General features: G+C 35.4%; 50 protein-coding genes, 5 tRNA genes and 1 pseudogene. 34 read left to right on the forward strand and 22 right to left on the reverse strand.

Annotation, left to right across the window (positions count from 1 at the left end; all coding sequences use genetic code 11):
- The coding region (locus A9G42_RS08680) for an IS256 family transposase (protein WP_065652685.1) at window positions 1-862 on the reverse strand (862 nt) is incomplete at its 3' end.
- A gap of 501 nt (window positions 863-1,363) precedes the next feature.
- Here A9G42_RS08680 and A9G42_RS08685 point away from each other — a divergent pair.
- Together A9G42_RS08685 and A9G42_RS08690 are read left to right on the forward strand one after the other, a co-directional pair.
- A complete protein-coding gene (locus A9G42_RS08685) occupies window positions 1,364-2,644 on the forward strand; it encodes a serine/threonine transporter (RefSeq protein WP_065653230.1) in 1,281 nt (426 codons plus the stop codon).
- Window positions 2,645-2,924: 280 nt separating this feature from the next.
- A complete protein-coding gene (locus tag A9G42_RS08690) occupies window positions 2,925-4,292 on the forward strand; it encodes an L-serine ammonia-lyase (protein ID WP_065653213.1) in 1,368 nt (455 codons plus the stop codon).
- A 152-nt stretch (window positions 4,293-4,444) separates the two neighbouring features.
- Here the strand turns inward: A9G42_RS08690 and A9G42_RS08695 are convergent, their stop codons facing one another.
- The 5 genes from A9G42_RS08695 to xerD form a co-directional block, all read right to left on the reverse strand.
- Window positions 4,445-4,804: a helix-turn-helix domain-containing protein gene (locus A9G42_RS08695; RefSeq protein ID WP_065642181.1), complete on the reverse strand. Its 360-nt coding sequence runs from the start codon at window positions 4,802-4,804 to the stop codon at window positions 4,445-4,447.
- Window positions 4,805-4,855: 51 nt separating this feature from the next.
- Entirely contained in the window at window positions 4,856-6,250 is a 1,395-nt protein-coding gene (gene mpl / locus A9G42_RS08700; RefSeq protein WP_065653214.1) for a UDP-N-acetylmuramate:L-alanyl-gamma-D-glutamyl-meso-diaminopimelate ligase, read from the reverse strand.
- Window positions 6,251-6,356: 106 nt separating this feature from the next.
- Window positions 6,357-8,093 carry a single-stranded-DNA-specific exonuclease RecJ gene (gene recJ, locus A9G42_RS08705; RefSeq protein WP_065653215.1) on the reverse strand — a complete coding sequence of 579 codons (1,737 nt, stop codon included), beginning with the start codon at window positions 8,091-8,093 and terminating at the stop codon, window positions 6,357-6,359.
- A 70-nt stretch (window positions 8,094-8,163) separates the two neighbouring features.
- Entirely contained in the window at window positions 8,164-8,859 is a 696-nt protein-coding gene (dsbC, locus tag A9G42_RS08710; RefSeq protein ID WP_065566520.1) for a bifunctional protein-disulfide isomerase/oxidoreductase DsbC, read from the reverse strand.
- Between the two features lie 25 nt (window positions 8,860-8,884).
- Entirely contained in the window at window positions 8,885-9,799 is a 915-nt protein-coding gene (gene xerD, locus A9G42_RS08715) for a site-specific tyrosine recombinase XerD (protein ID WP_065653216.1), read from the reverse strand.
- Window positions 9,800-9,969: 170 nt separating this feature from the next.
- On the opposite strand from xerD, the gene A9G42_RS08720 reads away from it, so the two are divergent.
- Entirely contained in the window at window positions 9,970-10,614 is a 645-nt protein-coding gene (locus A9G42_RS08720; protein ID WP_065566518.1) for a Pr6Pr family membrane protein, read from the forward strand.
- Entirely contained in the window at window positions 10,595-11,245 is a 651-nt protein-coding gene (gene grxB / locus A9G42_RS08725) for a glutaredoxin 2 (RefSeq protein WP_065653217.1), read from the forward strand. The genes A9G42_RS08720 and grxB overlap by 20 nt, the downstream gene beginning before the upstream one ends.
- A gap of 200 nt (window positions 11,246-11,445) precedes the next feature.
- Here the strand turns inward: grxB and A9G42_RS08730 are convergent, their stop codons facing one another.
- Entirely contained in the window at window positions 11,446-12,486 is a 1,041-nt protein-coding gene (locus tag A9G42_RS08730; RefSeq protein WP_065653218.1) for a tagatose 1,6-diphosphate aldolase, read from the reverse strand.
- A gap of 412 nt (window positions 12,487-12,898) precedes the next feature.
- Between A9G42_RS08730 and adhP the strand changes: the two genes are divergently transcribed.
- A complete protein-coding gene (gene adhP / locus A9G42_RS08735; RefSeq protein WP_065581714.1) occupies window positions 12,899-13,927 on the forward strand; it encodes an alcohol dehydrogenase AdhP in 1,029 nt (342 codons plus the stop codon).
- Between the two features lie 176 nt (window positions 13,928-14,103).
- Complete coding sequence (locus A9G42_RS08740) at window positions 14,104-15,552, forward strand: APC family permease (protein WP_065566514.1); 1,449 nt, start codon at window positions 14,104-14,106, stop codon at window positions 15,550-15,552.
- A 267-nt stretch (window positions 15,553-15,819) separates the two neighbouring features.
- Here the strand turns inward: A9G42_RS08740 and A9G42_RS08745 are convergent, their stop codons facing one another.
- From A9G42_RS08745 to A9G42_RS08755, 3 genes are read right to left on the reverse strand one after another with little or no spacing between them, the layout of a single operon-like run.
- On the reverse strand, window positions 15,820-17,181 hold the full coding sequence (locus A9G42_RS08745; protein WP_065566513.1) for a PTS ascorbate transporter subunit IIC: 1,362 nt from the start codon (window positions 17,179-17,181) through the stop codon (window positions 15,820-15,822).
- Between the two features lie 19 nt (window positions 17,182-17,200).
- A complete protein-coding gene (locus tag A9G42_RS08750; RefSeq protein ID WP_065566512.1) occupies window positions 17,201-17,473 on the reverse strand; it encodes a PTS sugar transporter subunit IIB in 273 nt (90 codons plus the stop codon).
- 32 nt (window positions 17,474-17,505) lie between these two features.
- Window positions 17,506-17,949, reverse strand: a complete 444-nt coding sequence (locus tag A9G42_RS08755; RefSeq protein ID WP_065566511.1) for a PTS sugar transporter subunit IIA — start codon at window positions 17,947-17,949, stop codon at window positions 17,506-17,508.
- Between the two features lie 316 nt (window positions 17,950-18,265).
- Here A9G42_RS08755 and A9G42_RS08760 point away from each other — a divergent pair, with 316 nt between their 5' ends.
- The gene (locus A9G42_RS08760; RefSeq protein WP_065653219.1) at window positions 18,266-19,297 is read left to right on the forward strand and encodes a LacI family DNA-binding transcriptional regulator; all 1,032 of its coding nucleotides are present in this window, start codon (window positions 18,266-18,268) and stop codon (window positions 19,295-19,297) included.
- A gap of 618 nt (window positions 19,298-19,915) precedes the next feature.
- Here the strand turns inward: A9G42_RS08760 and A9G42_RS08765 are convergent.
- Window positions 19,916-19,992 (reverse strand) — tRNA-Pro (locus A9G42_RS08765).
- Between the two features lie 83 nt (window positions 19,993-20,075).
- Complete coding sequence (gene tgt / locus A9G42_RS08770; RefSeq protein ID WP_065566509.1) at window positions 20,076-21,212, reverse strand: tRNA guanosine(34) transglycosylase Tgt; 1,137 nt, start codon at window positions 21,210-21,212, stop codon at window positions 20,076-20,078.
- A 174-nt stretch (window positions 21,213-21,386) separates the two neighbouring features.
- On the opposite strand from tgt, the gene A9G42_RS08775 reads away from it, so the two are divergent.
- Entirely contained in the window at window positions 21,387-22,028 is a 642-nt protein-coding gene (locus tag A9G42_RS08775; protein WP_065653220.1) for a M48 family metalloprotease, read from the forward strand.
- A 108-nt stretch (window positions 22,029-22,136) separates the two neighbouring features.
- Here the strand turns inward: A9G42_RS08775 and queA are convergent, their stop codons facing one another.
- The gene (gene queA, locus A9G42_RS08780) at window positions 22,137-23,165 is read right to left on the reverse strand and encodes a tRNA preQ1(34) S-adenosylmethionine ribosyltransferase-isomerase QueA (protein WP_065653221.1); all 1,029 of its coding nucleotides are present in this window, start codon (window positions 23,163-23,165) and stop codon (window positions 22,137-22,139) included.
- 154 nt (window positions 23,166-23,319) lie between these two features.
- Here queA and A9G42_RS08785 point away from each other — a divergent pair, with 154 nt between their 5' ends.
- Window positions 23,320-24,078 carry a M48 family metallopeptidase gene (locus A9G42_RS08785; RefSeq protein WP_065587821.1) on the forward strand — a complete coding sequence of 253 codons (759 nt, stop codon included), beginning with the start codon at window positions 23,320-23,322 and terminating at the stop codon, window positions 24,076-24,078.
- Between the two features lie 166 nt (window positions 24,079-24,244).
- Here A9G42_RS08785 and A9G42_RS08790 read toward each other — a convergent pair whose 3' ends face one another.
- Complete coding sequence (locus tag A9G42_RS08790; protein ID WP_065566505.1) at window positions 24,245-25,459, reverse strand: pyridoxal phosphate-dependent aminotransferase; 1,215 nt, start codon at window positions 25,457-25,459, stop codon at window positions 24,245-24,247.
- Between the two features lie 145 nt (window positions 25,460-25,604).
- Here A9G42_RS08790 and A9G42_RS08795 point away from each other — a divergent pair, with 145 nt between their 5' ends.
- The 7 genes from A9G42_RS08795 to A9G42_RS08825 all read left to right on the forward strand — a co-directional run bounded on the left by A9G42_RS08795 (window position 25,605) and on the right by A9G42_RS08825 (window position 32,833).
- Window positions 25,605-25,874, forward strand: coding sequence for an ACT domain-containing protein (locus A9G42_RS08795; RefSeq protein ID WP_065566504.1), 270 nt, complete (start codon window positions 25,605-25,607; stop codon window positions 25,872-25,874).
- Window positions 25,875-25,911: 37 nt separating this feature from the next.
- The gene (locus A9G42_RS08800; RefSeq protein WP_065653222.1) at window positions 25,912-27,267 is read left to right on the forward strand and encodes a PFL family protein; all 1,356 of its coding nucleotides are present in this window, start codon (window positions 25,912-25,914) and stop codon (window positions 27,265-27,267) included.
- Window positions 27,268-27,830: 563 nt separating this feature from the next.
- Entirely contained in the window at window positions 27,831-28,307 is a 477-nt protein-coding gene (locus A9G42_RS08805) for a PTS sugar transporter subunit IIA (RefSeq protein WP_065566502.1), read from the forward strand.
- Between the two features lie 9 nt (window positions 28,308-28,316).
- Window positions 28,317-28,595 carry a PTS sugar transporter subunit IIB gene (locus A9G42_RS08810; RefSeq protein WP_065579786.1) on the forward strand — a complete coding sequence of 93 codons (279 nt, stop codon included), beginning with the start codon at window positions 28,317-28,319 and terminating at the stop codon, window positions 28,593-28,595.
- 10 nt (window positions 28,596-28,605) lie between these two features.
- Window positions 28,606-29,979, forward strand: a complete 1,374-nt coding sequence (locus A9G42_RS08815; RefSeq protein WP_065566500.1) for a PTS galactitol transporter subunit IIC — start codon at window positions 28,606-28,608, stop codon at window positions 29,977-29,979.
- 100 nt (window positions 29,980-30,079) lie between these two features.
- On the forward strand, window positions 30,080-32,143 hold the full coding sequence (locus A9G42_RS08820) for a BglG family transcription antiterminator (protein WP_065653223.1): 2,064 nt from the start codon (window positions 30,080-30,082) through the stop codon (window positions 32,141-32,143).
- 27 nt (window positions 32,144-32,170) lie between these two features.
- A complete protein-coding gene (locus tag A9G42_RS08825; protein ID WP_065653224.1) occupies window positions 32,171-32,833 on the forward strand; it encodes a class II aldolase/adducin family protein in 663 nt (220 codons plus the stop codon).
- Window positions 32,834-33,014: 181 nt separating this feature from the next.
- Here the strand turns inward: A9G42_RS08825 and dhaL are convergent, their stop codons facing one another.
- Window positions 33,015-33,644, reverse strand: a complete 630-nt coding sequence (gene dhaL, locus A9G42_RS08830; protein WP_065653225.1) for a dihydroxyacetone kinase subunit DhaL — start codon at window positions 33,642-33,644, stop codon at window positions 33,015-33,017.
- A gap of 2 nt (window positions 33,645-33,646) precedes the next feature.
- Window positions 33,647-34,651 (reverse strand): dihydroxyacetone kinase subunit DhaK, encoded by a 1,005-nt coding sequence (locus A9G42_RS08835; RefSeq protein ID WP_065653226.1) that lies wholly within the window; start codon window positions 34,649-34,651, stop codon window positions 33,647-33,649.
- A 284-nt stretch (window positions 34,652-34,935) separates the two neighbouring features.
- Here A9G42_RS08835 and tcdA point away from each other — a divergent pair, with 284 nt between their 5' ends.
- The 9 genes from tcdA to nusG all read left to right on the forward strand — a co-directional run bounded on the left by tcdA (window position 34,936) and on the right by nusG (window position 41,739).
- Window positions 34,936-35,730: a tRNA cyclic N6-threonylcarbamoyladenosine(37) synthase TcdA gene (gene tcdA, locus A9G42_RS08840; protein WP_065589022.1), complete on the forward strand. Its 795-nt coding sequence runs from the start codon at window positions 34,936-34,938 to the stop codon at window positions 35,728-35,730.
- Window positions 35,731-36,031: 301 nt separating this feature from the next.
- Complete coding sequence (adhE, locus tag A9G42_RS08845) at window positions 36,032-38,728, forward strand: bifunctional acetaldehyde-CoA/alcohol dehydrogenase (RefSeq protein ID WP_065566493.1); 2,697 nt, start codon at window positions 36,032-36,034, stop codon at window positions 38,726-38,728.
- Between the two features lie 152 nt (window positions 38,729-38,880).
- Window positions 38,881-38,956 (forward strand) — tRNA-Thr (locus A9G42_RS08850).
- A gap of 33 nt (window positions 38,957-38,989) precedes the next feature.
- Window positions 38,990-39,074: transfer RNA gene (locus tag A9G42_RS08855), tRNA-Tyr, on the forward strand.
- Between the two features lie 55 nt (window positions 39,075-39,129).
- Window positions 39,130-39,204: transfer RNA gene (locus A9G42_RS08860), tRNA-Gly, on the forward strand.
- Window positions 39,205-39,207: 3 nt separating this feature from the next.
- A tRNA-Thr gene (locus tag A9G42_RS08865) sits at window positions 39,208-39,283 on the forward strand.
- A 184-nt stretch (window positions 39,284-39,467) separates the two neighbouring features.
- Complete coding sequence (gene tuf / locus A9G42_RS08870) at window positions 39,468-40,652, forward strand: elongation factor Tu (RefSeq protein WP_065582082.1); 1,185 nt, start codon at window positions 39,468-39,470, stop codon at window positions 40,650-40,652.
- Between the two features lie 138 nt (window positions 40,653-40,790).
- The gene (gene secE, locus A9G42_RS08875; RefSeq protein WP_065582368.1) at window positions 40,791-41,192 is read left to right on the forward strand and encodes a preprotein translocase subunit SecE; all 402 of its coding nucleotides are present in this window, start codon (window positions 40,791-40,793) and stop codon (window positions 41,190-41,192) included.
- 1 nt (window position 41,193) lies between these two features.
- The gene (gene nusG, locus A9G42_RS08880; RefSeq protein WP_065582367.1) at window positions 41,194-41,739 is read left to right on the forward strand and encodes a transcription termination/antitermination protein NusG; all 546 of its coding nucleotides are present in this window, start codon (window positions 41,194-41,196) and stop codon (window positions 41,737-41,739) included.
- 126 nt (window positions 41,740-41,865) lie between these two features.
- Here the strand turns inward: nusG and A9G42_RS08885 are convergent, their stop codons facing one another.
- Window positions 41,866-43,788, reverse strand: a complete 1,923-nt coding sequence (locus tag A9G42_RS08885) for an ABC transporter ATP-binding protein (protein WP_065582366.1) — start codon at window positions 43,786-43,788, stop codon at window positions 41,866-41,868.
- Window positions 43,789-43,933: 145 nt separating this feature from the next.
- On the reverse strand, window positions 43,934-45,937 hold the full coding sequence (locus tag A9G42_RS08890) for an OPT family oligopeptide transporter (RefSeq protein ID WP_065653227.1): 2,004 nt from the start codon (window positions 45,935-45,937) through the stop codon (window positions 43,934-43,936).
- Window positions 45,938-46,159: 222 nt separating this feature from the next.
- Between A9G42_RS08890 and mazG the strand changes: the two genes are divergently transcribed.
- Window positions 46,160-46,963 carry a nucleoside triphosphate pyrophosphohydrolase gene (gene mazG, locus A9G42_RS08895; protein ID WP_218057960.1) on the forward strand — a complete coding sequence of 268 codons (804 nt, stop codon included), beginning with the start codon at window positions 46,160-46,162 and terminating at the stop codon, window positions 46,961-46,963.
- The gene (locus A9G42_RS08900; RefSeq protein WP_065582363.1) at window positions 46,956-47,396 is read left to right on the forward strand and encodes a hypothetical protein; all 441 of its coding nucleotides are present in this window, start codon (window positions 46,956-46,958) and stop codon (window positions 47,394-47,396) included. The genes mazG and A9G42_RS08900 overlap by 8 nt, the downstream gene beginning before the upstream one ends.
- A 610-nt stretch (window positions 47,397-48,006) precedes the next feature.
- Here the strand turns inward: A9G42_RS08900 and efp are convergent.
- Window positions 48,007-48,573 (reverse strand): elongation factor P, encoded by a 567-nt coding sequence (gene efp / locus A9G42_RS08905; protein WP_065566367.1) that lies wholly within the window; start codon window positions 48,571-48,573, stop codon window positions 48,007-48,009.
- Window positions 48,574-48,606: 33 nt separating this feature from the next.
- Here efp and epmB point away from each other — a divergent pair, with 33 nt between their 5' ends.
- The 6 genes from epmB to nudC all read left to right on the forward strand — a co-directional run bounded on the left by epmB (window position 48,607) and on the right by nudC (window position 53,148).
- A complete protein-coding gene (epmB, locus tag A9G42_RS08910; RefSeq protein WP_065582362.1) occupies window positions 48,607-49,635 on the forward strand; it encodes an EF-P beta-lysylation protein EpmB in 1,029 nt (342 codons plus the stop codon).
- Window positions 49,636-49,855: 220 nt separating this feature from the next.
- Window positions 49,856-49,996, forward strand: coding sequence for a 50S ribosomal protein L34 (rpmH, locus tag A9G42_RS08915; protein ID WP_025314679.1), 141 nt, complete (start codon window positions 49,856-49,858; stop codon window positions 49,994-49,996).
- 11 nt (window positions 49,997-50,007) lie between these two features.
- Window positions 50,008-50,364: a ribonuclease P protein component gene (gene rnpA, locus A9G42_RS08920; protein WP_081302171.1), complete on the forward strand. Its 357-nt coding sequence runs from the start codon at window positions 50,008-50,010 to the stop codon at window positions 50,362-50,364.
- Window positions 50,365-50,411: 47 nt separating this feature from the next.
- Window positions 50,412-50,654 carry a membrane protein insertion efficiency factor YidD gene (gene yidD, locus A9G42_RS08925; RefSeq protein ID WP_065582360.1) on the forward strand — a complete coding sequence of 81 codons (243 nt, stop codon included), beginning with the start codon at window positions 50,412-50,414 and terminating at the stop codon, window positions 50,652-50,654.
- A complete protein-coding gene (gene yidC / locus A9G42_RS08930; RefSeq protein ID WP_065582359.1) occupies window positions 50,654-52,282 on the forward strand; it encodes a membrane protein insertase YidC in 1,629 nt (542 codons plus the stop codon). The genes yidD and yidC overlap by 1 nt, the downstream gene beginning before the upstream one ends.
- Before the next feature lie 62 nt (window positions 52,283-52,344).
- Window positions 52,345-53,148, forward strand: coding sequence for an NAD(+) diphosphatase (gene nudC / locus A9G42_RS08935; RefSeq protein WP_065582358.1), 804 nt, complete (start codon window positions 52,345-52,347; stop codon window positions 53,146-53,148).
- Here the strand turns inward: nudC and A9G42_RS08940 are convergent, their stop codons facing one another.
- A complete protein-coding gene (locus A9G42_RS08940) occupies window positions 53,149-53,958 on the reverse strand; it encodes a hypothetical protein (protein ID WP_065653228.1) in 810 nt (269 codons plus the stop codon).
- A gap of 69 nt (window positions 53,959-54,027) precedes the next feature.
- Complete coding sequence (locus tag A9G42_RS08945; protein ID WP_065653229.1) at window positions 54,028-54,813, reverse strand: transposase; 786 nt, start codon at window positions 54,811-54,813, stop codon at window positions 54,028-54,030.
- 654 nt (window positions 54,814-55,467) lie between these two features.
- Between A9G42_RS08945 and A9G42_RS08950 the strand changes: the two are divergent.
- A pseudogene (locus A9G42_RS08950) lies at window positions 55,468-56,070 on the forward strand (helix-turn-helix domain-containing protein); the annotation flags it as partial.
- 42 nt (window positions 56,071-56,112) lie between these two features.
- On the opposite strand, the gene A9G42_RS08955 reads toward A9G42_RS08950, so the two are convergent.
- On the reverse strand, window positions 56,113-56,862 hold a 750-nt coding region (locus tag A9G42_RS08955), incomplete at its 5' end, for an IS3 family transposase (protein WP_082212079.1).

The raw sequence follows: 56,862 nt of genomic DNA on the forward strand, positions 1-56,862 counted from the left end.
CATCAATTGCTGCTTCACGAGAGACCGCCTTGTAAACAAGTTTCAAATCGCTCATAAATGCTTTGTGATGTTTAGAGGCAACATACTTAATTGAATGGCGGATTTGATGAATAACACAAAGTTGAACCTCTGTTTGTGGGTAAATAGTATTAATCGCTTCAGGAAAGCCAACTAATCCATCGACACAAGCAATTAAAATGTCATTTAATCCTCGGTTTTGTAAATCGGTCAACACCGATAACCAAAAATGAGCCCCTTCGTTTTCAGATAAATACAAGCCTAATACTTCCTTTTTTCCGGCTAAATTAAGTGCAAGTACAGTATAAACAGCCTTGCTGTGATAAACCCCATCTTCTTTTACTTTATAATGAATTGCATCCATCCAAACAAACGGATAAAGCGATTCTAGCGGTCGTTGTTGCCATAATCTGAGCTCAGGAATGATTTTATCTGTAATGGCGGTTAAAGTTGCAGGAGAAAGACGAAAAGCATAAATCTCTTCAATATGCTGGCTGATATCTTTATAACTCATCCCCAGCGCATACATACTGAGAATTTTTTGTTCAATTTCATCGTTTAATGTTGTCTGATTTTTTTTGATGAGTTGAGGTTCAAATGAACCGTTTCTATCTCTTGGTGCATCAAGTTCGAAACTGCCTGATGAGCTTTTTATTGTCTTTGAACTCTTACCATTACGCCGATTAGGGGTAATGTCGTTGGCTAAATGAGAATCTAATTCCGCCGATAACGCCGCTTCTGTTAGCTGCTTGATTAATGGCGTTAAAATACCATCTTTACCCGTTAGCGGTTGACCATTTTGTAATAATTTTAATGCTTTTTCAAAATCAAATTCTTGGGACATGGGTCATTTCCTTTTTTGTTACATAGTTTACCGAAATGACACAGAATATTGAACAGTCTCTAATTTGATAATTAATACTTTGTAAAAACGCTCAGTCGCTTACATTTCATGATTAAAATAATCGCCTAAAGACACACTTTCAGTAATGACCAACCCCCCCATTTTGATAAGCCGATATTTTCCAACCCACTATTAACTTTAGGTACTAAGCACAGTTAAACGTTTGATCTCAACAGATAACATTTTCCAAAATATTTGATTATCACCCTTAACTTTCCTTTTTAATTTGCTTTCAGCTGTCACTAGTTTCGAACTTTTTGAATCAAAATTGATACTTTATTTATTTTTAATTTTACTAAGCATCAAAATAGATACTTGCATAATATTGATTATATTTAATATTTTTTTATTTATGTGATAACGATCACTTTAGAAAGGTCGTTAAATTGATATCATATGTGCAGAATATTAATTAAGGAGTAGTACCCAATGAGTAAGTTAATGAATAACGAAAATGTTATCAGTTCAAACAATAAATCAACATTACCAAAATGGCGAAAAAGCGACACTTTATGGATGCTTAGTCTTTATGGTACCGCAATTGGTGCTGGAGTGCTTTTTCTACCCATTAATGCAGGTGTTGGTGGATTGATTCCATTATTAGTTATGTTGATTCTTGCCTTTCCAATGACATTTTTTGCCCACCGAGCTTTATGTAGATTTGTTCTATCAGGAAAAAACAGTAATGGCGATATTACTGTTGTTGTAGAAGAGTCTTTTGGGCGCACCGCAGGAATTTGGATAACGGTGCTGTATTTTTTTGCCATTTACCCAATATTATTGGTATATAGTGTTGGTATTACCAATACAGTAGACAGTTTTATGGTTAATCAACTAGGTATGCAGCCAATACCCCGTGCTTTGCTTTCGTTTGTTTTAGTTGCATTCTTAATGTCAATTGTTCATTTTGGTGAAGAGCTGATTGTTAAAGTGATGTCCGTTTTAGTTTTCCCTTTTATTGCGGTTTTAATGATGCTAGCTTTATTTTTAATCCCTGAATGGAATAGCAGTAATTTATCCTTTAGCCTTAATAGTGAAGGTGGACATAGTATATTAATGACACTTTGGCTGGTTATTCCCGTTATGGTCTTTGCGTTTAATCACTCTCCCATTATTTCCTCATTAGCTGTTGCTAAACGTAAAGAATATGGCAATATTTATGCAGAACCGAAATGTACTAAAATTATTGCTGCCAGTAACATAATGATGGTTGTGACTGTTATGTTTTTTGTTTTTAGTTGTGCTCTGTGCTTATCGCCAGCTGAACTTTTAGAAGCAAAAACACAAAATATCTCGACTTTATCTTATTTAGCTAATCGATTTAATTCGCCAGTTATTGAATACATTGGGCCGCCAATTGCTTTTATTGCCATGGCTAAATCGTTTTTAGGTCACTATCTTGGCGGTAAAGAAGGCTTTAACGGCCTTGTGCAAAAAATATTACGTAACCGCAACAAAACGATTTCAGAAAAGAAACTTGATAAACTAGCCATTGCATTTATGTTTGTAACAGCGTGGGGAATTGCAACAATTAATCCAAGCATTTTAGCGCTTATTGAATCACTTGGTGGACCTATTTTAGCTATATTATTGTTCTTAATGCCTATGTATGCAATTCATCAAATCCCAGCATTGGCAAAATATCGTGGAAAATTAAGTAATGTATTTATTGTTGTTATGGGATTAGTTGCAATTTCTGCGGCTATCTATAATTTATTATAAAGATTACCTAATAGGTAATAATCACCTATTTAATTAATGTATGTATGAAATCCATCGACATTCGTCGGTGGACAAAATAGTCTGTAGGTTATCCTACTAGTAAAATAAACAATGGGTACAATAAGCATTAACCACTAATGAGAATTAAAAACTTATTTTCGTAATCCCAAAATTGAGGTTATTTGTTGATACTTTTGTTTAGCATTTTATTAGCAAAGATAAATTTACAAAAATATAACTATGCCTATGATATTTATACTTGGCATTAAAAAGGAAAATTATGAGTTCAGTATTTGAAATATTTAAAATTGGTATTGGGCCTTCAAGTTCACATACAGTAGGACCAATGAGAGCGGGTAAAGCTTTTATAGATCAACTAATTAATAAACAAATGATGTCATCAGTGACAAAAATTGTGGCTGATGTTTATGGATCTTTGTCGCTAACAGGTAAAGGGCATCAAACAGATATTGCTATTGTTATGGGATTAGCGGGTGAAAAGCCTGATACTGTAAATATTGATAATATCCCAAATTTTATCGAAAAACTTAGCCAAACGCACCGTTTACCTATTTATAATCATTCCTACGAAATTGATTTCCCATTAGATAGTTGCATGGTATTTCATTCTAAATTTTTACCATTACATGAAAATGGTATGACTTTAAGTGCCTATAACGGTGATACCTTATTATTTCAAAAAACTTACTATTCTGTAGGTGGCGGTCAAATTGTTGAAGAAGAGCAATTTGGCCAGCAAGAGCAAGATGCGGTAAAACTGCCTTACCCATTTATTTCAGCTCAAGAATTATTAAAACATTGTGAAGATAATGCCTTATCAATTTCTAGCGTTATGATGAAAAATGAGTTGCAATTGCACACTTATGAAGAAATCGAAAATTATTTTTCTCGCGTTGGACAAACTATTTTGGAATGTATTAACCGTGGAATGAATACTGAAGGTTTATTACCTGGACCGCTTAAAGTTCCGCGTCGGGCATTTTCGTTATATCGTCAATTATCCACCACTAAAGACAAAATTATTAGTGACCCTATGGTAATTATTGATTGGGTAAATATGTTCGCACTTGCCGTTAGTGAAGAAAACGCAGCGGGTGGACGGGTGGTCACTGCGCCAACAAATGGTGCATGTGGCATTATACCCGCTGTGCTTGCTTATTATGATAAGTTTATTAATCCAGTTACTCCTGATATTTATATTCGATTTTTCCTAACTTGTGGTGCAATAGGGCAACTTTATCAAATTAATGCATCCATTTCTGGTGCAGAAGTCGGGTGCCAAGGGGAAGTTGGCGTAGCTTGCTCTATGGCTGCTGCTGGACTTACTGAGCTGTTAGGTGGTAATCCTGAGCAAGTTTGCATGGCAGCAGAAATAGCAATGGAACATAATTTAGGATTAACTTGTGATCCAGTTGCAGGTCAAGTGCAAGTACCTTGTATCGAACGTAATGCTATTGCCGCGGTAAAATCGATAAATGCAACAAGAATGGCTCTAAGGCGAACAACTGCGGCAAAAGTATCTTTAGATAAAGTGATTCAAACTATGTATGAAACAGGAAAAGATATGAATGCAAAATACCGAGAAACATCACGCGGGGGGCTTGCCATTACCGTTCATTGTAGTTAAGTTGAAATTATTTGTTGCGTCAAATTCGCCGATTATGCAATCGGCGAAACCTTAAATTATATTTCTTTAAATTATATTTCTTTAAATTATATTACTTTAAATTATATTACTTTAAATTGTATTTTCTTAAATTGAACTTTCTTAAATTGCATTTAATGTTTCCAGCGCATAGTATTGACTTTAGAACGCAAAAAATCATTCTCAACTAGCACATCCACCTTTTCTTGTTTTATTGTACGGTATTTTCTTTTCCGCTTAAGTTGCTCCATTGATGTTTTATGAATCACTTCATTATAGGCAAGCAAATTATTCAGTTGATCCAGTTCATCTAACCCACGAAGAACCGCAATTAATGTTTGTAATGTAATGGATTCGCCTTGTTCAATGCGTTTTATTGTCGCAATACCGATTCGAGATTTGTTAGCCAGTTCTTGCTGAGATAAATTTTTTTCAATTCTTGCTATTTTTATTCTGCGACATAACATAGCAATCATTTCGGCAGTTTCATTCATAAAATATCTTTTAGGTATGATATGCCACAGTATGTGACATATCATCTACTGTTATTGAATTAATTGTTCGTTTTCATGAGCTTTGATTTGTTGCTTTTCTAAGCTTTCTAAGATCTTTTTATGGATGCCATTAAAGCCACCATTACTCATAATTAAAATGGCATCGGTTGGGCGAGCTGTTTTGGTTATCATTTCAACAAGTAAATCAATATCACCCGTCCAGTGAGCAGGTTGGATACAAGCATCAACAACATCAGCAACTAACCAAGGCAATTGTTCTGGTTGAAAGATAAAGATTTCGTCAGCACGACCTAGTGATGGTGCTAGTTCATCTTTAGATACGCCTAGCTTCATGGTATTTGAGCGAGGTTCAAGAACAGCTAAAATGCGACGATTTGCACCAATTTTACTACGTAATGCCTCTAATGTTGCTAAAATTGCAGTTGGATGATGAGCAAAGTCGTCGTAGATTTCGATGTTATTTATTTCACCATAGAGTTCTAGCCGCCTTTTGGCATTGATAAATGAACTTAATGCTAAACAAGCATCGGCTGGATCAATGCCTACATTATGTGCTGCGGCGATTGCCATTAATGCATTATGCATATTATGTTCGCCCACTAAGGAATATTTCACTTCGCCTACTTTTGCATTGTTATAGTAAACTGCAAAACGACTTGCGTCGTTATTTATGCGCTGTGCCAACCAGCCTGTTTCAGACTCAGTAAAGACTTGCTCGCTCCAGCAACCTTTCGCCAATACTTGTTTTAAATTTACATCTTCTTGTGGTGAAATAATTAACCCTTTGCTTGGCACTAAACGAACCAAATGGTGGAATTGTTTTTGAATTGAGCTAAGATCATCAAAAATATCGGCATGATCAAATTCTAAATTGTTCATGATAAGTGTTTTAGGGCAGTAGTGCATGAACTTGGAACGTTTATCGAAGAATGAACAATCGTATTCATCAGCTTCAATCACAAAAAAATTCCCTTCCCCTAATCGGGCTGATACATCAAAATTACCCGGTACACCACCAATAACAAAACCTTGTTTATAATTTAGTTTTTCTAAAATCCAATTGATCATACCTGCGGTTGTGGTTTTGCCATGTGTTCCAGCAACCGCAATAACCCAGCGATCGCGCAAAACATTATCATGTAACCACTGAGGCGCAGAAATGTAAGGGATGTTATTATCTAAGACATATTCAACGCAAGGGTTACCTCTTGATAAGGCATTGCCGATGATGACTAAATCGGGTGTAGAGGCGAGTTGTGATGGATCATATCCTTCAATAATATCAATGTGCTCTTTTTGTAACAGTGTACTCATTGGTGGATAAACATTTTTATCTGAACCTGTTACTTTATGACCTAGCGAGCGAGCTATTAATGCAATCCCAGCCATAAATGTACCACAAATTCCAAGAATATGAATATGCATTTTGAATCCTTAACGTTGCGTAAATTTTATGTTGATGATGTTAGATAACCATCGTAATTAGATGTAAATTAAGCACAATTGTCAAATTATAATCCATTCTAATTGCTTAGGCGATAGGCCATAGATATTTTATCAGTAATTGTGGAGCTTGGTTACCCCGAAATTCATCTACATCCAGATGATAAACTAATTCTACTTTTTTTATCGACTGATCAGGCCATTGTTGTCGATTGACATTAAAACAGACACCTTCAATAAATGGACCACCATTTTGTGGCTCTAATACTAATTTAAGGTGTTTGTCTGCAATTAACCGTTGTTGATGAATAACAAATACGCCATCAAAAATAGGCGTATCAAACCCCTCGCCCCAAGGGCCAGATTTTTTTAACAATTTGGCGGTTGCGTAAGTAAAGTCTTGGCTATCTATTTCACCGTCTGTTTCAATAATATGTTCTAGTAAATCAGGATCGACTTGTGTATTTAAAAGTGCTTGAAAACAACGTGTAAAATACGCTAAATCTTTTTCGTGAATAGTTAAACCAACTGCCATTGAGTGCCCACCAAAGCTAACGATTAAATCAGGGTGTCGCTGATTTAATTCATCAAGTAGATCGCGTAAATGAACGCCTTTAATTGAGCGTCCAGAGCCTTTTAAAAAACCATCTTGGGTTGAAGCAAACGATATAACTGGTCGATGATATTTATCTTTCAAACGAGAAGATAATATACCAATAATACCTTGATGCCACTGTTGATGATAAAACACCAGTGCGTTAGGAATTGATATATTTTTCTCTTCAATTTCTTGAATAAACAATAAAGCTTCTTTATGCATTGTTTGTTCAATCAATTTTCTATCACAATTGAGATTATCAAGATCTACTGCTTTATTAATTGCTAAATCATAATTATCACAAAGTAATAATTCAACGCCTAATGTCATATTATCCATTCTTCCCGCAGCATTTAATCGAGGCGCTATATAATAAGCTAAATCGGTTGATGTAATCGAAGCAGGATCTTTCTTCGCTATATGCAATAAGGCTTTAATACCTTCGCTACAATAACCAGATCGAATTCTGTTTATACCTTGGTGAACCAAAATACGATTATTATGATCAAGTTTAACCACATCAGCAACCGTACCTAAAGCAACTAAATCTAATAAATTCGTTACATTATATTCAGTTAACTTATTGTCCGTGAACCAATTTTCTTGCCGTAATTTGGCTCGTAAAGCAAGCATGAAGTAAAAAGCCACACCCACTCCAGCTAAATGCTTAGAAGGAAACACGCAATTAGGTAAATTAGGATTGATTATAGCATCTGCATCAGGTAATCGTTCTGGACATAAATGGTGATCAGTAATAATCACTGGCAAATTTGACTGCTTGGCAAAATCGACAGCTTCAACAGCAGAAATACCGTTGTCCACAGTAATAATGAGTTGCGCATTTTTTAATAGCGCTTTTTTTACAATTGAAATACTTAGCCCATATCCATCATCAAAACGATCCGGAATGATATAATCAACAAATTGGCACCCCATATTTTTAAGGGCTTTAACGGTTAAAGCAGTACTAGTAGCACCATCAGTGTCAAAATCGCCAACAATCATGATCCGTTGATTATTCTTCATTGCCAAATAAAGAATTTCAACGGCTTTGTTAATGCCATCTAATGTGTCGTAATTGTGCAAATTGCGTGTGGTATAGTCGAGCTCTTGCATACTAGTCACCCCACGTAATGCATAAACTCGCTGTAATAATAATGGAATATCCTCGGAAAATTCTGGAGATCCATCAGGTAATTTGCGATGTCTTAATTTATTTTTTTTCATATTTTGTATGCTAGCGCATTAGCGCTAACATTGAGTTTAATATTATATTTCAACAGCGGTAATTAGTTATTTACTTGTTTTTTTTATCTAAAACTTCAAGTAATTTATCTGCTGGTACATAACCAGAAACAAGCTCGCCATTAGGTAAAATAATTGCTGGTGTACCGCTAATTCCAAGTCGCTTCCCAACATTAAATTGTTGGGTAACGTAAGGAATCATACTACTAGCTGGTGAAATTTTATTGCCTTTATAAGCATTTTCAAACGCGGCTTTACGATCTTTCATGCTCCAAATAGATTGCATATTTTTACCAACATCACTTTTATCTCCTGCTCGAGGAAAGGCAAAATAGTGCACCGAAATACCTGCTTCTAAATATTTATCAATATTTTCGTGCAATAATTTACAGTAATGACAAGTGTAATCAGTAAAAACAGAAATGACATATCGTTCATTAGGCGCTTTGTAAACAATGGCATCTTTTGCAATTGTTTGCATTAGTTTAAGGTTATTACTGTTAGCAATATTTTCAAGATTGTCACCTTGAACATTATAAATAGGACCTTGAGTTAAATATTTGCCATCTTCTGTAACATAAAAAATACCATCAGGCGTAGAAACGCTTTTAAACCCTTGTATTGGGCTATTAGTAATTTTTAACTCTTTATTGTCGTAACCTAACTTATTTAAAGTTTTTGTTATATCAGCATTACTCGCTAATACTGAGGTTGAAATTAAAGCTAAAGCTAAACCTAATTTTTTCATTCAATTACCCTTATTTTTTTGAGTATTACGCTCGAGGATGATGTTTACTATGTAACTGTTTTAATCTTTCAGTTGCCACATGCGTATAAATTTGCGTCGTTGATAAACTACTGTGCCCAAGCAACATTTGCACAACACGCAAATCAGCACCGTGATTAAGCAGATGCGTTGCAAAGGCATGACGAAGCACATGAGGTGAAAGTGCTTCAATATTGATACCTGTTAATACGGCATAATATTTAATTCTATGCCAAAAGGTCTGACGTGTCATTTTTTTTCCTAATCGACTAGGAAAAAGAACATCAACAGGCCCTGTTTTTAGAAGATCATTTCTGCCATATTTAAAATAATATTCAAGCCAATAAACCGCTTCTTCACCCAGCGGTACTAAACGTTCCTTATTGCCTTTACCTATCACTCTTACAACACCTTGCCGTAGGCTAACATCACTAATTTCTAAATTCACTAATTCAGATACACGTAAACCGGTTGCATAAAGTACTTCAAGCATTGCTTTATCTCGAAGTTCAATCGGATCGTCTATGCTTGGCGATTCAAGTAATGCCTCCACTTGTGATTCGGTTAAATCTTTAGGTAATTTTTTGGGAAGCTTGGGGGATGATAATACCGCTGAAGGATCATCTGCACGATAGTTTTCTTGATATAAATATTGAAAAAAACGTTTAGTTGCACTAAGTAATCTTGCAGAACTACTTGCTTTATACCCATCTTGCACCCGTTGCATTAAAAATGCTTGTAGATTAACTGTTTGAGCAGACAAAAATGTGACATTTTGTTGTTGTAAAAACTGACTTAATGCCAGCAAATCTAACTTATAAGACTCAATGGTATTTTCAGCTAAATTCCTTTCTAACCATAAAGAATCTAAAAAATGTTCTATTAATATTTTATTTTGGGGCGGGGTGTCGTGATTCGACATCAATATCATCTCTACATTACATTTATTCTGACATTATATACTAACTGCCAATAAGTTGTAGATTTTGTCTATTTGTTATCTTTTAAACAGAGGTAGTTTATGATTTTTTTATTAATTACTATATACTGCACTTTTAGTTGTTTTTTGTACTATTTATATTAAAAGGCATTATGTTAAAACGAACTATTAATATTTTTATTGCGCTATTTGCAATCTCTATTATTGCCATGGAAACTTACATTTATTGGCATACTAAATTTCGTCCTTGGCAACCCGAATCTTCAATAGGGCGATTAATTTATTATTATAGTTTCTTTACAGTTTTATCAAATTTAATGTTAGCATTGAGTTGTTTTTGGCTAGCTATCAATCCTAACTGTCATCGATACAGTTTTAAAGTTATTCGTTTGAATGGATTGGCGGGTGTGATGATAACGACTATTGTATATAACCTAGTGTTAAGAAGCATCCATACACCGCCACCTAATGTATTATTGAAAATTGCGAATGAAAGTTTACATGTGATTATTCCTGTTTTGGGATTATTGAGCTGGTTTATTTTTGGACCATTTCGACGAATTAATTTAAAAGTCATTATGGGGGCGTCATTGTCAATGATTGGCTATGGTGTTTATATTTTTATTCGAGGTTACTATACCAATCTGTATCCATATCCTTTTATTAATGTTGTAAAGATTGGTTATTCCCAAGCACTATTTGCTGTAAGTAAGTTTTTTTTATTATTTTTGGGAATTGCCTTTTTATGTTGGTTGATTGATTACTTAAGGAGTAAAAATGAAACTGTATATTTATGAACATTGCCCTTTTTGTGTAAGAGCTAGAATGATTTTTGGTTTAAAAAACGTGCCAGTTGAACTACAGGTATTGCTTAGTGATGATTTTCAATCGCCAGAGCGTATGATTGGTGAAAAGATGGCGCCGATTTTACAGAAAGACGATGGCAGTTATCTGCCTGAAAGTTTAGATATTGTTGATTATGTCGATAACAATTATGGTGGCAATCCCATTTTAATTGGCGATAGATCAGCAAATATAGCTGAACTCATAAAGCAACTACAGCAATATGATTATAAGTTAGTGTGTCCACGATATATAAAATTAGGTTTAGCCGAGTTTGCGACACAAAGTGCTATTGATTATTTTGTTACTAGTAAAAAGGAAAAAATGGGATCATTTGATCAATGTATGGCACAAACCGATGCACTAGTCGCAGAGGCGTTAACGGTGTTAAATAAACTTGAATTGCTAATTATTTCACCAGAAGCATGTAATGGACAATTATCTTTAGATGATATCTGTTTGTTCCCCGTTTTACGAAATTTGACGTGTGTTAAAAGTCTAGTTTTTCCACCTAAGATTAAGGCCTATATTCAAGCAATGGCAAAACTCAGTAAGGTTGATTTATTTTTCAGTAAAGCAATTTGATGATTCGTTATGTGTGGTAGGCTATTTTGATTTGATATTAAACCATATTAGTAAAACCATCTTAATAGAACTATAGCAACAGATTTATCGCTACACAACTTGCAATCATAGTAAAAGAGAACAGTAAAAATAGGAATAAAAACTGTTCTCTTTTTAGTTTGCTAATAACTTATTGCAATTAATTATTTTAAATGATTATGTTAATTACCTAATTTAAGATCAATCACTTCAATATTATCTTTACCACCATAAATATCATACCAAGGAGTGGCATATTGTTTTAATATCTTATTAAGGTGCTCAACATTTTCACGGCCAGTTTGATCTAACCAACGTTTTAATCCCTCTTTTCCACCTTTTGCATAGGCGGCAACGCCTTCAAACCATGTAGCTCGTCCACCAAGGATGCCACTATATTTAGCCCCATTTTCACCAGCAAAAATGAGTTCTTGGTGGAAGGTTTTTGTTGGCACGCCCGCACTTAAATAAATGAAAGGACGCGTTGCGGCATCGCTGGCTTGTTTAAAGTAGTCAGCAGCTTGTTTTTGCGTGTAGACAACGACGTTGTTATCGTTAAAGCCTTCGACATTTTTAAAAAGTACAGGAACTTCGACTTTTAAAATATCAATGTAATATTGCTCTTTAGTAAATTCTTTAATGGTATTAATGACTTTTTGTGGTTTGATTTTTGCAAATTCTGGGCTTTTATCGTCAGTTATCGCATTATCATATACTATAGGTTCAACAAAAACGGGAATATCGGCAGCTCTTGCCTCATTACCTAAACGTTCTAAAAAAGCGTGCTTTTTATCTAAAATATCTTGAGGATCATCAGGATTATAATAAACCAATACTTTTGCGGCATCCGCGCCTTTTTTTATTAAACGTTGTAATGAATCTTCTGGCAAAATATCGGGCAATCGTCCTGGCGTATTGGCGTCATAGCCCGTCTTTTCGTATGACATGATTAATCCAGCATTGCTATTTTTTGCCGCCATACCTTTAAAACCATATTCTTCATCTAACAAAATTGCGCTAACATATTTAGTTAATTCTTGAGAAACAAGCTCCTTAAATTCATACACCATATCAATATGATAACGATCTTTACCAACCGCAGATTCCATCATCTTAACCATTGAACCACGTTGATCAATCGCTAATGCAGCAATCACGCCATCTTGGTTTGATAGTTGTTGCATACGTGTGAATTTACCACGAGAAATACATTTTCTAGCCATTTTATAGCCTCCATTTAGTTAGTTTCTTTATTATATTGCTTTTTTTTGGTTGTTTATTAATCATTTGTGCTAGTTACAGCGATATCCTCAATTTAAGCCAATACCATTGTTATCTAATGGCATTATGATTGAACTTAAGTTACCACTTTAGTAATTATCGCCTTTAAAAAATAGTTGACTTATTTTCAGCCTATATCAGTATGCTGCATATGTTTATAACAACCCCTTTTTATAACAACACCACAAATTTATTTTTTTCAAATTTCAATGAAAGGCTATGTTCATAGTATAAATTATTAAACAATGAATATTATTTAATAGAATTGTGAAACCACTCATATTTTTCAAAAATAATTCGTTTAGAATAAAAAGCAATTATGTTTTAACTTTAAAATTTATTTAGGAGAAAAAAATGAAGGCAGCAGTGATTAAGCAAGAATGCGATGGTCAAGTTGAAATTAAAGATATTCCAGTTCGCCCATTAGAAGCGGGAGAAGCATTAGTTGACGTTGAATATTGTGGTCTTTGTCATACTGATATCCATGTAGCATCGGGTGATTTTGGCAAAAAGCCAGGCCGAGTTATTGGTCATGAAGGTGTGGGAATAGTGACTAAAATTGCTCCTGATGTAAAGAGCCTTAAAATTGGTGATAGAGTTAGTATTGCTTGGTTTCATGCTGGATGTGGTACTTGTGAATATTGTATTTCTGGTCATGAAACATTTTGTCGTAATGCGTTAAATTCTGGATACAGTGTTGATGGCGGTATGGCAGAGCAGTGTATTGTTAAAGCAGATTATGCGGTTAAAGTACCTGAAGGATTAGATCCCGCACAGGCAACAAGTATCACTTGCGCCGGCGTTACAACCTACAAAGGCATTAAAGTTGCCGATACCAAACCGGGGCAATGGCTTGCTGTATTTGGTATTGGAGGTTTAGGAACACTGGCTATTGAGTATGGTAAAAAAGTGTTTAACAATAAAGTGGTTGCAATTAGTAATAGCGATAGTCAATTAGAATTGTGTAAAAAGTTGGGGGCAGATTTAGTCGTTAATCCTAAAAAAGTGGATGATGTAGGTGCTTATATCAAAGCGCACACTGAAGGCGGTGTACATGGTGCTGTTGTGACCTCAGTGACGAAAACAGCTTTCAATCAGGCTATTCATTCAGTACGCCCTTTAGGACGTGTTGTTGCCTTAGGTTTGCCTTCAGAAACTATGGACTTGAGTATTCCGAAAACAGTGCTTGATGGTATTCAAGTTTTAGGTTCACTGGTTGGTACTCGTGAAGATTTAGCCGAGGCATTTCGTTTCAGTGCTGAGGGTAAAGTAATACCAATGGTTGAAAAAAGACCATTAGAAGATATCAATGACATGATCAACGAAATGAAAGCAGGTAAAATTCGTGGACGTATGGTTGTGGATATGAAAATGAAGAAATAGAAATCACTTTTCAGTAATCTAGAGAATAAAAAGCCAGCTTCTAGCTGGCTTTTTATTTATGTTATCATTTTTATTTTTAGTGTTTTTAATTAGTTAAAATTAATCCTTCTTGTATTTTATAAATAAATCCCTATTATAAACAAATTTTGCTTATTGATAGATTCAAGGGGATCTTTATGTCAGATCACAATTTAGAAAATAACTTGCGGAAAGATCTTGGTTTAGTTTCTGCGTTATCCCTGGTTGTTGGGATGGTTTTAGGCGCTGGTGCATTTATGAAACCACCTTCAGTATTGGAAGTTACTGGCGATTATCATTATGCTTTATTAGCTTGGATTATTGGTGGTGCTATTTCCATTTGTGGTGGATTAACGCTTTGTGAATTAGGCGTCATGTTCCCAAAAACTGGGGGCATGCTTGTTTATTTAGAAAAAATCTATGGCGCTAAAATCGCTCACCTTTATGGTTGGATGATGACAGTTATCTTTTCTCCAGCGTTAATTGGTGCATTAGTCGGTTATTTTAGTTCAGTATTTTGCTCATTATTTGAGATTGAAGACTCATATAAAATGGCGGTAGGTGCAGGAGCATTAGGCTTTATTGCCTTTATTAATGCAATTGGTGTCAAAGAGGCAGGATATTTACAAACCATTGCAACGGCTTGCAAATTGATTCCGATATTACTACTGGCGGTATTTGGTCTTTGGAAAGGCAATGGGCAAGTCGCATTATTTGGTGCTAGTGGTCAAGGTATTGAAACATTTGCGCCTTTTGCTGTTGCTATCTTAGCTACATTATTTGCTTATGATGGTTGGGCACAGGTTGCATCGGTTGCAGGTGAAATTCATAATCCATCTAAAGTATTACCAAAAGCAATCATTTTTGGGATTATCTTTTTAGTGATTGTTTATGCTTGTATCAATATAGCATTCTTTAAAATCTTTCCTGTCAACGAAATGGTTTCATTAGGGCACGATGCCGCCGCGGTTGCTTCACAGCGAATGTTTGGACATTCAGGAGGTAACTTAGTTGCTGTTGGTATTATGATCTCGATTTTGGGTGGTATTAATGGTTATATCATGACATTATCGCGTACTATTTTTAGCATGGCAGAGCGTGGAACTATTGTTGGTGCACGTTATTTAAGTACAATAGATGAGGATAGCCGTTCTCCTGTTAATGCCATTTCAGTCCTTGTTATTTTTGCATTTTTATATTCGGTTTTGTTAGATGCCGATCGTTTATCTGAAATTTCTATGTTTTCGATTTGGGTATTTTATTTACTAACCTTTGTTGGTGTTATGATAGCCAGAAAAAAATACCCTAATATACCAAGATCTTACAAAGTCATTGGCTATCCGATTATCCCTATTTTAGCCATATTGGGCGCTGTTTATGTGATTTACGGTATGCTAGTTTATCAAACAGAAAATGGGCTGGCATCAATTGTGCTGACGTTAGTTGGTTTACCAATGTACTATTATTATCAACGAAAGAACAAACATAGCGAACTTTCAGTCGGTGAGGTGAAAAAGTACCGTGTAAAAACACAATATACCATTGCTATAGTAGCAATAAGTGTTGTTGCTATATTAATTATTTATGGAAGCATAATTAGTAAATAGCAACCTTATTTCTGGTTAGATGATTTATTTAAGGGGGTTTATTTAAGGTTATTTATTTAAGGGAATTGCTTACTCATGTTTTTTTAGTCGGTATAAAAGCAACAATAGATGTTTTTTAACTGAAAAGTGTGACTAAAAATAAGTTAAAATTAAGCCATAATGTCTTTGTTGTAAAATAGGGCTTAATTAAATGATGGGCTTTCTTAAAGATGCCTTTTCTGTGTTTTATATAGCCACTAATATAAATAGTGGCTATAGATACTTTAACTAATCCTTTGAATCAATTTTGGGTTTAGCTATGTAATTATAAATAACCAATATAGCAAAGATAGCAATAATAATGCTCATTATGATATCTTTGTTAAACCACTTAGCCATATTACCTAAGATAATTCCAACACCGCAAAAATCGACATCAGAGAAAGTCGTATTTGCAAAACCCAAAGATCCTAGCACAGGCAGTAGCATAACCGGCAAGAATGTGACTAATAGACCATTAGCAAATGCTCCGAGCATTGCCCCACGGCGTCCTCCCATTGCATTACCAAATACCCCCGCTGTTGCACCACAAAAGAAATGAGGAACAACGCCTGGTAATATCAGAACCAGATTTAATTGCCCTAAAACAAATAATCCAATTAATCCACCAAGAAAACTAAATAAAAAGCCGACGAGAACAGCATTTGGCGCATATGGAAAGACAACAGGACAATCAAGAGCGGGCTTTGCATTAGGCACCAATTTTTCTGAGAAGCCTGTAAATGCTGGCACTATTTCAGCGAGAATTAATCGCACACCTTGTAGAATGATAAACACACCAGCAGCAAATGTAATGGCCTCTATAATCGCATAAACTAAATAATTATCACCTTTACTTAGATTAGTTTCGACATAATCAGAGCCAGCAAATATAGCTAGAATGAGATAAATAATCATCATAGTTAATGAAATTGAAATTGAGCTATCGCGTAAGAAACTTAGGTTTTTAGGTAAATTCATCTCTTCAGTTGAGCGTGAGTTTTTACCTACAACTTGTCCAAGCCAGCCAGCTAGCACATAACCTAAAGTACCAAAATGGCCAAATGCGACATCATCATTACCCGTAATTTTACGCATATGCGGTTGTGCCAAAGCAGGGAAAAAAGCCATGATAAGGCCAAGCACTAACGATCCAGTAAATACCAGTTGCCAGCCTTTAAATCCTGCAACGGTTAAAATAATACTAATCATACAGGCCATATAAAAGGTATGATGTCCTGTCAAAAAGATAAATTTTAAACGTGTAAAACGTGCAACTACGATATTAGCAACCATACCAAATGCCATAATTAATGCCGTTGCTGCACCATATTCATTTAATGCCATAGAAACTATAGCTTCATTATTAGGAATAATACCTTGTAATTTAAAAGCTTGCTCAAACATCATGCCGAGTGGCGTAATTGCACTGATAAGCACGCTTGCACCACCGCTTAATACCAAAAAACCTAAAATTGTTTTCACGGTTCCTTTTACGGTATCAGCAAATGATTTATGTTGGGCTATTAACCCAACCATGGCAATTAAACCCACCAATACGGCAGGTACTTTTAAAATATCAACAATAAATTTTACGATTTCCTGAATCATAGCAACACCTCATAGGTCGTTAATTCTTAGCAAGATGCTCAGCAAGTTTGGATTCTAGATCGTTGATATCAATAATATTGCTTAGTACCACTAATTTATCTGCCGGGATACCCGAACTGGCCGCTAAATCTTTGGTCATAACAAAAATATCGGCTTGATCGGGTGAGATAGATGCAAGATCGGCATGTGTTACTTCGGCATCAACATTTAATTTCTTAAGCACTTTTTTGATATTCATTTCAACCATAAAACTACTACCTAGACCTTGACCACAAACAGCCATAATTTTCATATTATTTATCCTTTTATAAAGTTTAATTAAATTTAATAACGATTGGTTACAGTTAAAATCTGATCGCAATGTTGAGCATTAAAAATGGCTTGCATATCATTTGATTCACCAAATAAGGTTGCCAATTGCGTTAATATTTCAATATGACTAGAACTATCAATTGCTGCTAATAACGTAATTAAATAAACTGGATCATTATCTGCCGAATTGAAATTTACCCCTTGTTTGACTAATAACATTGATAAGCCTAATTGGTTTACACCATGCTCTGGTCTGGCATGTGGCATTGCAATGCCAGGCGCTAACACATAATAAGGTCCAAGTGATTCGTGTAATTCAAAAATTTTTTCAATATAATTAGGAGAAATCGTATTGTTTGCTAATAATGGTGATGCGCAAAGCTGTATAGCTTCTTTCCAATCATTTACAGAATCAACAATATTCACAGTTTGCTGTGTTAAATAGTTAGCGAGCATTTTCTCTCCATTAAAATTCTGATAATTTATTGAAAAATTAGCATATAAATTAAAAATAGCCACAATTAAAATAATAGAAATGTGATAGCGCTATCATATTTGCATAAATTTTTATTTATTTTGTGATGTAGATAACATTTCTAATAAATTCATTAAAAATAATTATGTTGATAGAATAATATTATTAAAAAATTGAGTTTTAAAAGGTGGCTCACAATATTTATATTAATGGATAAGTCACTCATCACTGGCTTGCAGTTGTCAAAATTAGTCTTTTTTAAACGAACGGTTAGATTAAATTCAATTAGGATGAAATATGCAAAGCGCAAAAAAACGGAGGAATACAGGGCAGGTTACTTTATTTGACGTAGCGAAATATGCCGGTGTGGGCTCTATGACCGTGTCACGCGCCTTACGCACGCCAGAACGTGTTTCTGTTAAACTTCGCAAAAAGATTCAAATTGCTATCGATGCGTTAGGATATAAACCCAATGTTACCGCTAGCCAGTTAGCCTCGGCGTCATCTAGCCCAGTTATTGCAGTTATAACAACCAAAAACCACGATCATTCTGCGCAAATTTTGCTTGATGTGTTACAAGCAAATTTAATTAAACAAGGTTATACAATATTGTTTATTGAATCTGAGCATTATTATAACCGTGAACTAAAATTGTTAGATTCTTTACACAACCATAATCTCGAAGCAATATTGTTATTTTATGTCGAAAATGACGTTATTATTGAGAATGTTAATCTTAATAAAACGATACCTATTATGAATATTGGTAAGCAATATGATACAGCGGCAGATCCTGATATAGCGTTAGATAATAGTTTAGCAATGTATATGCTAACCGAACATATAATAAAAAAAGGCTATCAAAATATTGGGTTACTGTGTGCCAACCAACAAAATTATCTCTTTCAACAGCGTTTACATGGTTGGCATAAGGCGATGTTGGATTATCATCTACCTACCCATCGAGTTATCAATGCTGCCAAGCCCGCTAATTTTAGTACAGGTAGCTTATTACTGCCTGACATATTATTGAATTGGCCTGAAATCGATGCCTTAATTTGCACTACTGATGAATTAGCCTGTGGTGTGCTTTATGAGTGCCAACGACGGCATATCCGTGTGCCACATCAATTAGCAGTGAGTGGATTTGGTGATAACGAGTTTTGCCAAGTGAGTTTTCCACCTTTAACAACAGTCTCCTTACCTGCGGCAAAAATAGGGGAACATTTGGCGATGCAACTATTAAGTAAGTTAAAAGCTCAAACTCATTGCCATAAACCAGATTTATCAACGTTCGCCCCTATACTTCGTTTAAGAAACAGTGCTTAGTTGCATTGAGTGCCAAATTATATTAAATCCTAGGTTATATTAAATACTTAGCTGTCATGATATTTTGCATATACATCCAATCGACTAGTTAGCAAGGCTTAAAATAATGAAGCATGCATAGCAATCCCCAAACTGTGGTGGTGTGAAGTAGCGAGTATAAATCACCTTTCTATTTTCTTCACTTCACCGAGTTTAAAATTACACCTCATGTTTCAATCCAGAAAATAGCCAGAAAAACTTCAATAAAATCAATGTCTTTTCTGAATGATTTTTAAACTATAAAATCCTCAATTGCTAAATCACTAATCGGTTACTGATGGTTATGATTTAGCGCCAGAATATACCACGACAGCCATGCATGAAGTCAGAGATTTAGCACAAAGCCTACCCAAATCGAATGTGATAACAGTCGCTTATTTTATCCACAAAAAGCAAAACGCCAAAAATCACACAGCCCTCAAAATAAGCCATTTTGCACTGAAAAATCAGTCAGAAAAGCCATTGATTTTATTTAATTTTTTGTTGTAAAAATAAAAATGCAAAATCAAAATGGCTAGCTTTTTATAAAACTATAGCGATAAAAGGGAAAGTAGATTTTTTAATATGTCAGAAAGGAGATGGTCGGCGAGAGAGGATTCGAACCTCCGACCCACTGGTCCCAAACCAGTTGCGCTACCAAGCTGCGCTACTCGCCGTTAGGAAGCGCATAATACTGCGCTTCCTGAAAAGTGTCAATACTTATAGTAAAAAATATATAGCAAAAAATAGGCTTGAGATTTTATTTTGCTAACGGTGCTGGTGTTTTACCAATACGTTGATAAAATTCAACAACAAAATCCTCGTAACGTTTGTTAGCAACCGCCTCACGAATTTCAGCCATTAAGCGTTGATAATAACGTAAATTATGAATGGTATTTAAACGTGCACCTAAAATCTCACCACATTTATCTAAGTGATGAAGATACGATTTAGTGTAATTTTTACACGTATAGCAATCACAATGAGGATCAAGTGGTGTTGTGTCATCTTTATATTTAGCATTACGAATTTTAATCACACCATTGGTAACAAATAAGTGACCATTGCGGGCATTGCGGGTTGGCATCACACAGTCGAACATGTCAATACCACGACGTACGCCTTCGACTAAATCTTCAGGTTTCCCCACCCCCATTAAATAACGGGGTTTATCAGCGGGTAATTGTGGGCAAGTGCCTTCTAATATACGGTGCATATCAGCCTTGGGTTCACCAACCGCTAACCCGCCAACCGCGTAACCGTCAAAGCCTATTTCAGTTAATCCTTTAATTGAAATATCCCGTAATTCTTGATGAATACCACCTTGCACAATACCAAATAGTGCATTTTTGTTGCCTAATTCATCAAAGCGTTGTCGGCTGCGTTTAGCCCAACGTAAAGACATTTCCATTGATTTTTTGACATAATCCCAATCAGCAGGAAAGGGGGCACATTCATCAAAAATCATTACAATATCAGAACCCAAGTCGTATTGAATTTCCATTGAAATTTCAGGCGATAAGAAAATCGAATCGCCATTAATTGGATTACGAAAATGAACACCTTCTTCTTTGATTTTTCGAATATCGCCTAAACTAAAAACTTGAAACCCACCTGAATCGGTTAAAATAGGTCCTTTCCATTGCATAAAGTCGTGCAAATCACCATGTTTACGCATGATTTCTTGCCCAGGCCTTAGCCATAAGTGAAACGTATTACCGAGTAATATTTGCGCACCTGTTGCAGCAACTTCTTCTGGTGTCATACCTTTTACCGTGCCATAAGTGCCTACAGGCATAAACGCTGGGGTTTCAACAGTGTATTCAACTCCACGGCGATCGAATTTCATTCGCCCACGACGAGCTAACCCGTCAGTATTATCTAGTTCAAATTTCATTTTTTGTTAACCTCTTGCGACCAAATAAACAGTTTGGCGCGAATTATTGTTATAATGCGTAATCGCATCATTAATTTGCGGGACCTAGTTTATCTTGCTTGACTAAAATAAACAATATTTGAAGGGGCTTTGAATCGTTTGAAACGTATTATTCTACTATTGTCAGGTTGGTCGATGTTTTTTCTCACTGGGTGTCAAATTCAAAGTAAAGCTTACCCCAAAGTGATTACTTCCGATCGGATTCAATTGTTATCTGAAAATGATATTTTTTCAATTAGTCAGATGGCTTGCCTTGAAATAGATAAGCGGGCAGTCATTCCTCCTGATTACCATGCTTTAAGCCAAAGACTCAATAAAATTGCTAAAACCCTGCCCAGCAAGGCTAATAATATTGAGATAAATTATCAAGTTTATATTAATACTGAACCTAATGCATGGTCTACCGCTAATGGTTGTATACGTGTAAATAGTGGTTTGATGAAATTATTGAATGATAATGAGTTACAGGCAGTACTTGCCCATGAGCAGGCTCATATCGCACTTAAACATGCTATTAGCTTGTTTAAGCAAGCACCTTATATCGAATTTACTGATAAAATTGGCGAACTTGTTGTTATTGCTAAAGAAGACGTGGCTCAACAATATGAAATTGAAGCTGATAACTATGCTTTTGATTTATTAATAAGTAAAAACATAGATCCGATGAGTTTAGTTGACATGTTAGCCAAATTGCCTATTCACTCAACCAATAAACCAACATCACATCCTTCAAGAATAAAACGAATAAAGAATATTATTGCTAGACTAAAGCGGTAAAAAGCGGTAAATAACTATTTGTGCGATCAGTTAAATAATAGCCAACTAGGTTTGCACTTAGCTCAATTTTATTTGGCTATTTATTTAACCGCTTTTTAAGATTTATTATCACGAAGCCGAAATAAACATAGCATCGCCGTAGCTAAAAAAACGATAGCTTTCTTTAACTGCATGCTGATAAGCATTCATGGTATTTTCGTAACCAGCAAAAGCAGAAACAAGCATAATCAAAGTTGATTCCGGTAGGTGAAAATTTGTGATAAGTGAATCAATAACCTTAAACTGATAGCCTGGATAAATAAAAATTTGGGTATCGTCAAAAAAAGGAGCGATTTTTCCTGTCTTTTGTGCGGCACTTTCTAAAGCACGAACCGATGTAGTCCCTACTGCGATCACTTTATTGTTTCTGGCTTTGCATGCTAATACGGCATCGACAACCGAATCGGGGACTTGAGCATATTCTGAATGCATAATATGTGCCTCAATATTTTCAACTCTAACAGGCTGAAATGTTCCCGCTCCAACATGTAAAGTAACAAAAGCCATTTCAACGCCTTTTTGTTTTAATTTTTCTAATAAAGGTTTATCGAAATGAAGACCTGCTGTAGGTGCGGCAACAGCACCAGGTACTTTACTATAGACTGTTTGATAAACTTCACGATCCTGTTCGTTGTCAGGACGATCGATGTAAGGTGGTAAAGGAATATGACCAATTTTATTCAAAATACTGAGCACATCATCAGGGAATTGTAATTCAAATAAAGCATCGTGGCGGGCTATCATGGTCACATTAATGTGTTCATTTTCACCTAATATTAACTCAGTTCCTTCTTTTGGTGATTTTGAGGCTTTAATATGCGCAAGAGCACGATTACCATCTAGTAATCTTTCGATTAATATTTCTATTTTACCTCCAGATGTTTTTTTCCCATACAAACGAGCAGGAATCACTTTAGTGTTATTAAAAATCAATAAATCACCTGGATTAATTTTATCGATAATATCAGTAAATACCTGATCTTCAATTTTACCTGTACGACTATCAAGAGATAGCAGTCGACATGCACTTCTGGTTGCTGAAGGGTGTTTGGCAATGAGCTCTTTTGGAAGCGAGAAGTCAAAATCTGATAGTTGCATAATTGTATTCCTCAAAAAATGAGGCATTAGTCTAAAGCCCTGATTATGTCTAATCAAGTAATTATTTGTTGATTATTATAATAGTTGCGTTAAAATTTTAGGCGCCTAACAGAAGTTAGCCGATTAAAAGTTATATTAATATAAGGAAAATAACATGAAAAAACATCAAAAAACATTGCTAGTTGCACTTCCTTTAGTTGCTGCAATGTCACTAGTTGGTTGTAAAAATATGAGCGCAGATGACTTAACTAGTCTTGGCATGAAAAGTTTAAAAGCTGCAACCTTAAGCGATAATGATGTGAAAGCATTAAGTCAACAATCATGTGCTCAAATGGATGCACAATCAAGAATTGCTCCTAAAAATAGTGTTTATACTAAACGATTAAATAAAATCGCTAAAGCGCTAGGTAATAACTTAGATGGCACTCCAATCAACTATAAAGTATACATCACAAAAGATGTTAATGCTTGGGCAATGGCTAATGGCTGTGTTCGTGTATATAGTGGTTTAATGGACATGATGACTGACAATGAAATTCAAGGTGTTTTAGGTCACGAATTAGGTCACGTTGCTTTAGGTCATAGCAAAAAAGCTATGCAAGTGGCTTATGCAACAGAAATCGCTCGTGATGCAGCAGCTGCATCAGGTAATGCAAAATTAGCTTCATTATCTAATTCTAGCTTAGGTGCTTTAGCATCAGCAGTGATTAATGCTCAGTTCTCACAAAAACAAGAACAAGATGCGGATAACTATTCTTTCGATTATTTAGTTAAGAAGAAAATCAATCCAGCTGGTCTTGCAACTGCATTTGATAAGTTAGGTGGTGGTGATGCTTCAATTTTAAGTAGCCATCCGTCTTCAACAGCGCGTGCAGATAATATTCGTAAAAAACTTGCAGAGTTAAAAAAATAAGTTCTGTGATTGCATTATGAAAGCGTCATCCATGGCGCTTTTTTTATATCTAATTGATTGTTTTTGATAGCAATGATTTGGTGATGAATTTATTGTAAAATCCATCAACCAACAAGCAAAGGTTTAACAATAGCCTTTTAACAATAATCGTTTAACAATGACTTTTTTATTGTTTATAAGAAGATAAGAATTTAGCAAATCGTCCAATTGCATCTTCAAGGTCGCCTAAATATGGTAAAGCAACAATTCTAACGTGATCTGGCTTATGCCAATTAAAACCGGTTCCTTGTACAAGTAACACTTTTTCCTGTAACAAAAAGTCTAATACCAATTTTTGATCATTATGGATGTTAAATTTTTTCTGATCTAATTTGGGAAATAAATACAAAGCACCTTGTGGCTTAGTACATGAAACCCCCGGAATATCGTTCAGTAGGCGCCACGCCAACATACATTGCTCATATAAGCGACCACCTGGCACAATAAATTCATTGATACTTTGATACCCACCAAGAGCCCCTTGAATCGCATGTTGTAATGGTACATTGGCGCATAAGCGCATGGAAGCAAGCATATTTAGACCTTCAATATAGCCTTTTACGTGATGCTTAGGACCACAAAGTGCCATCCATCCTTGTCTAAATCCCGCAACTCGATATGTTTTTGATAAACCGCTCATCGTAATAACAAATAAATCAGGCGCCAATGCAGCAATTGAATGATGTACGGCATCATCATATAAAATTTTGTCGTAAATTTCATCAGCGAAAATAATCAGATTATTTTGACGGGCGATTTCAGCAACCTCAAGCAATATTTCTTTACTATAAACAGCACCAGTTGGGTTATTGGGATTGATAATTACAATGCCTTTTGTTCTAGGTGTAATTTTTTGTTTGATATCATCTAAATCTGGTGACCAATTTGCTTCTTCATCGCACAAGTAATGAACCGCATTTCCGCCCGATAAACTCACTGCCGCAGTCCATAGTGGATAGTCAGGCATAGGTACCAGAATTTCATCACCACTATTAAGCAATGCTTGCATAGACTGGACGATTAATTCCGATACGCCGTTGCCAATGTAAATATCTTCAACATCTAAACTGTTAATACCTCTGGCTTGATAATGTTGCATAATTGCTTTGCGAGCAGAGTAAAGACCTTTTGAGTCACAATATCCTTGTGAAGAAGGTAAATTTCTAATGACATCAACTAACAATTCATCAGGAGCTGCAAAGCCAAAAGGGGCGGGATTTCCAATATTAAGTTTAAGGATTGTTTGACCTTCTTCTTCTAGCCTTTTAGCATGCTCAAGAATTGGTCCACGAATATCGTAACAAACGTGATCCAATTTGTTTGATTTTTGGAAATTTACCATAATATCGCCCTTTCTTTTTTATTGTGATCGTTTTTTAATGTAATGAAAAAAACAATCTACTCCTATTTAGATAATTTTTGAAGATGCTATTATAACTAGCTCAATAAATATTATTTAACTGTCTGAATTTTGTGCGGAGAGAGTTATGAAAACCATTTTAACCGTCATTGGTAAAGATCAAACCGGCATTATTGCCGGTATTAGTCAGAAATTATATGAATTAGATATTAATATTTTAGATGTCAGCCAAACAATTATGGATGAGTATTTTACGATGATTATGTTGCTTGACTTATCTAAAATCAATGTGGCCTTTGATGAGGTAAAAACGACATTGACGCAAACCGGTGAAAAACTAAAAGTTAAAGTCAACATTCAACGAGAAGAAATTTTTGATGCTATGCATCGTTTGTAATATCAATTCTCTATTTTTGTATAAAAGGATAGTACTAATGGAAACAAAACAGATCCTCGAAACCATTAAAATGATTGAGGAAGAAAAGCTTGATATTCGCACAATAACCATGGGTATTTCTCTCCTTGATTGTATTGATAGCGATGGCGAGAAAGCACGTCAAAAAATTTATAACAAAATTACGCTGTTAGCTAAACATTTGGTAAAAGTCGGTGAGGAGATTACCTCGGAGTTTGGCATTCCCATTATCAATAAGCGTATTTCTGTCACACCCATATCGTTAATTGCTAGTGCAAGCGATGATAAAGATTATGTTGCATTTGCCAAAACACTTGATGAAGCCGCTAAAGCTGTTGGTGTTAACTTTATTGGCGGATTTTCGGCTCTGGTACAAAAAGGTTATCACAAAGGTGATGAAATTTTAATTAATTCAATTCCACAAGCACTTGCACAAACAGAACGCGTTTGCGCATCAGTGAATGTTGGTTCTACACAAACAGGAATCAATATGGATGCAGTTAAGCAAATGGGGCATATTATTAAACAAGCAGCACAATTAACTGCCGATAACAGCAGTATGGCATGTGCGAAGTTAGTTGTATTTGCCAATGCCGTTGAAGATAATCCATTTATGGCAGGCGCTTTTCATGGCGTAGGTGAAGCTGATTGCGTCATCAATGTGGGTGTGAGTGGCCCAGGTGTTGTTAAGCGTGCGCTTGAAAAAGTCAAAGGGCAACCTTTTGACGTTGTTGCTGAAACCATAAAAAAAACAGCATTTAAAATTACTCGTATGGGGCAACTCGTTGGTAAAGAGGCTTCTGAGCGCTTAGGCGTTAAATTTGGCATCGTCGATTTATCGTTAGCTCCAACCCCTGCAATTGGTGATTCAGTTGCCCATATTTTAGAAGAAATGGGGCTAGAAGCAGTTGGCACTCATGGTACAACCGCAGCATTAGCTATGCTCAATGATGCAGTAAAAAAAGGCGGCGTCATGGCATGTGGTCATGTGGGTGGTTTAAGCGGAGCCTTTATTCCTGTTTCAGAAGATGCGGGTATGATTGATGCGGTAAATAATGGCGCTCTGAATCTTGAAAAACTAGAAGCAATGACTTGTGTTTGTTCTGTTGGACTAGATATGATTGCTATTCCAGGCGATACGCCAGCTGAAACTATTTCGGCAATCATTGCTGATGAAGCAGCAATAGGGGTGATTAATCATAAAACAACAGCAGTTCGAATTATTCCTGCTGTCGGTTTAAAAGTAGGCGATAACATTGAATTTGGTGGCTTACTAGGTCATGCGCCCATCATGTCAGTAAATAACTTTAGCTCATGTGATTTTATTCGCCGTGGTGGAAGAATACCTGCTCCAATTCATTCATTTAAAAACTAATAGATTAATTTTAAATAATTGATACCCTTACTCTGCCTGCACTAAAGCTGGCAGAGTATTAAACTTTTAATGCCAAACTTACTTAGCAATGGCAAAACGCGTTTCTTCAATAACCTCTTCATTATTTCTAGATTCATTCCTTTTTCCTTCAACCTATCAATTTGAATGTATGGTAGCGCATTTCAGCGCTTCGTTTAGCAATACGCTCTTTACGCTTTACCGTAAGGTTAAGCTTTTATTCGCCACCTGATGCTCCACGCCTATTAACAGTTAAGATATAGCGATTATCATTAATACCCAAAGGCTTTAATTAGCCTTGCAATAAATCCATTATCTAAAAATTTTTTTACCGTTTGCGGCGAGCTATTTTTTAACAAATCGTGACTATTGAACTCTCCCTATGATGCGCAATTTCATGGATATTATTTGGCATCAAATCCATTCGTCTCTTTTATCTTAATTCCCTACAATTGATGATATTAAATTAATGCTGCTTTAATTCGAGCAATAGCAAATACGCAATATTTTAGATGTTTGCTAATCACATAATGAGGGAGGATGAAATGGGAAATGAATCTAACAATCACATGTTTTTTGAAGATTTGATTCTTTTAGATAAAAACTTTCAAGATACTAATCAATTTTTTGATTTTACTTTTCCTATTTTAAAAAGTGGTGGTTATGTAAATCATTCCTTTTTAGACGCAATTAAACAACGAGAGTCTTTATTCCCTACCGCATTACCAACAGAACCTTATGTGGTAGCAATGCCACATACCGATGTTGAACATGTTATTAGGCCATTTATCTTCTTTATTCGAGCTAAAGGAACAATTCCATGGTATGAAATGGCAAACAATGACAACTTATTAAAAGCTAATTTTGTTTTTTTACTCGGCTTTAATCAAAAAAATGGGCATATTGATTTATTGCAAACATTGATGTCTTGCTTTGTAAATCCCGTTTTTTTGAAAGCACTTTATCACGCAAAAACAACGCATGAAGTTTTTACATTATTGACATCGAATATAAATTTATAAGGAGGCATTATGAAAAAAGTTATTGTTGCATGTGGCAGTGGAGTTGCTACATCACAAACTGTCGCAAGTAAGGTCACTCGTTTACTAAAAGAGCGAAAGCTTGATGAGATAAAAGTAGAAGTTGTTGATCTTAAATCTGTAGATACTCACATCAAAAATAGTGCAGCTTACATTGCAATAACTAAAATTGAAAAACAGTATCCTATTCCCGTCATCAATGGTATTGCCTTTCTAACAGGAATAAATATGGAAGCGGAATTACAAAAAATTATCGATGCCTGTAAATAGGAGCACAAATATGGATTTTCTCGGAACAATTGTAAATTATATTTTAAATTTAGGTGCGCCAGTTTTTGTGCCGTTCATTATGTTAATTGCGGGTTTAATTGTGCGCATGAAATTTAGCGATGCCGCTTCAGCAGCAATTACGTTGGGTGTTGCATTTGTTGGCATGAGTATGTTGATTGGCTTTATGGTTAGTGCTATTGGTTCAGCTGCACAAACCATGATGGAACGAACAGGGATTGAACTAAGCATTATTGATGGCGGCTGGACTACCATGGCAAACGTATCTTGGGCTTGGCCGTATGCTTTTCTTATGTTCCCTTTGCAAGTGGGTATTAATATTTTAATGTTAGTACTAAAAAAAACCGATACCTTTAATGCTGACTTATGGAATGTGTGGGGGAAAATTTTTACCGCTTTTATTGTCACCGCTGTCGCCACGCCAATCTTAGGATCGATTATGGCTTTGGTCTTTGCTTTTATTACAGCTACTTTTCAGATCATATTAGAGCTTAATTCTGGTGATATTAATCAACATCGAATAGAAAAACTAACGGGTATTCCAGGTGTAACTTGTACTCATAGGATGCTATTTTTCAGTGCAATTTATTATCCATTTGATTTGCTTCTGCGCAAAATACCGATGTTAAATAAACCGATGGATGCAGCAGCATTACGTTCAAAAATTGGCGTTTTTGCTGAAAATCATGTAATTGGTTTTTTATTAGGAGCAACTTTTGGGATTATTGCTGGTTATGATGTTGCAGCTATCTTAATGCTTGGTGTGCAAGCTGCAACTGCGCTTATGTTATTCCCAATGATTTCTAAGTTATTTATGCAAGCACTATCACCAATTTCTGAAGCAATTAGTGATTATATGAATAAACGTTTTGCTGGACGTAAATTATTTGTTGGTTTGGATTGGCCGTTTATGGGTGGTTCAAGCGAAATTTGGTTTACCGTAATAGTTGCGATTCCTTTTACCTTAATTTGGGCCGTTATTTTACCTGGTAATAAAATTCTTCCTTTTGCGGGTATTATCAATGTGGCACTTATTGTTCCTGCTTATATCTTAACTAAAGGTAACACATTAAGAATGGTGATTTTAGCCATTATTGGAGTTCCTTTCTTCTTATTTGTTGGAACTCAATTTGCACCAATCATTACTGATTTAGGATTAACAACTAAAGCGATTGATATTCCTGCTAATCAGTTAATTTCAAATAGTTCTATTGATGCTCCTATCTTTACTTATACATTTTCATTTATTTGGCAATGTTTGCAAGGCTATTTTGTTCCATTAATTTTAGCTATTTATTGGTGTATAGGTTATTTCTTTTATGCACGAGAATTGCGCAAAGAAGCTATACAAGACATAGCGAAATAATGAATAAATGGACGCTAACGTATTCGTTGAACATATTTTAAAGTACACCTGATGGTAATGTTAGTTACCATCAGACAATGAACAATAAGGTAGTTATGATATGGTTATCGATAAGCGAATTCATGCCATTTTAAAAACATTAGTTCATAATCCCAATATTAGTGGCGTTGAACTTCAATCTAAATTTGGGCTAACTCGTAAACAGCTTAGTTATACTATTAAAAAAATTAATGATTTCCTTGAGTCATCTCATCTTGAACTAATTAAACGGTTTAAAACTGGTAAATTTAGTGTTCCAAAATTAGTTATCGAAACATTTAGAAATGAGCCAATCTCTCTTGATATTGGGCGTTATATTTATTCTGAAGATGAGCGAATTCATTTACTGCTATTTTTTTTATTAATTAGGACAGAGAGGCTTTCATTAATGCATCTGTCCTCGTCTCTTACTGTTAGCCAAAATACGGTGATCAATGATATTAAAAAAGTACAAGCCGTAATTGTTCAGTATCATTTACAAATCAATTATGACCGTGAGAATGGTTATCGTATTGTCGGCAGTGAAATTGACAAACGTTATTTATTGCTAAAATTAATTCGTAGAATTATTAATATGCCCATAGCCGATAAAATTTTTAGAGAAAACGAGGCTATTACCCAAGGTCGCTTAGAACAAGTAGGGCTGGTTTTTAGCGAAATAGAGAAAAAATTAAAAATTGTTTTTACTGATGAGCAATTGCAAGAGCTGACTTACTTTATTTGTTTTATGTTACAACGCATAGAAACAGATAAAAAAATTGAGCTTTTGCCAGACAATTATACTGAAGTAGCCAATAGTCGTGATTTTCAATTATTGAAAAAACTCATTGAACGATTCGGTATTTGTGATCTTAATGAACAAATTTTTTTAATGGTGTTAGTTCAAAGTTCTAATATACAAACGCTATCTGATAAATATTTTCATTTAGATGCGGTGTTATTAGAAAGTGTTGTTGAAGTTGTTGATAGTTTCGAACAAATTAGTTGCATTACCTTTCAAGATAAAAGTGAGCTCATTGAGCGTATCTATCAGCATTGGAAACCTGCTTATTACCGTATTCGGTATCACATTACCAATATTAATAGTGTGTATGACATCGTATTGCAAGAGTTTGGTCATTTACATGAAATGGTAAGAAAAGTCATTTTCCCTTTCGAAAAAATTTTACATTGTAATATACCCGATGAAGAGGTCGCTTTTATTACCGTATTATTTGGTGGTTGGTTAACTCGCGAAGGTTTAATTAATCAAATTAAAACTAAAAAAGTAGCGATTTTTGTTTGTGAAAATAGTGCAACGGTTTCAACTTATCTTTATTTGACGTTACAAATACTACTTCCTGAATTGCATTTTTCTGATGCTATGTCTAAACGTGAGTTTGAGAAATATAACCACTATTACGATATTATTTTTTCAACTTCACATTTACTTACTGATAAATTGTTATTTATTGTTAATCCTTCACTCAATAATTTCCATAAAAATGCTTTTCGTAATCAAGTTATTCGGGCTTTACAAGGTATTGATCCTAGCATAATTCAGGTTGAAGAGCTTATGTTAATTATCGAAAAATACAGCTTTATCAAAGATCAAAAAGCATTACAAAAAGAATTAACCACTTATCTTTATAACGATGAAGTGCATGATAACCCTGTGCGAATAACGCACCAAGAGCCTCCTTCACTTGCTGATTTAATGGAAAAAGAGCATATCAATATTACACAAAAGAGGGATATAACATGGGAAAGTGCATTGGCTTTAGCTGCACAACCGCTGTTAAACGACCAATCCATAGAAAGTTGCTACCTTGAAAGAATGGTTAACAAAATCCAATTTGAACAACCTTACATTATGCTGGTAGATGGGCTAATTATTGCTCATGCGGGTATTGATGATGGTGTGAATAAAGTCGCTATGTCATTACTTAAGCTATCGGAAAGAATCAATATTTGCGGTTATATGCAGGCTGATTTAATTGTTGTTTTAGCAACAAATAATCCACAAAAACATCTTAAAGCACTTGCTCAATTGAATGAATTATTAGAGTTTCACGAAGGCGCAACTCGCATACGAAATGCCAAAAATAGCAATGAAATCTGGGAATTGTTTGCCAATTATCAATAAATAACTTGTCAAAATAGGAGCTATAAAATGTTAGAGATACAAAAACAATATGTTGTCGATATGGCTAAAAAATCAAGTGAGTGGGGACTATGCAAACATAAAGCGGGTAATTCTAGCGTACGAGATAAAGAGACAGGATATGTTCTTGTCACTCCTACAACAATTGATAAAAAATTATTAACAATACGGGATATTGTTGTAATGGATCTGGATGCAAATGTTATTGAAGCCGATTCAGGATTAAGACCAACCAGTGAATGTTTAATGCATCTTGAGATTTATAAAGTTCGCCCTGATGTTTTTGCTATTTCACATACTCATTCTATTTTTGCAACTTCATTTGCCGTGTTAGCCAGACCGATTCCTGCAGTCGTTTATGAATGTGCTATTTTGAATTTAAAAGATGGAATTATTCCTGTTGCACCTTATGGGCGACCAGGGACTCTAGACCTTTCAAATAGTGTTATAGAACCAATAAAACGAGCTGATGCAATTTTAATGGAAAAGCATGGTGCTATTGCTGTCGATAAAGATCCTTATGAAGCGGTATTAAAAGCGGCTTATATCGAAGAAATGGCTGAAATTTACTATCACGCATTATTAATTAATAGTGGTAAAGATGTTAGCGGTTTTCCTGCTGAGGAGTTACAACGTTGGGCATATCCCTCACAAATTAAGTTTAGAAAATAATTTTTAGTTTAGTAAATGAATAAAATGATAATGAACCAACAAAAATTTTATTTTAAATATTTATTTTAAATAATAACTGGCTATTACGTAATTCATTAAATATTTCTCAATTGTAATTGGCTTGTTATTATATCAATGCTTTTAATGATTTGTCCGCCGATGTGTCGGCGGATTTATTGTTTTATTGAGTTTGAATATATTCATTCATATATTTTAAAATATACGCCATTGAAACCGAGCCAGGATCTATATGGCCAATTACTCGCTCACCTAAATTCTTAGCTCGCCCAAATACCGCAATCATTTTTTGGGTTTTCTCTGCACCTTCCATAGCCGATTGTGCTATTTTAGGTAATACATCAATTAATTTTAAAGAACTTAATTGACTTGCGGTTATTGCGCTAGCGGCTAAAGCATCAACCATAGTTTTATCACCAGGTTTCGCTTTACCGCGTTGATAGACAGCCTGCCAACCTTCATTAAGAAATTTTGATAGCGCATCTGAATTAAACTCAGTTATCCCTGCAATACTTTTTCCACCTGCTCTAAATAAAGTACCAAAGATAGCACCAGAAGCTCCGCCCATACTAATCATTAACTTTGTGCCAATTTGTGTAAAAAAATCACCTATATTAGCTGGTTGAAATTTCTCGTCTTGTAGTAACACAATGATCGCTTCAAATCCTCGTTTGATACCGATACCATGATCACCATCACCGACTACTTGATCTAATGCGGTTAAAGTTGGCTCGCTTTCGACCATCTTTTCAGCAGTAAATAGCATCATTTTACGGACTTGTAGTAAATTCATTTTTATTTTCTCCATCCTAGTGTTTGGCAAGGTAAATCATAAAGGTGTCGTAATTCTTCATCTAATTTCAATAAGCTAATTGAAAAACCAGACATTTCAAGCGATGTGCAAAAATGACCGACAACAACATCGTGGCTAATTATGCCTCGTATACCAAGTTCAATGCCAACTTTGCGTGTTATGATGTACAACTCGGCGTTACTAAGCGCGCCTAAATTATTAATCAATACGCACACTCGATCGCCTTTTTTAAAAGGTAAATCATCACATAAATTGTCTATCATTTCTTTGACAACTTGATCAGATGAGGTAATCACTTGTCGGCGCAACCCTGCTTCTCCATGAATACCAATACCTATTTCAATCTCGTTATCCTCTAATTGAAAATTGAAATGACTTGATTGGGGTAGTGCACATCCATCTAGGGCAACACCTATAGTACGGACATTGCCATTTGCTTTTGATACTACTTGATAAAGATTATTAAGATCATATTTTTCAAATTGCGCAGCTGCACCAGCAATTTTGTATAAAAACATCAGGCCAGCAACACCTCGACGATCAGAAAGCTTAGATAATGGCGCAGAGGCAATGTCATCAGTTGCTTGAATCGTTTTGATTGTAATATTTTCTTCTGCTAATATTTCAGCTGAAATATCAAAGTTCATGCCATCACCAGAATAGTTGCCATATAAAAAAAGGACGCCTTTCCCTTTTTCTATAGCTTTGGTCACTTCAATAATTTGATCGGGCGATGGCGATGTAAAAACTTCTCCAAGTGCACAGCCATCAATACCTCCTTTACCGATAAAACCAGCAAAAGTCGGCTCGTGACCTGTACCACCGCCTGATACAATGACAACTTGATCATTGGCAATATGGTTACCATAAACAGCACAATGCTCTGAAATTGCTGTTAGCTTTCCCTGATAAGCATAGATCAACCCTTGCATGACTTCTTGCCTTACATTATTGGGATCATTAAGCAGTTTTTTGGGGTTGCGCATTCTTTATTTCCTCTCTATTAATTATTGTTAACATTATTTATTGTAGGAAAAATTAATAACTCAAACGAATACAATTAATGACAAATAATATCCTACTTATTGCGCATCATCGGGATGATTTAGTTGATCTTTATGAGAGCTAGAAATTTAGTTGTTTATTCTTGAAAGAACATAATAGCACCAATACATATTAATAACTTGTTTATAAAAGAATATTGCAGTTATAATTTGTAAAGTTTTCAAAAAAGCTGATATTTGAGTATAACCATCATCAAGAATTATCTATGAATACAGAATCTTATCTTCAACGTTTTAGTGGCATTGCACGGCTTTATGGACAATCAGCTTTACAATGCTTTTCGCAAGCGCATATTTGTGTGATTGGTATTGGCGGCGTGGGTTCTTGGGTTGCTGAATCGCTAGCGCGTAGTGGCATTGGTCAAATCACCTTAATTGATATGGATGATGTTTGCGTTACAAATACTAACCGCCAAATTCATGCATTAAAATCCAATATCGGTAAAGCAAAGACATCGGTTATGGCTGAGCGAATTTTACAAATCAATCCTGAATGTGTTGTGAATGAAATTGATGATTTCATTAATGGAGATAATGTCAGTGAATATTTGGGCACAAAACAATCACCGCGTTATCACTATATTATTGATGCTATCGATAGTGTAAATGATAAAGCGGCTGTACTTGCATATTGTAAGCGACAGAAATTAAAGGTGATTACCATCGGTGGAGCTGGTGGGCAAAAAGATCCTACTCAAATTAAAATTGCTGATTTAGCAAAAACAATTCAAGACCCGTTAGCCGCTAAATTACGCGAAAAATTGAAAAATCATTATAAACTTAATAAGGACAGTAAAGGTAAATTTGCCATTCCATGTGTTTATTCTACCGAACAACTAACTTATCCAGCTAAAAATGGGCAAATATGTTTTACCAAAAGTGACGCAGACGGCCCTAAAAAAATGGACTGCGAATCAGGATTTGGGGCAATTACCACAGTCACAGCAACTTTTGGTTTTGTTGCTGTGAGTTATGTATTAAATAGATTATGTCATTTATGATTTATATTTTGAACTAAGCAAACAGCTTCTTTTTTATGTTATGAGTTACTTTCAATAACAACTATTTTTTATTAGAAATAGTTGTTTATCTGTTGCTATTTTTATTATTCAATTTTTTTCTCTTCTTAAAAATCATTGTTCTATTATTAAACTACTTTTTTGTTTAATATCTTATTGTATAAATTAAAAATCTGATTTAGGATAGTGCTAATTTCGTTTTGTTATTATGCTTAAGCATTAAATAGTTTCAAGGAAGATGCCAAACGATCCCGATTTATTTTTTAATTTCAAGGAGAAATCTATGGCAGTAACTAATATGAATGAGTTAAATGAGTTAATGGCTCGAGTGAAAAAAGCACAGGAGACTTATTCAACTTATACTCAAGAGCAAGTCGACAAAATCTTTGTAGCAGCCGCAACAGCCGCAGCGGCAGCACGTATCCCACTAGCACAACAGGCAGTTGCTGAGTCAGGAATGGGAATTGTTGAAGATAAAGTCATAAAGAACCTTTTTGCTGCAGAGTATATTTTAAACAAATTCCGTCACGATAAAACTTGTGGTATAGTGGCTGAAAATGAACCATTTGGTACTATTACTATAGCAGAACCACTTGGTATTATTTGTGGAATTGTTCCAACCACTAACCCTACTTCAACTGCGATTTTTAAATCATTAATTAGTTTAAAAACTCGTAACGCAATTGTATTTTCCCCTCATCCTCGAGCAAAAAAATCAACGATTGAAGCAGCTAGAATTGTATTAGATGCCGCAATTAAAGCTGGTGCACCAAAAGACATTATTGGTTGGATTGATGAACCATCCATTGAGTTATCAAATGCGTTAATGCATCACGATGATGTCTCGGCTATTTTAGCAACAGGTGGTCCGGGTATGGTAAAAGCAGCGTACAGTTCAGGTAAACCAGCATTAGGGGTTGGAGCGGGTAATACGCCAGTTGTTATTGACGAAACAGCAGATTTAAAACGTGCTGTGGCTTCTGTTCTTATGTCTAAGACATTCGATAATGGTATGATTTGTGCTTCAGAACAAGCAATTGTTGTGGTTGATTCTGTATATGATGAAGTGCGCAGTTTATTAACCCAATATGGCGCATATGTATTAAACGCTAAAGAAACTAAAGCAGTACAAGGTATTATCTTAAACGATAAAGGCGCGTTAAATGCTAATATTGTTGGTCAACCAGCGACCAAAATTGCTGAAATGGCCGGCTTCAAAGTTCCAGCTGGTTCGAAAGTACTTGTTGGCGAAGTGAATAAGGTTGACTTGTCTGAACCATTTGCTCATGAAAAACTTTCGCCAACACTTGCTATGTTTAAAGCTAAAGATTTTTCTGAAGCGGTTGATAAAGCGGAAAAATTAGTTGAAATGGGTGGGATGGGGCATACTTCTGTGCTTTATACTGATCAAGATAGCAACCGTGAACGTATTGCTTATTTTGGTAGTAAAATGAAAACTTGCCGTATTTTAATTAACCAACCAGCAGCTCATGGCGGTATTGGTGATTTGTATAACTTTGATTTGGCGCCATCTTTAACATTAGGGTGTGGCTCTTGGGGCGGTAACTCGGTATCTGAAAATGTTGGACCGAAGCATTTAATCAATAAGAAAACAATCGCTAAGAGAGCAGAAAATATGTTATGGCACAAATTACCAAGTTCTATCTATTTTAAACGTGGCTCGCTTCAAGTTGCTTTAAATGAAGTGATTGAGCAAGGCGCAAAACGTGTATTTTTGGTAACCGATAAATTTTTATTTAACAACGGTTACTCAAAACAAATCACTGATCAATTAGAAGCACAAGGTGTTATTTGTGAAACTTTCTTTGATGTTGAAGCTGATCCCACTTTAAGCGTTGTTCGTAAGGGTACGGACTCAATGCAATCATTCCAACCAGATATGATTATTGCGCTAGGTGGCGGTTCGCCAATGGATGCGGCTAAAATTATGTGGGTTTTATATGAGCACCCTGAAACAAAATTTGAAGAATTAGCATTACGTTTTATGGATATTCGTAAACGTGCTTGCCATTTCCCAAATATGGGTCAAAAAGCAAAATTAATTTGTGTCACAACAACATCGGGTACAGGCTCTGAAGTAACGCCATTTGCTGTTGTTACTGATGACGCAACTGGTCAAAAATATCCATTAGCGGATTATGCAATTACTCCGCATATGGCTATTGTTGATGCTAATTTAGTTATGAACATGCCAAGATCACTTTGTGCCGCCGGTGGTTATGATGCGGTTACTCATGCTTTAGAAGCTTATGTATCTGTGATGGCTAGTGAGTTTTCTGATGGGCAAGCGTTGCAAGCGCTAAGCATGCTTAAAACGTACCTACCTGCAAGTTATAGAGAAGGGGCTAAAAATCCAATAGCACGTGAGAAAGTGCATAGTGCTGCCACATTAGCTGGTGTTGCATTTGCTCAAGCATTTTTAGGTGTTTGTCACTCTATGGCACACAAAATTGGTGCTGCATTCCATATTCCTCATGGTGTGGCTAATGCAATGTTAATTAGCAATGTGGTGCGGTTTAATGCAACGGATAAACCAACTAAACAAGGTACTTTTAGTCAATATGGTTATCCTAAAGCCATTAGCCGTTATGCAGAAATCGCTGATCATTTAGGTTTAACCTTAGCTACTGACAAAGATGAAAAGAAAGTCGAGAAATTAATTGGTTGGTTAGATCAACTAAGAAAAGATCTTGATATTCCATTTTCTATTAAAGAATTTGGCGTGGATGAAAACACTTTCTTAGCACAAGTTGATCAACTAGCGATTGATGCTTTTGATGACCAATGTACAGGTGCAAACCCACGTTATCCTTTAATTGCAGAATTAAAACAAATTTTGCTTGATACCTATTATGGACGTGCATATCAAGACAATGGCGATATTAGCGAAGATGTTGCTATCAATACCGCCGCTAAAGGTGTACAAACGTCTAAAAAAAAACTAACTTCAAAAAATTAATATAAATTAATTTATTGATTAAAAAAAGACCTGAAATAGCTCATATTTCAGGTCTTTTTTATGTTTTTGATTTTTTTTTAATCAAACAAAATAAAATTTGTTTTTTTTGCTTGCAAGGTTGAGTGTTCTAGTACATAATGCGCAGCACTTAGGCCGGCTTAGCTCAGTAGGTAGAGCAACTGACTTGTAATCAGTAGGTCGCCAGTTCGATTCCGGCAGCCGGCACCATTTTCCTAAGTAGACAAATTTATAAAGATTCGGGGTGGGGTTCCCGAGCGGCCAAAGGGAGCAGACTGTAAATCTGCCGTGTCACACTTCGAAGGTTCGAATCCTTCCCCCACCACCATCATCTAATATTAGCAATAGCTAATTGAAGCATTTAGGTAGCCGAGTTTGAACATGCGGGCATCGTATAATGGCTATTACCTCAGCCTTCCAAGCTGATGATGCGGGTTCGATTCCCGCTGCCCGCTCCAATTGCTGATATAGCTCAGTTGGTAGAGCGCACCCTTGGTAAGGGTGAGGTCGGCAGTTCAAATCTGCCTATCAGCACCATTCTTGTTATTCTCCTAAACTTCTAAAAATATCAAATTTGACTGCTTTTAATGCTTGTCACTAGATAGCTTTATCTGTTATTATTCAGAGCTAATTTTAAGTTAGTATTATGTTGATATTAAATATGATACTTGGTTAATGTGGTGAATCGCCACCGATTTGTATTACATTTGAGGGACAATCGATGTCTAAAGAAAAATTTGAACGTACAAAACCCCACGTTAACGTTGGTACAATCGGCCACGTTGACCATGGTAAAACAACTTTAACTGCAGCAATTACTTCTGTTCTTGCTAAAAAATACGGCGGTCAAGCTCGTGCATTCGATCAAATCGATAACGCACCAGAAGAAAAAGCACGTGGTATCACCATCAATACTTCACACGTTGAATACGATACACCAACTCGCCACTATGCGCACGTAGACTGCCCAGGCCATGCTGACTATGTTAAAAACATGATCACTGGTGCGGCACAAATGGACGGTGCTATCTTAGTCGTAGCAGCAACTGATGGTCCTATGCCACAAACTCGTGAGCACATCCTTTTAGGTCGTCAAGTAGGTGTTCCTTACATCATCGTATTCTTAAACAAATGTGATATGGTTGATGACGAAGAGTTATTAGAATTAGTTGAAATGGAAGTCCGTGAGCTTCTATCTCAATACGATTTCCCAGGTGATGACACACCAGTAATCCGTGGTTCAGCGCTTAAAGCATTAGAAGGCGAAGCAGCGTGGGAAGACAAAATTGTTGAATTAGCTGAAGCATTAGACAGCTACATCCCAGAGCCAGAGCGTGATATTGATAAACCATTCCTATTACCAATTGAAGACGTATTCTCAATTTCAGGTCGTGGTACAGTAGTAACTGGTCGTGTTGAACGCGGTGTAATCAAAGTGGGTGAAGAAGTTGAAATCGTGGGTATCAAACCAACAACTAAAACCACTTGTACTGGTGTTGAAATGTTCCGTAAATTACTTGACGAAGGTCGTGCAGGTGAAAACGTTGGTGTATTACTACGTGGCACAAAACGTGAAGAAATCGAACGTGGTCAAGTACTTGCAAAACCAGGTTCAATCACTCCACATACTGATTTTGAATCAGAAGTGTATATCTTAAGTAAAGATGAAGGTGGTCGTCATACTCCATTCTTCAAAGGTTACCGTCCACAGTTCTACTTCCGTACAACTGACGTAACGGGTACTATTGAATTACCAGAAGGCGTAGAAATGGTAATGCCTGGTGACAACATCAAAATGACAGTATCATTAATTCACCCTATCGCGATGGCTGAAGGTTTACGTTTTGCGATTCGTGAAGGTGGTCGTACTGTTGGTGCTGGTGTGGTTGCTAAGGTTATTAAATAATTTAAAGGCTTGCAATTATGAGATGAGGGTGTCATTTGATGCCCTTTCTTATCTAGTCTGTTTAGCAAAATGTTTTTATTTAAAAGAGCATTTTGGAAAGTAGATATTATTATAATATAACATAATCATGGGTTTTATATGCTAGTAAGTAACGAGGGTCAAAATACAAATACTGCTCTAGACAAATTGAAATGGTGTTTAGTTTTAGTATTGATTGCGTTTGTTGTTTGGGGAAATTTTTATTTTGCTGAACCTAATGATATATATCAACCTAATACGATCGTTCGGATTATAGCGGTTGTTGTGCTTTCGCTATTAACTTTATTAATTGCGATCACGACAGCTAAAGGTAAATCATTTTTGTTGTTTTTACAAGAATCACGAAAAGAGTTAAGAAAAGTTGTATGGCCGACTCGTAAAGAAACGACACAAACAACCATGCTGATTGCTGCTATCACAGTTATTGTTGGTTTAGCGCTTTGGGGAATGGATTCTTTATTCGGTTCAGCCATCTTTTATTTAACATCAATAGGGCGTTAATATGAGCGAAACACAACAAAAACGTTGGTATGTTATACAAGCGTATTCTGGTTATGAAGCGCGTGTAGCACAATCATTACGTGAATATATTAAATTACATGATATGGAAGATTCTTTTGGGGAAGTATTAGTACCAACCGAAGAAGTTGTTGAAATGAAAAGCGGTCAGCGCCGTAAGAGTGAACGTAAATTCTTTCCCGGTTATGTATTAGTTGAAATGGCGATGAATGATGCGACTTGGCATTTAGTAAGAAGTGTGCCAAGAACAATGGGCTTTATTGGTGGTACTTCTGATAGACCTGCCCCGATTAGTCAGCGTGAAGTTGATGCTATTATGAATCGCTTACAACAAGTTGGTGATAAGCCACGTCCTAAAACTTTATTTGAACCAGGTGAGCTTGTTCGTGTTAACGAGGGTCCATTTGCTGACTTTAATGGTGTTGTTGAAGAAGTTGATTATGAAAAAAGCCGCTTAAAAGTATCGGTTTCAATCTTCGGTCGTTCAACGCCTGTTGAGCTTGATTTTAGTCAAGTTGAAAAAAGCTAATCAATTTTATTAGAATAAATTATTTGATAAAATCAAAAAATCACAGAGTTAAATCTGTGATTTTTTTTATTCTAGCCAATAAAATTAAACTTATTTATTACAATATTGCATTACAAGTGAAATAATCTATTCTATTTGAAATTCTTCAAGTTGCTGTTGCAAATCCAACCACTTTAACTCGCTTTGCTCTAACTCGCTTTTCAGTTGGCTTTGTTGCAAAAGTAAACTTGTTAAATCCGATTTTTTATTGGCTTCATACATCATCGGATCAGACAGTTGTTGTTCTATCATTTGCAGTTGTTTTGCTAAATTTTCCTGTGTTTGCTCTTCTTTTTGTAACTGTTTTTTTATTGGCTGCATTTGTGCGCGTAATTCAGCTTGCTTGCGTTTTTGCTCTTTACGATCTTGAGCTGATATATTAATTGTATTTTCTTTTTTGGGTGAATTTATTTCGTCATTTGATTGGTTATCATTTTTTTGTGCTTCGGCTAACCATTTTTGATAATCATCAAGATCGCCGTCAAATGGTTCAACTTTATGATCATGGACTAAATAGAATTCATCGGTGGTCGAACGTAGTAAATGGCGATCATGTGACACCACAACTAATGCACCGTCAAAATCAATTAGCGCTTCTGTCAACGCTTGTCGCATATCTAAATCTAGATGGTTAGTTGGTTCGTCTAATAAAAGGAGATTCGGTTTTTGCCAGACAATTAAAGCTAAAACAAGACGTGCTTTTTCACCGCCCGAGAAAGTTTTAACTGGCTCGGTGACTTTATCGCCTTGAAAATCAAATCCACCCAAATAATTACGCAGTTCTTGCTCTGTATTTTTTTGTTCAGCAAGTTGCGTTAAATGCCAAAGTGGTGACTCATCGGGGCGTAGATATTCTAATTGATGTTGAGCAAAATAGCCTAATTGAACACCTTTAGCGAGATTAATATGTCCTTCCTTAGGTGCAATTTCTCCGGCGAGTAATTTAATCAGTGTTGATTTTCCCGCACCATTGCGCCCTAATAAGCCAATGCGCGAACCGGGAACTAGATTAAGCTTAATTTTTTCTAGTATAATTTTGTCATCGTAACCCGCGACGACTTTGTCCATCATTAACAAAGGGCTTGGTAAGAATTCAGATGGCTTAAAATTAAAATGAAATGGATTATCAACATGCGCAGGTGCAATCAGCTCCATTCTTTCTAACATTTTTATACGGCTTTGTGCCTGTTTAGCTTTTGTTGCTTTGGCTCTAAAGCGATCGATATAATTTTGCAAGTGTGCAACTTTGAGTTGTTGGCTTTCATAAAGCGACTGTTGTTGAGCAAGTTTAGTTGAACGTTGGATCTCAAAGGAGGAATAATTGCCCGTATATTCAAATAAACTCTTTTGCTCAATATGAATAATTTTATTGACTAACGGATCCAAAAAATCACGATCGTGAGAGATTAAAATCAAAGTTCCCGGATAGTTACTTAACCATTTTTCAAGCCAAATCACGGCATCTAAATCAAGGTGATTGGTTGGTTCATCAAGCAGTAATAAATCAGAACGACACATTAATGCCTGAGCCAAATTTAATCGCATCCGCCAACCACCAGAATAGGACTTAACCGGTAACATTAATTGTTCATTAGAAAATCCTAGTCCATGTAGTAGCGTTGCGGCTCGAGCGCGAATTGTCCAAGCATCAATGGTATCAAGCTTTTCATGAATAACCGCAATTTGCTGACCATTATTTTGTTCATTAGCGGTATTTAATTGTTTTTCTAATTGTCGATACTCACGATCGCCATCAATGGCATATTCAATCGCAGGGATATCTAATGCGGGTGTTTCTTGATTGACCCAAGCGAGTTGCCATTGCGATGGTATATTTAACGTGCCAGCATCAGCTTGAATTTCACCTTTAATCAGTGAAAAGAGCGTCGATTTTCCGCAACCATTTTTACCCACTAATCCCACTTTTTGTTGAGGATTAATAGTTGCTGAAGCATTATCTAAAAGCAAGTTAACGCCTCGGCGCACTTGGATTGAATCAAAAACTATCATGATATTTTTGTCTATTATTCAAAATAAAATAAGTTAATAAAAATTGTTTTAATCATCCAAAATTAGGGACGTTATAACACAATCAATTTAAACAAAAAAGCCCTTTGATAAAACGAAAAGGGCTTAAATTTAATAATTCACAGGACTATTTTTTTATTGCTGATAAAGCACGACGAATAAAGAACGTACATATACCAACAAAAACAAAGAGACCTAAAAGTTGAGGTAACATACCTAAATCGAGCGGTATTGCAAGTGGAGCATCATTTCCACCATTGGTGATGCTAATCACAATCACAATGGCTAATAAAACGCCCACTAAACTTTCACCAACAATCAAGCCTGATGCAATTAATGCCGCTTTACGATCAGCTTTTTTGAATTGCTCTTCTGGATCTAAATTTTGTGCTTTGGCTTTTTTGTAAGCATTACGTTTAATTATCCATGATAATAAAGTGCCAATAAAAATTGGTGTTGTGATACTTGGTGGTAAATAAATGCCTAAACCAACAGCAAGTGCAGGTATGCGAAAGTTAGATTTATTTTGGGCAAGAATTAAATCAATAATAATAATGACAGCGCCTAAAGCAAGCCCTATTAAAATCATCGTCCAGTCAAGTTGATGGGCAAAAATACCTTTAGCTATTGTTGTCATCAACGTTGCTTGTGGTGCGGCTAAAACTTGAGTTGTGTCCATATCTGTGCGAGGTAAGGCACCAGTAAAACCGTAAGCGTTGTATAAAATTTCTAAAATAGGCGCAATAACAATAGCACCAACAACACAGCCAAGTAATAATGCGACTTGTTGCTTCCATGGTGTAGCATTAACCAAATGACCTGTTTTTAGGTCTTGTAAATTATCGTTAGAAATGCAAGCCACAGCCAAAACAGTACTGGTAGTAAACAGTGCGAGAGCCGTGGCAAAGTTGGAGCCTTCAATAGAAGCTAGCATACCATTCGCTTCACCTAAACCTAATAAGATTAATGAAATGACAACCACTGCAACAATTGCTATTCCTGATATTGGGCTTGCTGATGAGCCAACAAGTCCAGCCATATAACCACATGCGGCAGCCACTAAAAAGCCCATAATAAAAGCAAATAATACAGCGCAAAAAACTAATGTCCAAGCCATGCTTGCTGATAAACCACTATCGGCAATAAAGCTATAAAAAGTCACTAACAAAATAACTAACATACCACCCATAATTAATAAAATAGCTTTAGGTGATAAATCCCGCTCGGTTGATGCAATATCATTGCCAGACACATCTGAACGCATACTTTTAAATGATATTTTTAAACCTTCAATCATCGGTTTGATTAATGTCAGTAATGTCCAAACCGCTGCAATAGCTATGACCCCCGCACCAATAAAGCGTATATCTTTTGCCCAAAATCCCATTGCAACTTTAAATAAAGGCTGACTGGTATCATAATCGGTAATTGCACTTAAAATTGGAACGCCAAATACCCAACCAATAATGGTTCCAATTAAAATAGCAATTCCTGACATAATTCCGATCAAATAACCAGCACTGAGTAACGCTAACGAGAATCCCATAGGCAGTTGAAAAATGGATTTGCCAGCGGTAAACCAATAAGCAGTACTTTCAGATAATAGGCGAAAACCATTAGTAAAAAGACTAACAATAGAGGCAATGATGCCGCCAAATAAAATATCCTTTAAACCATCGTTAGCTTCTTTATTATCGGATTTAGATCCTGCCTTTAAAATTTCAGCAGCGGCTACACCTTCAGGGTAAGGTAAATTACTTTTAACGACCATGACATGACGCAATGGAATTGAAAATAAAACCCCAAGCATTCCGCCTGCGGCACATATTGCAAAGGTTAGCCAAAAGGGAAAGTCTTGCCAGTAACCAATCATTAACAAACCCGGAAGCACAAAAATAATTGAAGATAATGTACCCGCTGCTGATGCTTGAGTTTGCACCATGTTATTTTCTAAAATAGTTGAACCCGAAAACAGTTTCAATATTGCCATTGAAATCACTGCCGCAGGAATTGCGGATGAAAACGTTAATCCAACTTTCAAACCAAGATAAACATTCGATGCAGTAAAAATGACAGTAATAAAAGCACCAAGAATGGTGCCTCTTAAAGTAAGTTCACGTAAATTATTCATATATCAATAAAGTTAATTTAATAGAGGAGTATTATATACTTAATTCGCTTTTATCGGCTACAAGTTCCGTAAATAGCTTTAGTTTAGTGCTTTTATCATTATTTTGGGTGAAATAATTAGCAATAACATCAAAATATATTGGCATTAACCTTTAAAAAATAACCGTTTTGTTATTAAACCTTTACAATGACGCTGATTAATTACTTATTTGTGGGGGATATTTTGAACGCATTACAGCGCTTACAAGCTATTATTAAACAACTTCGCGATCCAATTAATGGTTGCGAATGGGATCGAATTCAAACTTTTTCGTCTTTAAAATCATATACACTAGAAGAAACGTACGAAGTGCTTGATGCAATTGATAAACAAGATATGGAGGAGCTAAAAAAAGAACTTGGCGATCTATTGTTTCACATTGTCTTTTATGCTGATTTAGCCCAAGAACAAGGAAGCTTTGATTTTGATGAGGTCTGTTTAGCGGTTGCTGATAAGTTAGTTTATCGTCATCCGCATATTTTCACCGAAAATAAGGTAGAAAAACCTAACTGGGAACAACTTAAACAAAAAGAACGCGATCAAAAAGCACAATACTCATTGCTCAATGATATTCCCCAAGCAATACCTGCCTTAATGCAAGCTGAAAAAATTCAAAAGCGTTGTGCCTCGGTTGGTTTTGATTGGCATGATATAAAACCTGTGCTTGATAAGGTAAAAGAGGAAATTGATGAAGTTGAGCAAGAGCTTGAACAAAACAAACAAGATCCACAAAAAATTGAGGAAGAACTTGGTGATTTATTGTTTGCGACCGTCAATTTAGCTAGGCATTTAAAGGTTAAATCAGAACTCTGTTTACAGCAAGCCAATAAAAAATTTACCCGACGATTTCAACAATTAGAATCGATACTCAAACAAAAAAACTTATCTTTAATTGATGCAACGCTTGAACAAATGGAAGACGCGTGGCAAAGTGTTAAGCAATTAGAACAGATTAAACTCAATAGCGAAGTGAATAAAAATGACTGAACAAAAAAATGAATTATATCAAGAGATCGAAGCATGGGCACAAAATGCGATATTAAATAGTCCAACATGGAGCATTAACCAGCTCGATTACTCTGAAAAAAGTATTACGGTTGTTGAAATGATCATCAGTGAACTGGCTGAAAAAAACTTTAGCATTCCAGAAGAACAACTCAACATGATATCGCAAGAATACGGATGTTATTTATTGCTCACCGCCCATAAAATATACGGCGGTGAATTTTATTGGAACGAAGAATTTGAACAACCCATGTTAATTTGCTGTGAACCTGATGCCATGATAGTCCTCATGACATGGAACAAAGTAAAAGGACGGTTAGTAGGGGATAAAGCCGATCATATTGCCTATTTCTTAGATGAATTTGGCAAAGCTACTTTTCAACCCGAAAAAGGCACTCATGTGGTTTATTTATAATTCGCTTAAATTGAAATATAGCCTGATAAATACGATAATAGCCTCTAATATGAGGCTATATCACTGCCTAAATATTTTCACCGATAGCTTGCTAACTCGACTAACGGCAACAAACAAAACCACGCTACAATTCTGGTTATTGAAAACGACATCAATATGTTGCTTAATTTTTATTGGCAATATACGATAAAAATTAATAACAATATGGTTTAATGGGAAATATTTGATTATTTCGACTTCGTAACAAAACTTTAGAATTTATTAAAATTGAGTAATATTTTGAAAATTAATACTTACCGCTATGCCATCATCCAAAGATAAAAGCTGCAAAATATAGATCCCTTATCGCATACTAGATTCAGTAAAAAATAAAAAAATCCAATAAAATCAATGTGTTTTCTGAATGATTTTTAAGTGCTAGATGCATTGTTTTGGGGATTATTTAATTTAGTACTTTTTAAGCTTTGTGGATAAAACTCACTATTGATGATAACTTTCGAGTAGGAGATTAGACTTCTTCCAGAGGTAAGCAACATGGATTTGGGTAAGCAAGAGAGAGGTCAAGAAACCTCTCTTGTTTATGATAAATTAAAATTAATCATAAGCTACTTTATTTTACGCGTGAAACATATTCGCCAGAGCGTGTATCAACTTTTAGAATTTCGCCAATTTGTACAAATAGTGGCACACGTACGACAGCACCAGTTGATAGCGTTGCTGGTTTTCCACCCGTTCCTGCTGTGTCACCTTTTAGACCTGGATCGGTTTCAATCACTTCAAGTTCAACAAAGTTCGGTGGCGTTACTGCAATTGGCTGACCATTCCATAAAGTTAAAATACATTCAGCTTGATCAACTAGCCATTTGGCATTATCACCAACCGCTTTAGCATCAGCTGAAAGTTGTTCAAATGTTTCATTATTCATGAAATGCCAAAACTCGCCATCGGTATAAAGATAAGTTAAATTCATATCCACAACATCAGCGGCTTCAACTGATTCGCCAGATTTGAAAGTTTTATCGACAGTTTTTCCTGAAAGTAATTTTTTAATTTTTACGCGGTTAATTGATTGACCTTTACCGGGTTTGTAAAATTCATTTTCAACAATGACACATGGCTCGCCATCTTGCATTATTTTAAGACCCGCTTTAAACTCATTAGTACTATAAGATGCCATAAAAGCTCCAACTAAAATTCTGAATTACAAAAAATGAGCCACATTATACAGCAAAAAATTGAACTACCAAATAATAAAGATAGATGGATTATAGAGCTTGCCAATGTTGTGACAGATATCAATGTTTTATATGCTTATTTGGATCTAGACCCAAAAACCATTTCAAGCTCTATGCAATTGGCAAAAAAGCAGTTTCCACTTCGTGTACCTATGGCTTTCATCAACCGGATGAAAAGAGGCGACAATAACGACCCTCTTTTATTGCAGGTGCTTTGCGATGATAACGAATTATTAAAAGTAAAGGGTTATAGCAATGACCCATTACAAGAGCAAGATAATGTTATCCCTGGGCTATTACATAAGTATCATAACCGAGCATTGTTAATAACGAAAACAGCCTGTGCAATTAACTGCCGTTACTGTTTTAGGCGGCATTTCCCTTATCATGATAACCAAGGCAATAAAAAAAATCTGGCTTTTGCACTTGAATATATTGCTAACCATCCAGAACTTGATGAAATTATTTTATCAGGTGGTGATCCTTTAATGGCTAAAGATCATGAAATAGCATTTTTGATTAATGCCTTAGAACAAATCCCACATATTAAACGTTTGCGTATCCATACCCGTTTAGCAGTTGTTATTCCTTCACGAGTAACATCTGAGCTTTGCAAATTATTTTTTGAAAGCAGGTTGCAAATTGTAGTAGTTACTCACATTAATCATCCCAATGAGATTGATAATGATGTTGCTAATGCAATTAGGCTTTTAAAACAAAGTGATGTGACAACACTGAATCAAAGCGTGTTATTGAAAAATGTTAATGACAACGCCAAGGTTTTAGCACAGTTAAGTAATCGGCTTTTCGATATTGGTATTTTACCTTATTACATCCATTTGTTAGATAAAGTGCAAGGCGCCGCCCATTTTTTAGTCGAAGATGATGTTGCAAAAATCATAATGAAACAGTTAGCCGAAAAGATATCGGGTTATTTGGTACCTAAATTAGCACGCGAAGTCGGTGGCGAAAAAAGTAAGCGTGTACTTGCTTTTATGGATTAGTTGATTTATTTTTGTTTTTTTAACCTATTATGTTATAAGAATTTGTTTAATTTTATTCAATTGTGCCATAATGAACTGTTAATGGTTTTTATTCAAATAAATCGGTGAAATCTCATTGACGAAAAATAAAATAGTCTCTATAATTCCGACTTCTTTAATTAATGCTGTGGAGTTTAGACTCTGCAACCTGTTGATAAATTAGATTTGGATATAAATCGTCATGAAACGCACATTTCAACCATCAGTATTAAAACGCAATAGAACTCACGGTTTCCGTGCTCGTATGGCAACTAAAAACGGTCGTCAAGTTCTTGCTCGCCGTCGTGCTAAAGGCCGTGTTCGTTTAACTGTTGCTAGCTGATTTAAAGTTGGGTGATTAAGTTCACTTTTCCTCGGGAGTTACGATTGCTAACTCCCTTTGATTTTAATCATGTCTTCCAAGAGTCTGTGCGTGCTGGATCGCCATTTTTAACCTTAGTCGCACGTAAAAATAACTGTACCCATATACGGTTAGGGTTTGCTATAGCGAAAAAACAGGTAAAAAGAGCGCATGAGCGTAATCGTATTAAGCGATTGACTAAAGAGTATTTTCGACATCATCAACATCAACTTCCTAATATTGATTTTATTTTGATGGCTAAACAGCCTGTTATAGATTTAGATAATCAACAAATCGTTGAAACACTCAATAAATTATGTCAACGAATCATAGCCAAAATCGATATTTAGATAAATTCATATCAATTATTAAGCTGCACGTTTATGCATGTAACCACATGATAGTTAATACTTTTGTTTTTTTTGTGCGTGTTTATCAACGTTTTATTAGTCCTTTATTTGGTCCAAAATGCCGCTTTACGCCGACATGTTCACAATATGCAATAATTGCACTAAGACGCTTTGGATTCATAAAAGGTGGTTGGCTAACAGCTAAACGTGTATTAAAATGTCATCCTTTACATGACGGAGGAGAAGATTTTGTTCCTCCAAAAACTAAAACCAATAGAGAAAAACACTAATGGGATCTCAACGTAATATTTTAGTCATTGCTTTACTTTTTGTATCTTTTTTTATTTGGAAAGCGTGGGAGGAAGATCACGCACCTAAGCCTCCGATCACAAACCAATTAACACAACAAATAGGTGATGATAATTCAACAGATGGCTTGGCACAGGGTAAAATAATTACTGTAAAATCAGATGTGTTGTCACTCACTATTAATACTTATGGTGGTGATGTACAAGCTGCACAATTATTAAAATATGAGCAAACACTGCATTCTGGTACGCCTTTTCAGTTATTAGCATCACGTCCTGATTTCATCTATATTGCTGAAAGTGGTTTAACAGGTAAAGATGGCCCAGATAATGCTAAACAAGGTTCAAAACGCCCAGTATATAAAACTGAAAAATCAGAATATGTTTTAGCTGATGGTCAAGATGAGTTGCGTGTTCCATTAACGTATCAGGTCAATGGGGTAAGTTATACTAAATATTACATATTACATCGTAATAATTATGCTATTGATGTTCAATATGACATCAACAATCAAAGTAGCCAGCCTATTGATGTTTCTATGTATGGACAACTAAAACAAACTATCAAATTACCTGATGATATTCCAACTGAAGGCGGTAGTGGGTTAGGGCAAAGTGCATTCCGTGGTGCAGCTTACTCTAGTTCTAGTAGCAACTACAGCAAATATAGTTTTGACAATATCAAAGATAAAGCTTTATCGGTCGAGACGCAAACAGGCTGGATTGCGATGCTGCAACACTATTTCGCTTCGGCATGGGTGCCAGCACAGGATACAAATAATCTATTTTACTCTCGTGCAACTGCGAATAACTCACAAGCAACAATTGGCTTCAAAGGTGAGCCAACCGTTATTCCTGCAGGTAGTACACAAACCATTAGTGCCAAATTATGGTTAGGACCTGAAATTCAAAATCAGCTTAAAGAAACTGCAAATCATCTTGATTTAATTGTCGATTACGGTTGGTTATGGTTCTTGTCACAACCTCTTTTTTATTTGTTGAAGTTTATACAAAGTTTTGTTGGTAACTGGGGCTTCTCAATTATTGTTATTACTTTTATTGTTCGAGGTCTTTTATTCCCATTAACTCGAGCACAGTATCGTTCAATGGCAAAAATGAAATTATTACAGCCTCGTATAGAAGCTTTGAAAGAGCGTTATGGTGATAATAAACAAAAAATGAGCGTTGAAACAATGGCGCTCTACAAACAAGAGAAAGTCAATCCATTAGGCGGTTGTTTACTAATAATTATTCAAATGCCGATTTTCTTGTCATTATTCTATATGTTAAGTAGCGCAGTTGAATTACGCCATACACCATTTGCGCTTTGGATTTATGACTTATCTGCGCAAGATCCTTATTATATTTTGCCTTTATTAATGGGTGGCTCCATGTTCTTAATTCAAAAAATGTCACCAACTCCAGCTACCGATCCATTACAACAAAAATTAATGACTTATATGCCATTAATCTTTACTGTGTTCTTTTTATGGTTCCCATCAGGCTTAGTTTTATATTATATCGTCAGTAACTTATTCACAATTGTCCAGCAACGCCTTATCTACTGGGAACTTGAGAAAAAAGGGCTTCACGAGAAAACAAAAAAATAATATTGTTAAAAAAGGAGGAGGGAACCCCTCCTTTTTTCGTTTTTACTTTTGGCATTTATAATATGAATATACAACAACAATTTAATTTAACTGGCAGTGAAATAGGTTATTGGTTTGTAAGTACTAATGGGCGATTATGGTTGCCTGATGGTGAAGTTCCTGTAGGGCGTGCTGATGAACTTGGTTTTACGAATAAACGAGCTCAACCAATAGGTGAGTTAAATGGACAAACTGCTTGGCTCATTTGTAGTGAAATAAAAAATGCGATGAGTTCAATCCGTCCATTGCTTGATAGCGCAGATCAATCCTTATTTAATATGGCTGGACGAGCTGTGCAGCTTTCTGAATTTTATCGCTCCCATAAATATTGTGGATATTGTGGATATGAGATGTATATCAGTAATACCGAATGGTGCTGTATGTGTGATCACTGCAAAGAACGTTATTACCCACAAATTTCACCATCTATTATCGTAGCAATTCGTCATAAAAATAAAATTTTATTAGCCAAGCACGTTAGGCATAATCGAGATAACTTGTACACCGTATTGGCGGGTTTTACTGAGATTGGCGAAACAATGGAAACCGCCGTTGAACGGGAAGTATTTGAAGAATCAAAAATAAAAATTAAGAATATTCGTTATGTTGGATCGCAACCTTGGCCATTTCCAAATTCATTAATGATGGCTTATTTGGCTGATTATGATAGTGGTGAAATAGTGGTAGACAAAAATGAACTTATTGAAGCAAACTGGTACCATTACACGCAATTACCTAAAATTCCTAAGTATGGCACCATTGCTAGGCGGTTAATTGAAGATACAATTATACTTTGCCGCCAATATGACGAATATGGCTGTGACTAATCAATCATATTGAATTGTTCTGGTTAGATTAACAGTTTTTGATTCGCTACCTGCTGTAATACAAACAGCTTTAGTCCAATCGTTGTTTTGATTATATTCCGAGTAAGTACAAGTTTCTGTTAGTTCAACTTCTTGCTCATTATTCTCATTAATGATGATGTCTCCATTTGATGATAACTTAAATGTTTTAGTAATGGTCTTTTCTATTTGCTCGTTATCATTATATATGACATCTTTTTCTTGTGATAATACTGGGAATTTCGTGTTTTCATCGACAGGAACATAAGCATTATATAATACAAGCTCTACATGATCATTATCATAAATAATTCTACTGCTAAATATCACATTATTTTCGGCAAAATGTGATAAGGTTGTCTCAACCAAGCGGCCTTGCTCATCAAATTCTGTGCTTGCAACGATGGCATTATCATTATTCTTCATACCAAGAATATTTTTTGATGAATCAAAAACAATGTCATAAACATTTTTGGTGTCGTTCATACCATAGCTATACTTAGCCATATCATAGTTTATTTCGCCATGTAATCCTTCTAAATCATAATTAGTGACAAAACCTTGTTCATTATAGTTAATCGTTTTATTTGATGAACCTTGGATTTGTTGTCGTTTAATTTTTTTACTAAATGGTAAAAGTTCTGGCTCAGTATGAAAAAGATAACTATTAATAACCGCAGTTGGTAATTGTGATAATCGGGTATCGTCAGGTGTTTTTTTACCATCACAACCATTGATTAAGAATGCACTGCTAATTAAGCACATATATAAAAATAAATTATTTTTTTTCATAGAACTGATATCCATTTATGTTATTGTTTGAGAAATTTATGATAAAACGTCAAATTATCAAATTAATTGTTAATTATTACCTTCTTCTTTATATTTACACCAAATGGCAAGCGCATCACAGTGCCAATACTTCATCATTTTGCACCAATTAGATCGCCATTTACGCACGGTATCGTTGTGTAAGTTAAGTGTTTTTGCTATTTGCAAATTATTTGCTCCAGAAACAATCAAATCAATAAATTGTAACCATAATTCAGGTTTCGGAATACGGTTTAAGCTGGTATCTCTTAAAATATTAAAACTATGTCGACAACATCGGCAACGATAGCAAGCACGATTTCCAACTTTAGTTGTTTCGTTAGATCCACAATATATGCAGGTTTGATTTTGTTCACCCAATAAATTCGTTACTTTGTCTTTAATTATTTTATATTGTTGTTCTAAAGTTGGAATTAATGTTGTTTGTTTTTTATGAGTATACCAATTATGTAATGATGGATAATTGTTTTGAAGATAATTAATAATTGCACATTCCCGACGAATAACCTTTGCCAGTGAAATATCAAGCTGTTTAGCAATATTGTTATAACTGATATTTTTTATACGGCTAATAAAAATAACTTCTAATTCATTAAATGGCACTAAACGACGGAAAGGAGTGTTGGTTGAAACAGTAAAATATTTATGACAAGCTTTACAGCGGTATGTTTTAGTTGGTTTTGTCCGAACTTTATAAAACTTAGTATTTTTACAAAATGGGCAAACTTCTACATGTTGTGATGCTATTTTTCCTAGATTATGATGAAAAGCTTTAAATTCATCATGCAATTCGGCTGGTGCGAGTTCATAAATCATTTTTATTCCCTTATCGCTTATCCTTGTAAATATTATCAGATTTTTCCCTAAACATATAGCTTTATTGACATTTTTTGCATTTATTACTTTGAGAATGTATTTATTGTATTGATTTATATTTTTCTGTGGTTTATTTATAGTAAATACTGTTAATAATTCATCGACGAAGATGGCTATTAAAAATATAACTATCGATTAAAATAGCACAGCAATAAGTATAAAATTCTCTATAATACAAGCTTCAGTCATTAAAATGGCCAAGCACTAAATTATAATTATTTTAAAATAAGCTTATGTTGACACTTTTTACTGACTTTAATCGTATATCAGAAAGCAAGGATATCAATGGCATTATAAGCGGATATATCAAGCATATTACGAGTTAAAGTTTAATCTAAAGGTAAAAAACGTATTGCCCGACGAAAAGTAGAAAATATATCGGCAAGTAAAATTATCTGCTGTTTACAAATTGGAAAATAGAATTAGAGATTGTTTTTCAGGCTACTAACAACTAATCAAATAGTTTGCTGTAAATAACCAACTCATTGTGTATTAGTTCCGACTTAATCGGACAAAGGGATTGAAAAAGAGAACGTTACCAGCTTTGATATTTAGGTGTCAAATCTACAATCAAAACAACAAGAGGTAACGCTCATGCTTCATACTAACAGTCAAATCATAAAACATAATGTAGGCTTATTAAATGTAGCTGAAGAACTTCAAAACGTGTCTAGAGCTTGTAAAGTGATGGGAGTATCATACGTTTTATCGTTATAAAGAACTCGTTGAAGAAGGTGGTTTAGGCTCTTTAATATCAAAGAGCAGACGGACACCAAATCTCAAAAATCGCGTTGATGACCCAATGGAACAAGCCGTTATTCGTTATGCTATTGACTATCCTGCTCATGGTCAGCATAGAACAAGCAATGAGCTTCGTAAGCAAGGTGTTTTTATTCCAGGAAGTGGCACGCGTTCTGTTTGGTTAAGACATAATATTGAGAATTTCAAAAAACGCTTACATGCTTTAGAAGAAAAAGCGGCTCAGAAGGTATTGAACTCAATGATAGCCAAATAGCTGCATTAGAAAAGAAAAAACACGATGATGAAGCTTGTGGCGAAATAGAAACCGCTCATCGAGGTTATCTTGGCTCTCAAAATACGGTTTATGTTGGTAATTTAAAGGGTGTCCGTCGGATTTATCAACAGACTTTTGTTGATACTTATTCTAAGGTTGCGCATTGTAAATTGTATGTGACCAATGTAAATACCCCAAACTTAGTACACAACTCACGTAGAAAATCATGCTGCTTGTTTTAGTGTTTTATACTCAATCGGTGTCATGTTATTTAACGCCTCATGCGGTCTTTCGGTGTTATAAATGGTTAGCCATTCTTCGGTTATTCTCCTTGCTTGTGCTAAGTTGTTAAACAGATATAAATCGAGTACTTCAGTGCGATAGGTACGATTAAATCGTTCAATATAGCCATTTTGATAAGGGCTACCGGGCTGGATATAATCAATGGTTATACCATGTAATTTAGCCCAGTTGGTAAAGGTTTTTCCTGTAAATTCTGGCCCATTATCGACCCGTATTTTTAATGGATACCCATGATATTCGGCCAGTTTATCTAAGTAACGGGTAATCCTTCCTGCGGGTAAGCTTACTGCAATATCAATACCTAACGCCTCACGATTAAAGTCATCGATGACATTGAATGTCCTAAAGCGACGTTGATTACGACTACTGTCACTCATAAAATCCATTGACCAACATTCACCTTGTTTATTCGGGACTAATAACCTTTCCGGACATCGTGGAGGAATGCGTTTTTTACGCTTTACCCTGAGATTAAGCTTTAATTCACAATACACCCGATATACCCGTTTATGATTCCATTGATAGCCGAGCTTTCTGATACGATTAAAACATTTAGGAAAGCCCCAGCGTAAATGCCGGTCTGTGATAGCATTCAACACCGAAACAATCACCGAGTCATCCTGCAACTTAGGTTGATAATAGTAAGCACAACGGCTTAAGCCAACAATAGC

This window comes from Gilliamella sp. Nev6-6 (genome assembly GCF_001690605.1).
In the GTDB taxonomy this organism is placed as follows: domain Bacteria; phylum Pseudomonadota; class Gammaproteobacteria; order Enterobacterales; family Orbaceae; genus Gilliamella; species Gilliamella apicola_C.

Bases quoted from the DNA above. Each gene is read 5' to 3' on its own strand.
- mpl (WP_065653214.1), bottom strand. From the start codon at position 6,250: ATGCATATTCATATTCTTGGAATTTGTGGTACATTTATGGCTGGGATT.
- A9G42_RS08945 (WP_065653229.1), bottom strand. From the start codon at position 54,813: ATGATTTATGAACTCGCACCAGCCGAATTGCATGATGAATTTAAAGCT.
- A9G42_RS08760 (WP_065653219.1), top strand. From the start codon at position 18,266: ATGCAAAGCGCAAAAAAACGGAGGAATACAGGGCAGGTTACTTTATTT.
- xerD (WP_065653216.1), bottom strand. From the start codon at position 9,799: ATGTCGAATCACGACACCCCGCCCCAAAATAAAATATTAATAGAACAT.
- A9G42_RS08795 (WP_065566504.1), top strand. From the start codon at position 25,605: ATGAAAACCATTTTAACCGTCATTGGTAAAGATCAAACCGGCATTATT.
- yidC (WP_065582359.1), top strand. From the start codon at position 50,654: ATGGGATCTCAACGTAATATTTTAGTCATTGCTTTACTTTTTGTATCT.
- tcdA (WP_065589022.1), top strand. From the start codon at position 34,936: ATGAATACAGAATCTTATCTTCAACGTTTTAGTGGCATTGCACGGCTT.
- adhP (WP_065581714.1), top strand. From the start codon at position 12,899: ATGAAGGCAGCAGTGATTAAGCAAGAATGCGATGGTCAAGTTGAAATT.
- A9G42_RS08745 (WP_065566513.1), bottom strand. From the start codon at position 17,181: ATGATTCAGGAAATCGTAAAATTTATTGTTGATATTTTAAAAGTACCT.
- A9G42_RS08755 (WP_065566511.1), bottom strand. From the start codon at position 17,949: ATGCTCGCTAACTATTTAACACAGCAAACTGTGAATATTGTTGATTCT.
- A9G42_RS08805 (WP_065566502.1), top strand. From the start codon at position 27,831: ATGGGAAATGAATCTAACAATCACATGTTTTTTGAAGATTTGATTCTT.
- tgt (WP_065566509.1), bottom strand. From the start codon at position 21,212: ATGAAATTTGAACTAGATAATACTGACGGGTTAGCTCGTCGTGGGCGA.
- grxB (WP_065653217.1), top strand. From the start codon at position 10,595: ATGAAACTGTATATTTATGAACATTGCCCTTTTTGTGTAAGAGCTAGA.
- A9G42_RS08820 (WP_065653223.1), top strand. From the start codon at position 30,080: ATGGTTATCGATAAGCGAATTCATGCCATTTTAAAAACATTAGTTCAT.
- A9G42_RS08730 (WP_065653218.1), bottom strand. From the start codon at position 12,486: ATGGCTAGAAAATGTATTTCTCGTGGTAAATTCACACGTATGCAACAA.
- yidD (WP_065582360.1), top strand. From the start codon at position 50,412: ATGATAGTTAATACTTTTGTTTTTTTTGTGCGTGTTTATCAACGTTTT.
- rpmH (WP_025314679.1), top strand. From the start codon at position 49,856: ATGAAACGCACATTTCAACCATCAGTATTAAAACGCAATAGAACTCAC.
- efp (WP_065566367.1), bottom strand. From the start codon at position 48,573: ATGGCATCTTATAGTACTAATGAGTTTAAAGCGGGTCTTAAAATAATG.
- A9G42_RS08785 (WP_065587821.1), top strand. From the start codon at position 23,320: ATGAAAAAACATCAAAAAACATTGCTAGTTGCACTTCCTTTAGTTGCT.
- A9G42_RS08800 (WP_065653222.1), top strand. From the start codon at position 25,912: ATGGAAACAAAACAGATCCTCGAAACCATTAAAATGATTGAGGAAGAA.
- nudC (WP_065582358.1), top strand. From the start codon at position 52,345: ATGAATATACAACAACAATTTAATTTAACTGGCAGTGAAATAGGTTAT.
- A9G42_RS08750 (WP_065566512.1), bottom strand. From the start codon at position 17,473: ATGAAAATTATGGCTGTTTGTGGTCAAGGTCTAGGTAGTAGTTTTATG.
- A9G42_RS08775 (WP_065653220.1), top strand. From the start codon at position 21,387: ATGTTTTTTCTCACTGGGTGTCAAATTCAAAGTAAAGCTTACCCCAAA.
- A9G42_RS08690 (WP_065653213.1), top strand. From the start codon at position 2,925: ATGAGTTCAGTATTTGAAATATTTAAAATTGGTATTGGGCCTTCAAGT.
- dhaL (WP_065653225.1), bottom strand. From the start codon at position 33,644: ATGAATTTACTACAAGTCCGTAAAATGATGCTATTTACTGCTGAAAAG.
- A9G42_RS08815 (WP_065566500.1), top strand. From the start codon at position 28,606: ATGGATTTTCTCGGAACAATTGTAAATTATATTTTAAATTTAGGTGCG.
- A9G42_RS08890 (WP_065653227.1), bottom strand. From the start codon at position 45,937: ATGAATAATTTACGTGAACTTACTTTAAGAGGCACCATTCTTGGTGCT.
- tuf (WP_065582082.1), top strand. From the start codon at position 39,468: ATGTCTAAAGAAAAATTTGAACGTACAAAACCCCACGTTAACGTTGGT.
- A9G42_RS08900 (WP_065582363.1), top strand. From the start codon at position 46,956: ATGACTGAACAAAAAAATGAATTATATCAAGAGATCGAAGCATGGGCA.
- A9G42_RS08810 (WP_065579786.1), top strand. From the start codon at position 28,317: ATGAAAAAAGTTATTGTTGCATGTGGCAGTGGAGTTGCTACATCACAA.
- queA (WP_065653221.1), bottom strand. From the start codon at position 23,165: ATGCAACTATCAGATTTTGACTTCTCGCTTCCAAAAGAGCTCATTGCC.
- A9G42_RS08940 (WP_065653228.1), bottom strand. From the start codon at position 53,958: ATGAAAAAAAATAATTTATTTTTATATATGTGCTTAATTAGCAGTGCA.
- A9G42_RS08825 (WP_065653224.1), top strand. From the start codon at position 32,171: ATGTTAGAGATACAAAAACAATATGTTGTCGATATGGCTAAAAAATCA.
- epmB (WP_065582362.1), top strand. From the start codon at position 48,607: ATGAGCCACATTATACAGCAAAAAATTGAACTACCAAATAATAAAGAT.
- A9G42_RS08685 (WP_065653230.1), top strand. From the start codon at position 1,364: ATGAATAACGAAAATGTTATCAGTTCAAACAATAAATCAACATTACCA.
- A9G42_RS08885 (WP_065582366.1), bottom strand. From the start codon at position 43,788: ATGATAGTTTTTGATTCAATCCAAGTGCGCCGAGGCGTTAACTTGCTT.
- dsbC (WP_065566520.1), bottom strand. From the start codon at position 8,859: ATGAAAAAATTAGGTTTAGCTTTAGCTTTAATTTCAACCTCAGTATTA.
- A9G42_RS08740 (WP_065566514.1), top strand. From the start codon at position 14,104: ATGTCAGATCACAATTTAGAAAATAACTTGCGGAAAGATCTTGGTTTA.
- A9G42_RS08790 (WP_065566505.1), bottom strand. From the start codon at position 25,459: ATGGTAAATTTCCAAAAATCAAACAAATTGGATCACGTTTGTTACGAT.
- nusG (WP_065582367.1), top strand. From the start codon at position 41,194: ATGAGCGAAACACAACAAAAACGTTGGTATGTTATACAAGCGTATTCT.
- secE (WP_065582368.1), top strand. From the start codon at position 40,791: ATGCTAGTAAGTAACGAGGGTCAAAATACAAATACTGCTCTAGACAAA.
- A9G42_RS08720 (WP_065566518.1), top strand. From the start codon at position 9,970: ATGTTAAAACGAACTATTAATATTTTTATTGCGCTATTTGCAATCTCT.
- recJ (WP_065653215.1), bottom strand. From the start codon at position 8,093: ATGAAAAAAAATAAATTAAGACATCGCAAATTACCTGATGGATCTCCA.
- A9G42_RS08835 (WP_065653226.1), bottom strand. From the start codon at position 34,651: ATGCGCAACCCCAAAAAACTGCTTAATGATCCCAATAATGTAAGGCAA.
- A9G42_RS08695 (WP_065642181.1), bottom strand. From the start codon at position 4,804: ATGAATGAAACTGCCGAAATGATTGCTATGTTATGTCGCAGAATAAAA.
- adhE (WP_065566493.1), top strand. From the start codon at position 36,032: ATGGCAGTAACTAATATGAATGAGTTAAATGAGTTAATGGCTCGAGTG.